General features: G+C 72.5%; 43 protein-coding genes (1 of these 43 running past the window's edge). 18 read left to right on the forward strand and 25 right to left on the reverse strand.

Annotated elements, in window-relative coordinates:
- A protein-coding gene (thrS, locus tag MB828_RS43595) for a threonine--tRNA ligase (protein WP_301653031.1) crosses the window boundary here: on the forward strand, nt 1-622 show its 3' portion. Its footprint begins 602 nt before the window's first position; 622 of the gene's 1,224 nt are visible here — the last part of the coding sequence; its start codon lies beyond the left edge, outside the window; its stop codon occupies nt 620-622.
- A 46-nt stretch (nt 623-668) separates the two neighbouring features.
- Complete coding sequence (locus tag MB828_RS43600) at nt 669-1,289, forward strand: hypothetical protein (protein WP_301652987.1); 621 nt, start codon at nt 669-671, stop codon at nt 1,287-1,289.
- Between the two features lie 146 nt (nt 1,290-1,435).
- Here the strand turns inward: MB828_RS43600 and MB828_RS43605 are convergent, their stop codons facing one another.
- Nucleotides 1,436-2,938: a CehA/McbA family metallohydrolase gene (locus MB828_RS43605; protein WP_301652988.1), complete on the reverse strand. Its 1,503-nt coding sequence runs from the start codon at nt 2,936-2,938 to the stop codon at nt 1,436-1,438.
- A 154-nt stretch (nt 2,939-3,092) separates the two neighbouring features.
- On the opposite strand from MB828_RS43605, the gene MB828_RS43610 reads away from it, so the two are divergent.
- The 3 genes from MB828_RS43610 (at nt 3,093) to MB828_RS43620 (ending at nt 7,474) form a co-directional block, all read left to right on the forward strand.
- Nucleotides 3,093-3,938 (forward strand): LLM class F420-dependent oxidoreductase, encoded by an 846-nt coding sequence (locus tag MB828_RS43610; RefSeq protein WP_301652989.1) that lies wholly within the window; start codon nt 3,093-3,095, stop codon nt 3,936-3,938.
- Nucleotides 3,939-4,233: 295 nt separating this feature from the next.
- On the forward strand, nt 4,234-6,819 hold the full coding sequence (locus MB828_RS43615; RefSeq protein WP_301652990.1) for a bifunctional FO biosynthesis protein CofGH: 2,586 nt from the start codon (nt 4,234-4,236) through the stop codon (nt 6,817-6,819).
- 88 nt (nt 6,820-6,907) lie between these two features.
- Nucleotides 6,908-7,474 carry a hypothetical protein gene (locus MB828_RS43620; RefSeq protein WP_301652991.1) on the forward strand — a complete coding sequence of 189 codons (567 nt, stop codon included), beginning with the start codon at nt 6,908-6,910 and terminating at the stop codon, nt 7,472-7,474.
- On the opposite strand, the gene MB828_RS43625 is transcribed toward MB828_RS43620, so the two are convergent.
- A complete protein-coding gene (locus tag MB828_RS43625) occupies nt 7,467-7,967 on the reverse strand; it encodes a DUF2165 domain-containing protein (RefSeq protein ID WP_301652992.1) in 501 nt (166 codons plus the stop codon). The genes MB828_RS43620 and MB828_RS43625 overlap by 8 nt on opposite strands.
- Before the next feature lie 268 nt (nt 7,968-8,235).
- On the opposite strand from MB828_RS43625, the gene MB828_RS43630 reads away from it, so the two are divergent.
- Nucleotides 8,236-10,608, forward strand: coding sequence for a tetratricopeptide repeat protein (locus MB828_RS43630; RefSeq protein WP_301652993.1), 2,373 nt, complete (start codon nt 8,236-8,238; stop codon nt 10,606-10,608).
- A gap of 275 nt (nt 10,609-10,883) precedes the next feature.
- Entirely contained in the window at nt 10,884-12,002 is a 1,119-nt protein-coding gene (locus MB828_RS43635) for an ADP-ribosylglycohydrolase family protein (protein WP_301652994.1), read from the forward strand.
- A gap of 92 nt (nt 12,003-12,094) precedes the next feature.
- On the opposite strand, the gene MB828_RS43640 is transcribed toward MB828_RS43635, so the two are convergent.
- The 3 genes from MB828_RS43640 to MB828_RS43650 form a co-directional block, all read right to left on the reverse strand.
- Nucleotides 12,095-13,657, reverse strand: a complete 1,563-nt coding sequence (locus MB828_RS43640) for a sodium:solute symporter family protein (protein WP_133026556.1) — start codon at nt 13,655-13,657, stop codon at nt 12,095-12,097.
- Between the two features lie 218 nt (nt 13,658-13,875).
- Nucleotides 13,876-14,661, reverse strand: a complete 786-nt coding sequence (locus tag MB828_RS43645; protein ID WP_133026555.1) for an SDR family oxidoreductase — start codon at nt 14,659-14,661, stop codon at nt 13,876-13,878.
- A 155-nt stretch (nt 14,662-14,816) separates the two neighbouring features.
- Nucleotides 14,817-15,734 carry an LAETG motif-containing sortase-dependent surface protein gene (locus MB828_RS43650; RefSeq protein WP_301652995.1) on the reverse strand — a complete coding sequence of 306 codons (918 nt, stop codon included), beginning with the start codon at nt 15,732-15,734 and terminating at the stop codon, nt 14,817-14,819.
- Between the two features lie 245 nt (nt 15,735-15,979).
- Between MB828_RS43650 and MB828_RS43655 the strand changes: the two genes are divergently transcribed.
- Nucleotides 15,980-16,837 carry a hypothetical protein gene (locus tag MB828_RS43655; protein WP_301652996.1) on the forward strand — a complete coding sequence of 286 codons (858 nt, stop codon included), beginning with the start codon at nt 15,980-15,982 and terminating at the stop codon, nt 16,835-16,837.
- 98 nt (nt 16,838-16,935) lie between these two features.
- On the opposite strand, the gene MB828_RS43660 is transcribed toward MB828_RS43655, so the two are convergent.
- The 4 genes from MB828_RS43660 to MB828_RS43675 all read right to left on the reverse strand — a co-directional run bounded on the left by MB828_RS43660 (nt 16,936) and on the right by MB828_RS43675 (nt 23,402).
- Nucleotides 16,936-17,382 (reverse strand): FG-GAP repeat domain-containing protein, encoded by a 447-nt coding sequence (locus MB828_RS43660; RefSeq protein ID WP_343236250.1) that lies wholly within the window; start codon nt 17,380-17,382, stop codon nt 16,936-16,938.
- A 14-nt stretch (nt 17,383-17,396) separates the two neighbouring features.
- Entirely contained in the window at nt 17,397-18,362 is a 966-nt protein-coding gene (locus tag MB828_RS43665; RefSeq protein WP_301652997.1) for a hypothetical protein, read from the reverse strand.
- Between the two features lie 262 nt (nt 18,363-18,624).
- Nucleotides 18,625-20,592 carry an MFS transporter gene (locus tag MB828_RS43670; RefSeq protein WP_301652998.1) on the reverse strand — a complete coding sequence of 656 codons (1,968 nt, stop codon included), beginning with the start codon at nt 20,590-20,592 and terminating at the stop codon, nt 18,625-18,627.
- Between the two features lie 197 nt (nt 20,593-20,789).
- A complete protein-coding gene (locus MB828_RS43675; RefSeq protein WP_430381515.1) occupies nt 20,790-23,402 on the reverse strand; it encodes a D-alanyl-D-alanine carboxypeptidase in 2,613 nt (870 codons plus the stop codon).
- 177 nt (nt 23,403-23,579) lie between these two features.
- On the opposite strand from MB828_RS43675, the gene MB828_RS43680 reads away from it, so the two are divergent.
- The 3 genes from MB828_RS43680 (at nt 23,580) to MB828_RS43690 (ending at nt 25,869) form a co-directional block, all read left to right on the forward strand.
- On the forward strand, nt 23,580-24,332 hold the full coding sequence (locus MB828_RS43680) for a GOLPH3/VPS74 family protein (protein WP_301652999.1): 753 nt from the start codon (nt 23,580-23,582) through the stop codon (nt 24,330-24,332).
- A 285-nt stretch (nt 24,333-24,617) separates the two neighbouring features.
- The gene (locus MB828_RS43685; protein WP_046733667.1) at nt 24,618-25,475 is read left to right on the forward strand and encodes a helix-turn-helix domain-containing protein; all 858 of its coding nucleotides are present in this window, start codon (nt 24,618-24,620) and stop codon (nt 25,473-25,475) included.
- A 202-nt stretch (nt 25,476-25,677) separates the two neighbouring features.
- Nucleotides 25,678-25,869: a DUF397 domain-containing protein gene (locus tag MB828_RS43690; RefSeq protein WP_046733666.1), complete on the forward strand. Its 192-nt coding sequence runs from the start codon at nt 25,678-25,680 to the stop codon at nt 25,867-25,869.
- Between the two features lie 136 nt (nt 25,870-26,005).
- Here MB828_RS43690 and MB828_RS43695 read toward each other — a convergent pair whose 3' ends face one another.
- The 3 genes from MB828_RS43695 to MB828_RS43705 form a co-directional block, all read right to left on the reverse strand.
- Nucleotides 26,006-26,911, reverse strand: coding sequence for a MerR family transcriptional regulator (locus tag MB828_RS43695; RefSeq protein WP_301653000.1), 906 nt, complete (start codon nt 26,909-26,911; stop codon nt 26,006-26,008).
- 77 nt (nt 26,912-26,988) lie between these two features.
- Nucleotides 26,989-27,495 (reverse strand): glutathione peroxidase, encoded by a 507-nt coding sequence (locus MB828_RS43700; protein ID WP_133026548.1) that lies wholly within the window; start codon nt 27,493-27,495, stop codon nt 26,989-26,991.
- An 18-nt stretch (nt 27,496-27,513) separates the two neighbouring features.
- Nucleotides 27,514-28,488, reverse strand: a complete 975-nt coding sequence (locus MB828_RS43705) for an ArsR/SmtB family transcription factor (RefSeq protein ID WP_133026547.1) — start codon at nt 28,486-28,488, stop codon at nt 27,514-27,516.
- Nucleotides 28,489-28,682: 194 nt separating this feature from the next.
- On the opposite strand from MB828_RS43705, the gene MB828_RS43710 reads away from it, so the two are divergent.
- Nucleotides 28,683-29,966: an MFS transporter gene (locus MB828_RS43710; protein ID WP_301653001.1), complete on the forward strand. Its 1,284-nt coding sequence runs from the start codon at nt 28,683-28,685 to the stop codon at nt 29,964-29,966.
- A gap of 2 nt (nt 29,967-29,968) precedes the next feature.
- Here the strand turns inward: MB828_RS43710 and MB828_RS43715 are convergent, their stop codons facing one another.
- The 3 genes from MB828_RS43715 to MB828_RS43725 all read right to left on the reverse strand — a co-directional run bounded on the left by MB828_RS43715 (nt 29,969) and on the right by MB828_RS43725 (nt 33,167).
- Nucleotides 29,969-30,994, reverse strand: coding sequence for a slipin family protein (locus MB828_RS43715; RefSeq protein ID WP_301653002.1), 1,026 nt, complete (start codon nt 30,992-30,994; stop codon nt 29,969-29,971).
- A gap of 260 nt (nt 30,995-31,254) precedes the next feature.
- Nucleotides 31,255-32,586: a lipocalin-like domain-containing protein gene (locus tag MB828_RS43720; RefSeq protein WP_301653003.1), complete on the reverse strand. Its 1,332-nt coding sequence runs from the start codon at nt 32,584-32,586 to the stop codon at nt 31,255-31,257.
- Between the two features lie 170 nt (nt 32,587-32,756).
- The gene (locus MB828_RS43725) at nt 32,757-33,167 is read right to left on the reverse strand and encodes a tautomerase family protein (protein WP_301653004.1); all 411 of its coding nucleotides are present in this window, start codon (nt 33,165-33,167) and stop codon (nt 32,757-32,759) included.
- Between the two features lie 164 nt (nt 33,168-33,331).
- Here MB828_RS43725 and MB828_RS43730 point away from each other — a divergent pair, with 164 nt between their 5' ends.
- Both MB828_RS43730 and MB828_RS43735 read left to right on the forward strand, forming a co-directional pair.
- Nucleotides 33,332-34,216, forward strand: a complete 885-nt coding sequence (locus MB828_RS43730; RefSeq protein ID WP_301653005.1) for a LysR family transcriptional regulator — start codon at nt 33,332-33,334, stop codon at nt 34,214-34,216.
- Nucleotides 34,217-34,325: 109 nt separating this feature from the next.
- Nucleotides 34,326-34,853 (forward strand): GNAT family N-acetyltransferase, encoded by a 528-nt coding sequence (locus tag MB828_RS43735; RefSeq protein ID WP_301653006.1) that lies wholly within the window; start codon nt 34,326-34,328, stop codon nt 34,851-34,853.
- On the opposite strand, the gene MB828_RS43740 is transcribed toward MB828_RS43735, so the two are convergent.
- The 6 genes from MB828_RS43740 to MB828_RS43765 form a co-directional block, all read right to left on the reverse strand.
- Nucleotides 34,850-36,040, reverse strand: a complete 1,191-nt coding sequence (locus MB828_RS43740; RefSeq protein ID WP_301653007.1) for an SPFH domain-containing protein — start codon at nt 36,038-36,040, stop codon at nt 34,850-34,852. The two genes, MB828_RS43735 and MB828_RS43740, sit on opposite strands and share 4 nt — an antisense overlap.
- A gap of 12 nt (nt 36,041-36,052) precedes the next feature.
- On the reverse strand, nt 36,053-36,304 hold the full coding sequence (locus MB828_RS43745) for a hypothetical protein (RefSeq protein ID WP_046733657.1): 252 nt from the start codon (nt 36,302-36,304) through the stop codon (nt 36,053-36,055).
- A gap of 173 nt (nt 36,305-36,477) precedes the next feature.
- Nucleotides 36,478-37,146, reverse strand: coding sequence for a response regulator (locus MB828_RS43750; RefSeq protein WP_301653008.1), 669 nt, complete (start codon nt 37,144-37,146; stop codon nt 36,478-36,480).
- Complete coding sequence (locus MB828_RS43755; RefSeq protein WP_301653033.1) at nt 37,143-38,447, reverse strand: sensor histidine kinase; 1,305 nt, start codon at nt 38,445-38,447, stop codon at nt 37,143-37,145. The genes MB828_RS43750 and MB828_RS43755 overlap by 4 nt, the downstream gene beginning before the upstream one ends.
- Nucleotides 38,448-38,498: 51 nt before the next feature.
- Nucleotides 38,499-39,338: an ABC transporter permease gene (locus MB828_RS43760; RefSeq protein ID WP_301653009.1), complete on the reverse strand. Its 840-nt coding sequence runs from the start codon at nt 39,336-39,338 to the stop codon at nt 38,499-38,501.
- Nucleotides 39,335-40,309, reverse strand: coding sequence for an ABC transporter ATP-binding protein (locus MB828_RS43765; protein WP_301653010.1), 975 nt, complete (start codon nt 40,307-40,309; stop codon nt 39,335-39,337). The genes MB828_RS43760 and MB828_RS43765 overlap by 4 nt, the downstream gene beginning before the upstream one ends.
- A 473-nt stretch (nt 40,310-40,782) precedes the next feature.
- Here MB828_RS43765 and MB828_RS43770 point away from each other — a divergent pair, with 473 nt between their 5' ends.
- Nucleotides 40,783-41,799 (forward strand): DNA-directed RNA polymerase subunit alpha, encoded by a 1,017-nt coding sequence (locus MB828_RS43770; protein ID WP_301653011.1) that lies wholly within the window; start codon nt 40,783-40,785, stop codon nt 41,797-41,799.
- A 105-nt stretch (nt 41,800-41,904) separates the two neighbouring features.
- Here the strand turns inward: MB828_RS43770 and MB828_RS43775 are convergent, their stop codons facing one another.
- The 3 genes from MB828_RS43775 to MB828_RS43785 form a co-directional block, all read right to left on the reverse strand.
- The gene (locus MB828_RS43775) at nt 41,905-42,483 is read right to left on the reverse strand and encodes a fasciclin domain-containing protein (protein ID WP_430381516.1); all 579 of its coding nucleotides are present in this window, start codon (nt 42,481-42,483) and stop codon (nt 41,905-41,907) included.
- 272 nt (nt 42,484-42,755) lie between these two features.
- Nucleotides 42,756-45,278 (reverse strand): ABC transporter permease, encoded by a 2,523-nt coding sequence (locus tag MB828_RS43780; protein WP_301653013.1) that lies wholly within the window; start codon nt 45,276-45,278, stop codon nt 42,756-42,758.
- Entirely contained in the window at nt 45,272-46,009 is a 738-nt protein-coding gene (locus MB828_RS43785) for an ABC transporter ATP-binding protein (RefSeq protein WP_301653014.1), read from the reverse strand. The genes MB828_RS43780 and MB828_RS43785 overlap by 7 nt, the downstream gene beginning before the upstream one ends.
- Before the next feature lie 181 nt (nt 46,010-46,190).
- On the opposite strand from MB828_RS43785, the gene MB828_RS43790 reads away from it, so the two are divergent.
- Both MB828_RS43790 and MB828_RS43795 read left to right on the forward strand, forming a co-directional pair.
- Nucleotides 46,191-47,480 (forward strand): sensor histidine kinase, encoded by a 1,290-nt coding sequence (locus MB828_RS43790; protein ID WP_301653015.1) that lies wholly within the window; start codon nt 46,191-46,193, stop codon nt 47,478-47,480.
- The gene (locus MB828_RS43795; RefSeq protein WP_301653016.1) at nt 47,453-48,112 is read left to right on the forward strand and encodes a response regulator; all 660 of its coding nucleotides are present in this window, start codon (nt 47,453-47,455) and stop codon (nt 48,110-48,112) included. The genes MB828_RS43790 and MB828_RS43795 overlap by 28 nt, the downstream gene beginning before the upstream one ends.
- A 63-nt stretch (nt 48,113-48,175) precedes the next feature.
- On the opposite strand, the gene MB828_RS43800 is transcribed toward MB828_RS43795, so the two are convergent.
- Entirely contained in the window at nt 48,176-48,877 is a 702-nt protein-coding gene (locus MB828_RS43800; protein WP_301653017.1) for a type III effector protein, read from the reverse strand.
- 127 nt (nt 48,878-49,004) lie between these two features.
- Here MB828_RS43800 and MB828_RS43805 point away from each other — a divergent pair.
- Nucleotides 49,005-49,370: Hsp20/alpha crystallin family protein (locus MB828_RS43805; protein WP_301653018.1), on the forward strand; the 366-nt coding region annotated here is incomplete at its 3' end.

Genomic DNA, 49,370 nt, shown 5'->3' on the forward strand with positions numbered 1-49,370 from the left:
CACCGCCCTGCTGACCGACGTCCTCGACCGGTCCGGCCTGGCCTACGAGGCGGCCGAGGGAGAGGCCGCGTTCTACGGCCCCAAGATCGACGTCCAGGTCACCGACGCAGCCGGCCGGGAGTCCACCCTGTCCACCGTCCAGATCGACTTCCACCAGCCCGAGCAGTTCGACCTGCACTACATCGGCGCGGACGGTGCCAGACACCGCCCGGTCATGGTCCACCGCAGCATCATCGGCAGTGTGGAACGAGCCGTCGCTCATCTCGTCGAACACCATGGCGGGGCCTTCCCCGCCTGGCTCGCCCCCACCCAACTGGTGATCCTCCCGGTCTCCGACACCGAACTGCCGCACGCCGAAGCGCTCGCCCGTCGCTGCGCCGGCCTCGGGCTGCGGGCCGACGTCGCGGGCCCGGAACGCGGCAGTCTGGGCGCACGCGTCCGGGCGGCGCGCCTGGTTCCCTACCAGGCCGTCATCGGCGCCAGGGAAGCCGCTGACGATCTCGTCGCAGTGCGCCTGCGTGACGGACGCCGGCTCGGACCGTTGCCGGCCGACGACGTCCTGACCGGTATCAGCGCCCTTGTCGACGCGCACAGCGTCGACCTGTGGCACGGCGCCGGTTGATAGGGAGCGAAGACGACCAGGACAGCGCGGATGGCACGATGCCCCGGTGAGCTACTTCTCGTATCACCGCATCGGTCCTGGTGACGACCGCCCGCGGCGCCCGGAGCCCCGGCCGGTCGAGCCCGGTGAGTGGCCGAAGCTGGAGGCCGCGCTCGCCGTGGTCAACCGGGACCTGACGGCGACCGTGCCGGGGCAGGACGCGTTGGTGCTGATGGTCGACACGCGGCCGAGCCTGCCCCCGGGCGGTATCGATCGGGGGCAGGTCTACGTGGCGATGCCCGACGGCCGTTGGCAGGGCAACCAGGTGAACGCGTGGGACCCCGAGGAGGGTGACCCGCTGGAGCCGGACGACGAGGCGACGGTGCTGACGGTGGTCGCGGCGGCGGCGCAGGAGACCGTCGTGGAACTGCTCTGGCAGGTCTGGCCGGTCTGCGGCGAGCACAAGCTCGGCATGCACCCGCGTCCCGCGGGGACCGCCGACGACTGGTTTCCGGGTGCGACGGAAGCCGCCGAACCACCGGTGTGGTGGTGCCGGGGCCGCCGGGACGGCGAAGGTCACGACGTCGCCCCGGTGGGGGAGCTGGCCGGCACCCTGCCGGGAAAGCAGCGGCGCGCGCTGCGGCGCGAACTGCGGCGTACCGGGGGCGGACCGGACGGCCGTCACTGAGCGCTCCGCTTGGAGGTGCCGGGATCTGCCGTCTGCCGTCTGCCGTCTGCCGTCAGTCGAGTGCGGCGCCGTCGTGGCTGGTCGCGCAGTTCCCCGCGCCCCTTACGGTGCGCTGCCGCTGCCCCCCCCGGAATCGGGGCGATGCCTCACCGTCCCAGGAAGATCGGGTTCGTCAGGGCCGCGAGGGCGCCGGGGACCGGGCCCGCCGCTGTCTCGTGGCGGATCTCCGCGCGGACGTAGGCCGCGTACTGCGGGGTCGTCCGCCACTCCACCACGCCCGAGCCGGTCACCGGCAGCGGGTCGCTGGTCAGCAGGACGCCCTCGTCGGTGACGAGGCGGACCGTGCAGCGGGGGACGCCGGCGGCCTCCAGGCGGACGGTCACCGGGGCGTCGGGGGCGACGGCGAGGCGTTCCCCGATGCCCGCGCGCTCCCCCCGCCCGCCCGTCGCCGTGAAGCTCAGCGTCACGTTCTTCGACTCGGCGATGTAGGAGCGGCCCGCGCGCAGGCCCTCCTGGATCGCCTCGCGGCTCAGGTCGTCGGCGAGGACGACCGTCTGGGGGGAGCCGACCGCGTCCGGGTCGCGGTGCGCGTCGCTGTTGCCCATGCCGGGCAGCCACCGCCGGTTGTTCCGTACCGAGGCGACCAGGGTGGCGTCCCAGGCGGCGAGGGCCACCTCGTCGTCGGGCGTGTAGGGGCCGTTCCAGACCTCGACGGCGTCCGCGTCCCCGAACCCGAACTTCCAGGCGCAGCCCACGCAGGTGGCGTGCGGGTGTGCCGGTACGACCAGGCCGCCGGCCTTGTGGATCTGCTGGGCGAAGTGGCCGAAGCGGTTGTCCCGGGCCCGGTAGCGCCAGTCGACGAAGGTGCCCGGGTCGGTGCCGAGGGCGACCACGTGGCCGTTCCTCGTGGTGATCTCCTCGCCGAGCATGATCAGCAGGTCGTCGCCGGCCTGGTCGGCCCAGTGCGCGTGCGCCGAGTGCGTGTTGTGCTCGGAGGAGTTGATGAAGTCGAGGCCGGCGGCCCGGGCGAGGGCGGCGATCTCGGCGGGGGTGCGGCGGCCGTCGGAGTACCAGGAGTGCAGGTGGCAGTCGCCCCGGTACCAGTCCCGGCCGCGCCCCTTGGCCCGCTGCGGCGGGTAGACCGGACGGACGGGCGTGCCGGGTTCACCGTAGGTCAGGGTGATCGTCAGCTCGTACGACAGTCCTTGCGGGGCGACCGTGTAGGGGCCCAGCGCGATGTGCCAGGTGCCGGCGCCGACGGGGCCGGGGAGGTAGCCGGGCGTGGCGTCGTCGGCGCGGACGAAGAACTCCGTGCGGGCGCCCCCGGACCAGCCCCGGAAGCCCTTGCCGCCCAGCTCGGTGCCGTGCTGGTCGAAGACGCCGATGTCGAGCGCGTTGCCCGTGGTGCCGGCCGGGACGCTCGGCCTGTCGTAGGTGTAGGAGACCTTGATCTCCCGTACGCCGGGAGGGACTTCGACCGGTACGTACACGAAGTCCGGGCACCCGGCCGGCAGCGTGCCGCGTACCGTGCGGGTCTCCTGGTGCTGACCGTCCGCCGCCGCGAAGCTCACGGTTCCCAACGTAAGGGCTGCGGTGGCGCCCGTCACGATCAGCGCGCGTCTGCCGATGTCGTGCGTGTCCTCACACATGCGGCTCACTCTCCCCGGTGGACGTGAACTCCCCCGGAAGGACAGGGAATCCACAGAAGTCCTTATGTCATGTGCATAGCGGTGTGACAGGTGAGGCGGGTGATGCCGACCGGTCGGTATGGACATATCGAGCCACCCCCGGTACAGATGGGGCATGCGTATAGCCGTCACGATCTTCCTCACCGACGAGACCATCGCCCCCGTCCGGCTCGCCCGTGAGCTGGAGGCGCGCGGATTCGCCGGCCTGTACCTGCCCGAGCACACCCACATCCCGGTCGAGCGGACCACTCCGTACCCGGCGGGCGGGGAGCTGCCGCGCGAGTACGGCCGTACCCTCGACCCCTTCGTCGCCCTCGGTCAGGCCGCCGCCGTCACCGAACGCCTGGGCCTCGGCACCGGCATCACCCTGGTCGCCCAGCACGACCCGATCGACCTCGCCAAGCAGATCGCCACGCTCGACCACCTGTCCGGCGGCCGCTTCACCCTCGGCGTCGGATTCGGCTGGAACGTGGAGGAGGCCGCCGACCACGGGGTGCGGTGGGGGACCAGGCGGGAGCTGACCCGGGACCGGATGGCGCTGATGCGGGCTCTGTGGGCGGCCGAACCGACGGCGTACGAGGGCGAGTTCGGGAGCGTACGGGCGTCCTCCGCGTTCCCCAAGCCGGTGCAGAAGCCGCGCGGGCCGGTGACCGGACCGCGCACGCTGGTCGGCGGGGCCGCGGGGCCGAAACTGTTCGCGCACATCGCGGAGTACGCGGACGGGTGGATGCCGATCGGGGGGCGCGGGCTGTCGGAGTCGCTGCCGGTGCTCCGCTCGGTGTGGGCCGACGCGGGGCGGGACACGGACGCGCTCCAGGTGGTGCCGTACGCGGTGTTCCCGACGCCGGGGAAGCTGGCGTACTACGCGGAGCTGGGCGTCGAGGAGGTCGTGGTGCAGTTGCCTCCGGCGGGGGAGGCGGAGGTACTGGGGGTGCTGGACGCGTGTGCGCAGTACCTGTGAGGGGGGCGTCGTCCCGTCTGCCGGGTCGGGGTGGGGGGCGAGTGCGGGTCCGTCGTGGTTTCTCGCGCAGTTCCTCCCCCAGCCTTCGGCCGGGGGTACCGCCAGCGCCCCCCAAAGGGGCGCTCGCCGCGGCGTTTCTTCTTTCAGGACTGCGGACCCGGCAGAAAAAAGCCGGCGTCGCGATGAGCGCCCCTTCAGGGGCGCGGGGAACTGCGCGATCAGCCACAGCGCACCGGCACGCGGCAGCGCACCGCACCCCCACGGCCCCTACCGAACCCGAACGTATGCTCAAGGAATGACGACTTCCGCGACCCCCGGAACCGGCCCCACCGAGAACTCCATGCGTCGCGCCCTCAAACGCGCCCGGGACGGCGTCGCCCTCGACGTCGCCGAGGCCGCCGTGCTGCTCCAGGCGCGCGGTGAGGACCTGACCGACCTCGCCGCCTCCGCCGCCCGGGTGCGTGACGCGGGCCTGGCGGAGGCGGGCCGCCCCGGTGTCATCACGTACTCGAAGAGCGTCTTCATCCCCCTCACCCGCCTGTGCCGCGACAAGTGTCACTACTGCACGTTCGTCACCGTCCCCGGCAAGCTCCGCCGGGCCGGGCACGGCATGTTCATGTCCCCCGACGAGGTCCTCGACGTCGCCCGCAAGGGTGCGGCCCTCGGCTGCAAGGAAGCCCTGATCACCCTCGGCGACAAGCCCGAGGACCGCTGGCCCGAGGCGCGCGAATGGCTCGACGCGCACGGCTACGACGACACGATCGCCTACGTCCGCGCCATCTCCGTCCGCATCCTGGAGGAGACCGGCCTGCTGCCCCACCTCAACCCGGGCGTGCTGTCCTGGACGGACTTCCAGCGCCTGAAGCCGGTCGCCCCGTCGATGGGCATGATGCTGGAGACCACCGCGACGCGCCTCTGGTCCGAGCCCGGCGGTCCGCACCACGGCTCGCCGGACAAGGAGCCCGCCGTCCGGCTGCGGGTCCTGGAGGACGCGGGCCGCTCCTCCGTCCCCTTCACCTCCGGGATCCTGATCGGCATCGGCGAGACGTACGAGGAGCGCGCCGAGTCGCTGTTCGCGCTGCGCCGCACCGCCCGCTCGTACCACGGCATCCAGGAACTGATCATCCAGAACTTCCGCGCCAAGCCGGACACGGCGATGCGCGGCATGCCGGACGCCGAGCTGGACGAACTGGTCGCGGCCGTGGCGGTGGCCCGGCTGGTGATGGGCCCGGCCGGCAACATCCAGGCCCCGCCGAACCTGGTGGACAGCGAGTACGAGCGCCTGATCGCGGCCGGGATCGACGACTGGGGCGGGGTCTCCCCGCTCACCATCGACCACGTCAACCCCGAACGCCCCTGGCCGCAGATCGAGGAGCTGGCGGAGAAGTCCGCGGCGGCCGGGTTCGAACTGCGGGAACGTCTCTGCGTCTACCCGGAGTTCGTCCGGCGCGGCGAGCCCTGGCTGGACCCGCGGCTGCGTCCGCACGTCGCCGCCCTGGCCGACCCGGAGACGGGACTCGCGGTCCCGGACGCGGTCGTCGAGGGGCACCCGTGGCAGGAGCCGGAGGAGGTCTTCGTCGCGACCGGCCGCACCGACCTCCACACCTCGATCGACTCCGAGGGCCGTACGACCGACCGCCGCGACGACTTCGACGAGGTGTACGGCGACTGGGGCGCCCTGCGCGAGGCGGCGGCCCCCGGCATGGCACCGGAGCGCATCGACACGGACGTCCGCGAGGCCCTGGCGACCGCGGCCGACGACCCCACGCGGCTGACGGACGCCGAGGCCCTCGCCCTCTTCCACGCGGACGGCCCGGCGCTGGACGCGCTGACCCGGATCGCCGACGACGTACGGAAGTCGGCCGTCGGCGACGACGTGACGTACATCGTCACCCGCAACATCAACTTCACCAACGTCTGTTACACCGGCTGCCGGTTCTGCGCCTTCGCGCAGCGCCGCACCGACGCCGACGCGTACACGCTCTCCCTGGACCAGGTCGCCGACCGGGCGCAGCAGGCGTGGGACGTCGGCGCGGTCGAGGTCTGCATGCAGGGCGGCATCCACCCGGACCTGCCCGGCACGGCCTACTTCGACATCGCGAAGGCGGTGAAGGACCGGGTCCCCGGCATGCACGTGCACGCCTTCTCCCCCATGGAGGTGGTGAACGGCGCGACCCGTACCGGCCTGTCGATCCGCGAGTGGCTGACGGCGGCGAAGGAGGCGGGCCTGGACACCATCCCCGGCACGGCCGCCGAGATCCTCGACGACGAGGTCCGCTGGGTCCTGACCAAGGGCAAACTCCCCACCGCCACCTGGATCGAGGTCGTCAGCACGGCCCACGAGGTCGGCATCCGGTCCTCGTCCACGATGATGTACGGCCATGTCGACCAGCCCCGCCACTGGCTGGGCCACCTGCGCACCCTGGCCGGGATCCAGCAGCGGACCGGCGGCTTCACGGAGTTCGTGACGCTGCCCTTCATCCACACCAACGCCCCCGTCTACCTGGCGGGCATCTCCCGCCCGGGCCCGACCATGCGCGACAACCGGGCGGTGACGGCGATGGCCCGGCTCCTCCTGCACCCGCACATCCCGAACATCCAGACGAGCTGGGTGAAACTGGGCGCGGAGGGTGCGGCGGAGATGCTCCGCTCGGGCGCCAACGACCTGGGCGGGACGCTGATGGAGGAGACCATCTCGCGGATGGCGGGGTCGTCGTACGGCTCGTACAAGTCGGTCCGTGACCTGATCGCGGTGGCGGAGGCGGCGGGGCGTCCGGCGAAGCCGCGTACGACGCTGTACGGCGAGGTGCCCGAGGAGCGGCGGCGGGCGGCGGAGGCCTCCGACGGGCACCTGCCGGAGCTGCTGCCGGTACTGGACTGAGGGGCCGGGCCCCCGGACAGGGCCCGGTAGGATGATCCGACCTCTGTCGTCTGTACAGGGGGCCTCACAGCGGAGGAGATACGTACCCGTGGCTGCCCTACTGCCCTCCTGGGTCACGGTCACCGGTCTGACGGCGGGGGCGACGGTGGCCGTCGTCTTCCTCGCCGTACAGGCCGAGCAGGGGCCGCACCCCGCGGCCGCGGCGGCCCGCCCGTCGGCGAGCGCGTCGGCGGGCGCCCGTCCCTCCGCGTCACCGGCCCCGGCGAAGGCCCCCGACGTCCCGGCGGCCTCCGGGACCGGCCGCCGGGTCGTCTACTCGCTCGGCGGCAAGCGGGTCTGGCTGGTCGACGCGAGCGACAAGGCGACCCGCACGTTCACGGTGTGGCCGGGGACGGTGAGCCCGGACCCGGGCAGCTACACGATCTCCAAGACCCTGGCGTCCACGACCGGCTCGGACGGCGTCCAGATCGAGCACATCCTCTACTTCGCCGCGAAGTCGGGTCTGTCGATCGCCTTCTCCAACGCGGTCGACGGCTCGTCCCCGCCGCCGGCCGCGGGCAAGCAGACCAGCGGCATCCGCATGCCGAAGGCCGACGGCACGGCCCTGTGGACGTTCGGCACCGAGCCGGACACCAAGGTGACGGTGGTCAAGTAGCCGACGAGCGGTCCGGCAACTGGACGACGATCAGGGCGAGTCCGGTGAGGACCAGCACCCGGGTCGCGGCGTCCAGGCCGTTCCAGGTCTTCGACTGCCACATCGCAAACCATTCGCCGCCGATCCCGATGAACCCGGCGCCGAAGAGCAGCACGAGCATCAGCAGGCCGTAGGTGGACAGCCGGCGCGCCCGTGCGTCGTCGCGCCGGAACCACAGCACGGTCCCGGCGATCAGCACGAGCGCCGCCAGCGTCTCCCACACGATGACGGCGACGTAGGCCGCGTTCTCGAGACCCTTGTCCGTGACGGCCCGCCACATCAGGTCGTCGTCCTTGAACGTCGTGTCCATGGCCAGCACATGCTGGACGAACGCCTGGTTGGTGCCGAAGTCGGTGATGTTCCCGAAGGCGACGAGGGCGATGTAGAGGGCGACCGTGCCGGTGAGCACGGCCGCGGCGAGTGAGAGCGCACGGGGCGCGTGGGGGGTGGACATGTCATCGTCCTTCCCCGGCACGGCCGTTCACACCCCCGGCCCGGCGGGTGCCGGGCGCCCCGACGTCGCGCCGAGGCGGCGAACCGCTCGCACACGGGCACCTTGGACGAGGATGCGCGCGCAGTGCGAAGTGCGAAGGGGGCCCGTGGACACGGCGAGTGACGTGCGAGGGTGGGGAGGCGGTGTCTGCATGCGTGCCGCATGTCGGGTGGAGTCCGCGAACGGACCGGCTACGGGGGTGCTGTTGATGGGGTCGAGGCGGCCGTCGATGCAGGAGTTGATCGGGCGGCGGCGGAGGGCGGGCTTCGTCGGGCGGGTCGAGGAGCGGGCGGCGTTCCGGCGGAACCTCGGGTTCGCGCCCGAGGACGAGCGGCATCGCTTCCTCTTCCATGTGCACGGTGACGCCGGTGTCGGGAAGACCCGTCTGGTGCGGGAGCTGGAGCAGATCGCCCGGGAGGCCGGGGCGCTGACCGCGTACGTCGACGAGGGCGTGGCCGGCGTGCCCGAGGCGCTGGCGATGATGGTCCGTCAGTTCGAGGCGCAGGGACGGCGGTTCAAGGAGCTGGAGCGGCTGCTGGCCGCACACCGGGAGCGCCGGCACGAGGCCGAGGCCGCGCTGGCGGTGGGCGGCCCGGAGGACCGGGAGGGGCCGTCGACGGGGAGCCTGACCGTGGCACGGGCGGCACAGGTGGGGCTGGGCATGGTGCCGGTGGCCGGTGCCTTCGCCGTCGCCCTGGACACCGACCGCCTCGCCGAGGGCGCCGACCGGCTCCGGGCCCGTTTCCGCAGCCGGGAGGACGCCCAGCTGGTGCTGTCCCCGGAGCGGGTGCTGACCCCGGTGCTGCTGGACGAGCTGGCCGCGGCGGCCGACACCGTCCCCTGGATCGTCCTCCTCCTCGACACCTACGAGCGCACCGGCCCGTTCCTCGACCCCTGGCTGCACGACGTGATGACCACCGACCGGTACGGCGCCCTCCCCGCCAACGTCGTCGTGGTCACCTCCGGCCAGCACCCGTTCGACACGGCCCGCTGGGGCAGCTTCGCCGACTTCAGGACCGACCTGCCGCTCGGCCCGTTCACGGAGGCGGAGGCCCGCGGGCTGCTCGCGGACAAGGGGGTGCGGGACGAGCCGGTGGTCGCCGAGGTGCTCCGGCTCACCGGCGGCCTGCCCGTGCTCGTCACCGCCCTGGCCGAACAGCACCCCACCGACCCGGACGACGTGGGCGACCCCAGCGCCACCGCCGTCGAACGCTTCCTGAAGTGGGAGCCCGATCCGGCCCGCCGGTCGGTGGCGCTCGCCTGCGCGCTGCCCCGGCGCCTCGACCTGGACGTCTTCCGTACGGTCGTGGACTGCCCGGACGAGGACGCCGACGCGCTCTTCGGCTGGCTGCGCGGCCTGCCGTTCGTCACCGAGCGCCGGGACCGGCTCACCTATCACGACCTGGTCCGTGACGCGATGCTCCGGCTGCGCCGCCGGCACTCGCCACGCGGCTGGACACGGGAGCACGAGAGGCTCGCGGAGGCCTACGGCGGCTGGCGCGAGGAGACCGCGAACGGCCTGCGCCCCGGCACGGAATGGGACCACGAGCCGTGGCGCGAACTCCTGCTGGAGGAGACGTACCACCGGTTGTGCGCCCGGCCGGGGACCGCGCTGCCGGAAGCGCTGAACACCCTCCTGCCGGCCTGCGCGGCGGATCCGGCGGCCGGCCGCCGCTGGGCGGTCACGGTCGCGGAGGCGGGCGTCGCCGCCGAGGCCCCGGTGGTGCGGGACTGGGGCCGCCGCCTGAGCCAGGCTCTCACCGACGGGATGACCGAGGCCATGGACCTGCTCCTCGCCTGGCCGGGCCTGGACGGCGCAGGCCGGGCGCTGGCCCACGTCGTCCGGGGCCGGGAACTCCGCAACGCCGGGGAGTTCGGCCGCGCCCTGGCCGAGTACGACCTGGCGATCGCACGGGACCCGGAGCGGGCCACGGCGTACTACGGCCGTGGCCTGTGCCGTCGGGCGCTGCGCGACCTCGACGGTGCCCTCGCCGACCTGGACCGTGCGGACGAACTCGCGCCCGACACCGCGCTGTTCGTCGCGGCCCGGGGCGAGACCCACCGGCTGGCGGGCCGGTTCACCGAGGCGCTGGCCGACTTCGGCCGGGCCGTCGCCCTGGACCCGTCCGACCCGCACGCCCTGGCCGGCCGGGGCGTGTGCCGGCACGCGCTGGAGCAGTACGACGGGGCCCTCGGCGACTTCGACCGCGCGCTGGGCCTCGCCCCGGGGCACCTGTGGGCGCGGGTGCGCAGAGCACGGCTGCGCGGGGCCCGGGGTGAGTGGGCCGCGGCCTTCGCCGACCTCGACGAGGCGGTCCGGCGCGCGCCCGACTCGCCCTGGATCGCCTCCGAGCGGGGTGACGCCTACCGGCGCGCGGGCCGCTTCGCGGACGCGGTCACCGAACTCACCCGGGCCGCCGCCCTGCTGCCCGACTACCCCTCCGCGCTCGCCGGCCGCGGCGCGGCCCTGCACGAACTGGGCCGCGGCGCGGAGGCCCTGGCCGACCTGGACCGGGCCATCGGCCTGGACCCGGACTTCACCTGGGCGAAGGAGACCCGCGACCGGGTCCGCCGCGACCTGGCCGGCACCGGCACGGACTGACACGCCCCGGACTGACACGCCCCGGACACGGGTCCGGCGCCGGAGCATCGGTCGGCACCGGCGCGGAGGAGCACCGGTCGGCGCCGGAGCACCGTCCGGCGCCGGAGCACCGTCCGGCGCCGGAGCACCCGTCCAGGCCCGGTCGGAATCCGGTCGCCCGGGAGCACACAACCCACACTCCGCATACTCGACCGGGCCCTGAACGGACCGTTCCCGGTCGATTACAGTGCTGTGCGCTCGTATGTACGGACGGTGCCCGTGAGGAGGTCATGGTGGTGAGTGTGACGTCGGGTGCCGTCTGGGGGCGTGTGGAGCAGCAGGACTTCCGGAGCCGGGTGCGGGGCACGTTGCTGGGGGCCGCCGTCGGGGACGCGCTGGGCGGGCCGGTGGACGGGCTGACCCTGGAGGAGATCCAGGCCGCCTACGGGCCCGAGGGGCTGGTCGATCTCGGGTTCGGGCACGGGCGGCGCGGGACCGTCACGCACCACACGCAGCTCAGCCTCTTCACCGTGGACGGGTTGATAAGAGCCCAGGTGCGAAGGGACACGGGCGCCTGGCATCCGCCGACCGACCTGCACCGGGCGTATCTGCGGTGGGCGGCCACCCAGCGGGACTGGGGGCCCGACGAGCGGCGCAAGGACGACGGGTGGCTGGCCCGGGAGGAGTGGCTGTACGCCCGGCGGGATCCCACGCGGTCGCTGCTGCTGGGGCTCGGGGACGAGCGGATGGGGACGCTGGAGGCGCCCAAGAACCCGGAGGACATGGGGCCGGAGGCGGTCGCCAGGTCGGCGCCGTTCGGGCTGCTGGTGGGGTGGGAGCCGCAGCTCGTCGTACAGCTCGCGGTGGAGTGCGCGGCGCAGACCCACGGACATCCGACGGCCTGCCTGTCGGCGGGCGCGTACGCGGTGATCGTGCACGCGCTGGCGAGGGGTGACTCGCTCGACGGGGCCGTGCAGCGGGCTCTCGCCCTGCTCGCGGCCCGGCCGGGGCACCAGCCCGTGTCGGACGCGTTGCAGCACGCGCTGGGTGCCGTACGGCAGGGGATGCCGTCCCCGGCGCGGGTCGAGGAGCTGACCGGCGACGGGGCGGCCGACGGGACGCTCGCGGCGGCCGTGTACTGCGCGCTCGTCGGCGAGGACGTACGGCACGGCCTGTGCCTCGCCGTCAACCAGGCCGGGCCCTCCGCGGTCGCCGGTGCCCTCACCGGCGGCCTCCTCGGCGCCCTGCACGGCGAGACGGCCCTCCCGCCGGCCTGGATCGCCGAGCTGGAGGGCCGTCAGACGATGCTGGAGCTGGCCGACGACTTCGCGATGGAGATGACCCAGGGGCCGGCCCTGCACAGCCCGGCGGGCGCGGCTCCGGGGTGGCTGGCCAGATATCCGCGAGGTACCTGAGCACCAGCACCCCGAAAGGGGCGCGGGGAACCGCGCGCCGGGCCCCCCGCCGGCCGTCAGCCGAGCCACGACCCGCGCCCCCCGGGGCTTCCCTACTGCGCCGGCACCCCTTCCCCGGCACCCGCCCCCGCGGGCACCGCGGCCGCCGTCGCGCCGTCGCCGTCCGTGTTGACGGTCTCGATGATCGCCAGGCGTTCCGGGGTGTCCTCCGGCTTCAGGTAGCCGATCAGGACGTACAGCACCAGGGAGACGGCCAGCGGGACCGAGACCTGGTACTGGAGCGGGACCCCGCCGTCGACGTTCCAGTTGATCGGGTAGTTGACGAGCCAGAAGGCCAGCAGGCCCGCCGCCCAGCTGGTGAGCGCGGCCGTCGGTCCTGAGCGGCGGAACGGGCGGAGCAGGCCCAGCATCATCGGGATCGCGATCGGGCCCATCAGACCGGCCACCCACTTGATGACGACGGTGATGATGTCCTTGAACGTGGGGCTGTTGACCTGGGTCGCCACCGCCATGGACAGGCCGAGGAAGACGACGGTCGTGACGCGGGCCGCGATCAGGCCCGAGCGCTCGCTCCAGGCACGGGCCCGCTGCGAGAAGACCGGCGCCACGTCACGGGTGAAGACGGCGGCGATGGCGTTGGCGTCGGAGGAGCACATCGCCATCGTGTGGGAGAAGAACCCGACGACGACCAGGCCCAGCAGGCCGTGCGGAAGGAGCTGTTCGGTCATCAGGCCGTAGGAGTCGGAGCCGTCCGGCTTCGCCGCGTGGACCAGCAGCGGGGACATCCACATCGGGAAGAAGAGGACGACCGGCCAGACCAGCCAGAGGGCGGCGGACAGCCGGGCGGAGCGTTCGGCCTCGCGCGGGCTGCCCGTGGCCATGTACCGCTGGGCCTGGTTGAGCATGCCGCCGTTGTACTCGAAGAGCTTGATGAAGAGGAACGCCAGCAGGAACACCGTGCCGTAGGGGCCGACCAGCGGCTTGCCGTGGCCGTGCAGGGCCGGCTGGTCGAAGGCGTCGAAGATGCCGATGCCCTTGTCGTTGAGCTTGAGGACGACGGCGACGAACATCGAGATGCCGGCCAGCAACTGGATGACGAACTGGCCCAGTTCGGTCAGCGCGTCCGCCCACAGGCCGCCGATCGTGCAGTAGATCGCGGTGATCGCACCGGTGATGAGGATGCCCTGGTTCAGGGACACGCCGGTGAACACCGACAACAGGGTGGCGATCGCCGCCCACTTGGCGCCCACGTCCACGATCTTCAGCAGCATGCCGGACCAGGCCAGGGCCTGCTGCGTGGAGAGGTTGTACCGGTTCTTCAGGTACTCCAGCGGGGACGCCACGTGGAGGCGGGAGCGGAGCCGGTTGACGCGCGGGGCGAAGAGTTTCGAACCGATCGCGATGCCGAGCGCGATCGGGAAGGACCAGGTGACGAACGACGTCACGCCGTAGGTGTAGGCGATGCCCGCGTAGCCGGTGAACATCACCGCGCTGTAGCCCGACATGTGGTGCGAGATGCCGGACAGCCACCAGGGCATCTTCCCGCCGGCCGTGAAGAAGTCGCTGACGTTGTCCACCCGCTTGTGCGACCAGACGCCGATCGCGACCATCACGCCGAAGTAGCCGATGAGCACGGCCCAGTCGAGCCCGTTCATGCGCCCCCCTTCCAGGGTCCGCCTTGTGAACTCCGCTCAGCTGGCTGGCACTTCGCATGAGCGGAGCGGGGACGGGGAAGGCCGCGAAGTGCCCGCTCATCGTGGGTTCGTTTGCGAGGGCACGACAAGCGGGCGTAGGGTCAAGGGAAAGTAAAATCGTTCGGCTTACTGACCTTGATTCATATCCATGAACGAGTGCAATGGCCGAAACCAGTGCCTCAGCGCATCAGCTCCCCCGCGTTGACCAGCAGCGACTGGCCCGTGATGGCCCGCGCCCGGTCCGAGGCCAGGAACACCGCCGCGTCCGCGACGTCCCCGTCCGTCGCCAGCTCCGGCAGCGCCATCCGCTCGGTCAGCCGCCCCAGCACCTCGTCCTCCGGCACCCCCTCGGTGTGCGCCGTGAACTGCACGTACGCCTGCACCGGCGGCCCCCACATCCAGCCCGGCAGCACCGTGTTGACCCGGATCCGGTACGGCCCCAGCTCCCGCGCGAGCGAGTACATCGCGCTGGTCAGCGCCCCCTTGGAGGCGGCGTACGCGGCCTGCCTGACCTGCGAGGGCGCGGCCACCGCCGACTGCGTGCCGACGAACACGACCGACCCACCCCCCTCCTTGAGCCCCGGCAGGCAGGCCCGGGTCATCCGCAGGCTCCCCAGCAGGTTCACGTCGATGACCGAGGCCCAGGTCGCGAAGTCCGCGTCCTCGACCCCGCCGAAGTAGGAGTCCCAGGCGGCGACATGGACCACCGCGTCGATCCCGCCGAACCGCTCCCGCGCCAGCGCGGCCAGCGCCCCGCACTGCTCCTCGTCGGTGATGTCGGTGGCCCGGTAGGCGGTCCTGGTGCCCTCCGGGTCGATCCCGGCCGCGCTCTTCGCGAGGTTCGCCCCGGTCCGCGCGCCGAGCACCGCGTTCCCGCCGTCCCGCACGACGGCCGCCGCGACCTGGTGCCCGAGCCCGGCGCCGACCCCCGAGACGACGACCGTCTTGCCCGCGAGCAGTGACATCGATGACCTCCGGTTCATCCACCTGTTTCTGACGGACCGTCAGGGTAGGGGCGGCGGCGGGAGGGCGGAAGGGGGCCGGGGCGGCGGGGCCGCAACGGCGACGGCTCCGCCCTGGGGGCGGAGCCGTCGGATGTGCGGTCGGCCTCGGGAGAGGCTCAGGACTTGCGGGCCCTGCGGGTGGCGAAGAGCGTGCCGGCGCCGAGCGCGATCACCAGGGCGGCGCCGCCGGCGATCAGGGGCGTCGAGGAACTGGCGCCGGTCTCGGCCAGCGGCGGGGTGCTGGTGCTGGGGGAGGGTGCCGGGGTGGTGGGCGGCGGCGTCTTCATCGGGGGCACGTGGGACGTGGTGGGCGGGGTGGAGGAGGAGGCCGGCGGGGTGGAGGACGCGGGGGTGGAGGGCGTCGGGGTGGCCGGTGCGGAGGTCTCCGGGGCGGGCGGCTGGCTGGCCGGTGTCGACGCCGAGGGCGTGGGGGACTCCGGCTGGTCGGGGGTGCACGCCTTGTCGCCGCCGTTCCAGGCGGCTATGAGGTGGTAGGGGGTGACGACGTTGCCGGGCTCGTAGGGTGCGGGGCCGTGGCCGTCCCCCGACTTGCCGTCGTAGACGACGTCGTCGCCGTACAGGTCGATTTGCCCGAAGCAGTCGGGGCTCTTCACGGCCAGCTTCTGCCAGGTCCGCTTGGCGTCGTCGCCGCCCGCGACGTCGTCGGCGGTGAGGTACACCGTGGCGTGGTCGACGAGCGTCTGGTGGCCGGAGGTGTACCAGTTGGAGCCCTCGGTGGTGTATTCGGCCAGCGACACCGGGTACGTGCAGCCGGCGCCGACGTCCTGCCCGGGGGCGAGACGCACCTCGACCGTGCCGGGGACGGAGTCCCACTGGTGGAAACCGCCCTGGGAGGTCCAGTCGGCGCCGACCGGGTTTCCGTCGGCGTCGACGATGCGGTACTGCACGGTGGCCGTCCGGCAGTCACTCGCGGTGGTGGCACTCGCGGTCGTGGCCCCGGCGAGGGGCGCGGTGGCGAGGAAGGCCGTCGCGGCGAGGGTGGCCGACGTTCTGGAGCGGGAGAAGCGCGTCACGGTGTGCCCTTGCGGAAACTAGGTGTGGGAGGTGGTCGTGCGTGAGGGGTGTGCACAGGCCAACGGAAGACGGCGTGGCTCAACCTCGCGTCACTGCACTCGCTCTGGTCACAGCGAGGTGATCCGCATTCTCGCCAGCGCCGACAACGCGCGTCAATTTCTTGCCAGTTAAACAATGTCTTCACAACCTCGACCGGCCCGGCCGCTCTCTCGCAATCTGACGCGCAGTCAGCTAGACCGGATCCATGACGGACGACGCGACGCACGCAGAGGAAACCCGCAGCCGCACCTATGCGGAACTGGCAGCCGTCGGCCCCTACGGAGCCGACCTCGGACACGCCTTGATCACCATGGTCGAGCCGCACCCGGGCCACGAACGCCAGTACAACCGCTGGTACGAAGACGACCACTTCATCGCCGGCGCGATGGCCATGCCGTGGATGTACGCGGGCCGGCGCTGGGTCGCCACCCGGGACCTCCAGCTCCTGCGCTACCCCGAGAAGTCCGCTGTCGCGCAGCCTGTGACGGCGGGGTGCTACATCTCCGTCTACTGGATGACCGCCGGCCGCTACGACGACCACATGCGGTGGACCGTCAGCATCAACAAGCGTCTCAACCGTGACCACCGGGTTTTCCAGGACCGTACACACGTCTTCACCGCCTTCCAGGACCACGTCCTGACCGTCTACCGCGACGGCGGGCAGGGTCCCCGTGACATCCACGCCCTGGACCACCCCTACGCCGGGCTCGTCGTCCAGGTCATCGACGCCAACTCCCCCGGCGAACGCGGTGACCTGCTCGCGTGGCTGCGCGACGACCATCTTCCGGAACGGCTGGAGGGCTCGCCCGCGGCCCTGGTGACCGTCTTCGCGCCGACGCCGCTGCCCCTGGACCGGATGACCTACGTCAAGCAGGTCGACGGGGTGGGAACCCGGTTGACCCTGCTGTGGTTCCTTCAGGACGATCCCCGCGAGCACTGGCACGAGCGCTTCACCGGTCTGGACACGGCGGTCGCGGCCTCCGGGCTGGGCGACGTGCAATTCGTCGCACCGTTCATACCAACGGTTCCCGGTACGGACCGTTACGTGGACGAGCTGCGGTGAGCCGGAACCGGCAAGCCTGGTTCGGTGCCTCTCCGGGCGGCCACCGCACGGCTTCACGGTGGTCGCCCGGGATTCGACGGGTCTCGGCCCAAGTCCGCTCAGAACACGCCCTTGTACCCCTGCCACCCGGTCGCGATCTTTGTACGGGCCCCGAACGACCCCTTGCCGTTGCCGGTGTTGCGCCACACCGCGCCCGAGGTGTCCCGGGAGATGATGTCCGCTCTGGCGTCGCCGGTGATGTCGCCGACGCCGACGACGACGTTGTACGACGAGCCCCAGTTCGTGGCGACCTTCACCCGCGCCTTGAAGCCGCCGGTGCCGTTCCCGTCGTACCGCCACAAGGTGTTCGACCTGTCCTGGGCCAGCAGGTCCCCGCGGCCGTCGCCGTTGAAGTCGCCGACGCCGACGATCTTCTTGTAGGTCTTCCAGTTGTCGTAGAGCTTCACCCGCGCCGACAGTTTGCCCGCGCTCGTGCCCTTGTAGAGGTACACGGCGCCGGTGGAGCTGTTGCGGGCGATGAGGTCGGGCCGCCCGTCGCCGTTCACGTCTCCCGGCGAGGTCAGGACGTCGTGACCAGGGAGGGGTTCGCGTGCCGCAGCAGGGTGATGGGGTCGCCGCCGCTCAGGGGCAGGGCCGTCAGCGGCTCGCCGGACTTGTCGGCCCAGTCCTGCGGGCTCGTCGGCACGGAACGGGCCACCACCAGCCAGTTCCCGGCGATGCCCACGGACGGGGTGCCCTCCGCGCCGGGCAGCTTCAGCGCCGTTGCGGGGGCGGAGAGATCGGCGCGGTCCAGGACGTGGGCGGACCAGAGGCCGGACCACCAGACCAGCCGGTCAGCGCTCAGCGCGACGCCGGTCGGCACGGCGTTCACGGCCACGTCGCCGGTGACCTTCGCGCCGGCCAGGTCGACCAGCACCAGGTGCTGCACGCCGCTGGGCTGCGCGTAGTCGAGGACGGCGGTGGTGCTGTCACCGCCCAGGACGGTGAAGTTGGTGGTGACGCCGGTCGGCCATCCCTCGACGGGGGTGCCGCCGGCGGGCTCGCCCGCGCCGTAGAGCCACGGTGTGCGGTTGCCGGCGGTGTCACGGGCCTGGGTCAGCACGTGGGTGCCGAAGGTGGCCTGGTATGCGCCGTGGGTGAGGGCGACGTCCGTGCTGGTACCGGCCGCCATGTCTTTGAGGACGACCTTCTCGGTGGGGGAGACGACCTCGGCGACGACGTCGGACGACGAGCCCAGGTATCCGGGGATCTCCAGGAAGGGCAGGTCGCCCAGTCCGGTCGTCGCGCCAGTGGCGTACGACGTCCACAGGTAGCCGGAACGGCCCTCCTGGGCATGCAGATAGCCACTGGGCCCCGCACTGCGGATCCGGTCCGCGCGCGGGGCGTAACGGTTGGACTGGAAGACCTTCTCCGCCGCGAGGGCCGTGCCGGCGGAGGCGGTGGCCGCGCCGGTGATCCCTCCGGCAGTCGCGGCGAGGACCGCCAGTGCGGCTATGACCCCGCGGACAGTGGTACGTCTGGCCAACGTCGGCTCCCAGGCCTGTGGTCGTGACAAAGGCAGAGCATGACGGGACGACGACGGCCCAACAGGCGCACGTCACATGAACGGTGGAATGTCTTCCCGGTCCCCCGGCCGTCCCCCCGAGCACAGCCGCATGAGGCTAACACCTGCCTGTGCGGGCGTGCCGTTCGTCCCGACGGTCCTGGGGACGGACCGGTACGTGAACGGACTCAGGTCACCGCGGCAGCCGGGAGCGAAGCGGGTCGTGCGTCGCTCCCGGCGGCGGTCACTTCAGCTCGTCGGGGCAGGGCGTGCCGCGCGGCAGCTGGTACGGCGCCGCCAGCCGGTAGGTGCCCGCCTTCGGCGCCAGCAGCATCGTCCACCGGTCGCCCTTGGCGTCCTCCGGTGTCTCCGCGAGGCAGCCGTTGACGTTGACGTACGTCTTCGGCTCGCCGTCGGCCCGGTGCTTGGACGCCTGGGTCTCCTGCGGGGCCTTCAGGCTCTTGCCCTCGGCGTCGACGATGCTGAGCCACGGCGAGTACGGGATCCGGATCAGGATCCGGCCCGCCTTGCGCACCTCGATGGTCAGCTCGCCCTGCTCGGCGCTGTCCACCGAGGCGTTGGGCTCCGCGAGCGGCACCGGGTCGGTGACCCGGAACAGTTGCCAGTTCGCGTCGCCCCAGATCTGCTTCAGGTACGGCATCCCGCGCTGCACCAGGGCCCGTTCCCGTTCGCCGCCGTCGCCGTCGGGCTCGTCCTTGGGCAGCACCACGAAGTGGACGGCCCACCGCTGGAGCCACTCGTGGTAGTTCGCGGAGTTGAGGGTGTCGTCGTAGAAGAGCGGGTTGCGCTCCATGTCGGCCTGCCGGTTCCAGCCGCGGGCCAGGTTGACGTACGGCGCGAGCGCGGACGCCTCCCGGTGCGAGCGGGCCGGGATCACCTCGACGCGGCCCTTCTCGGCGCCGACCTGCTGGAGCTGGTGGACGAGCGGGGCCAGCTCGCGGGCCCAGGACGCGGCCGGGGTGGTGTGGAGGATGTCGTCGACCGACTTGAAGCCGATCCAGCCGACGAAACCCAGGAAGGCGAGGACCGTGACGTAGTACTTGCGCGAGCGCGGCACCGTGTACGGCAGCGCGGCGATCAGCGTCGCGCCGGCGAACATCATCGGCAGCCGCGAGATGTTCGAACCGATCTGCGAGCTGACCAGCCACACCAGCACCACGCTGAGGCTGTACACGGCGGCCGTCAGCCGGACCGTCTTCCACTCCCTGGGGACGAGGAACAGGCACAGCAGACCGTAGGCGAGGGGCATGACCACCGAACCGATGGTCATGGGCTGGGTGCCGGAGAACGGGAACAGCCAGGCGGAGACGGCGACCACGGCGGCCGGCGCCAGCCCGAGCGCCCAGGCGCCCGGCCGCCGCTTCTGCAGGAACAGGGCGACCGCCACCAGGCCCACGAAGAGACCGGCGACCGGCGACGACATGGTGGCGAGCGCCGCCAGCGGCGCCGCGACCAGCGCCTTCGCCCACCGTTTGAAACGCCAGCGGTGCGGCCAGCAGAACACCGCCCCGACCGACGCCAGCGCGAACATCGTGCCGAGCCCGAAGGTGACCCGTCCGGAGACCGCGTTGCAGATCAGCGCGAAGACCCCGGCGAGCGCGGCCCACAGCGGGTTCCGCACGGCCCGGCTGCGGATCAGCAGCAGGGTCAGCAGACCGGCCGAGACGGTGCCGGCGATCATCATCGTCGTCCGGACCCCGAGCACCGACATCAGGTACGGCGACACCACGCTGTACGACACCGGGTGCATACCGCCGTACCAGGCGAGGTTGTACGCCGAGTCCGGGTGCCGGCCGACGAACTCGGCCCACGCGTCCTGCGCCGCCAGGTCCCCGCCGCTGTTCGCGAACGTGAAGAACCAGATGACGTGCAGGATCCCGGCGAGGACGGTGACCGAGAGCACCGGGTGGCGCAGCAGCCGCCGGCGCAGGGGCTCGGCGGCCGTCAGCAGCCGCGCGGCGGCCGTCAGCAGCCGCGCGACGCGACTGTCACTGCCCGGACCGGCTGCGCGACTGTCACTTCCCGGGCCTGCCGTGCGACTGTCACTTCCCGGGCCTGCCGTGCGACTGTCACTTTCCGTGCCGGCCGGGTCGGCCGCGACGCCCGGGGCCGCGGACGGCAGGGCTATTCGCGGGCCGGCTACCGGGCCCGGATCGGCGTCGTCGGCGCGTGTCGGCTCCGCTGTGGCCACCTGAAGGCACTCCCCGTGTCCCGTCTTCTGTTCTCGGCCGCGTTCCACGGTGTTACCGGCCGCTTCCCGTCCAGTTCGCGGCCGTGTCCCGGCGACCGGCGACCTGCCCCGATTCGTGACGCTAGCACGCACCCCGCCACGGGGCCCTGGGGTGGGCCGCCATCGGCGGGGTGCGGTGACGGTATGTGCGTTATGGGTCAGCCGAGACGGGTCAGCCTGCTCGTGAACCCGGGCTCGGCCAGATCCTTCTGGAGGGCCACCGGGACCTGGACGGCGGAACCCGAGCCGTCACCCACGGTGAGGGTGCCGACCTTGGTGCCCGCCTTCGCGGTGTGCGGTACGTCGTCGGCGGCGAACGTCAGCTTCACCTTCAGCCCGGACCAGCCGACGGCGGTGACGTCCTTGGTCGCCACGACCGGGGTCCGGCCGCCGAGACCGTCGTCCACGTATCCGACGACGGCGCCCTTCTGGTAGATGGTCGCCGCCTTCAGCGCGCCCTGCGCGGCCTGGATCAGCTGGTCGCCGGCGTTGAGGGCGGCCTTGAGGATGCTGTTGCCGTTGCCGGCGTTGGCCGGCTGCCGGATCACCGCGCCGATGACCGTGCGGGTCTCGCCGTTCACGTCCTTCTTCGCGGCGAAGACCAGGTTGCCGAGGGCGGAGGTGGTGGTGCCGGTCTTGATGCCGACGACGTTGTTGTGGCCGACCAGCTGGTTCCAGTTGCCGTGGTTGACACCCTTGTAGTCGTCGTACGACATCATCGCGGCGACCTCGCGGAACACGGGCTCGCTCGCCATCGCCGCCTTCGCCAGCTTCACCTGGTCCACGGCGGTGGAGACGGTGGAGTTCGTCAGGCCCGACGGGTCGGTGTACGTCGTGTTGGTCATGCCGAGCTGCTTCGCCGTGGTGTTCATCTTCGCCACGAACGACTTCTCGCTGCCCGCGTCCCAGCGGGCCAGCAGGCGGGCCACGTTGTTGGCCGAGGCGATCAGGATGGACTCCAGGGCCTCGCGCTGGGTGATCGAGTCGCCGGCCGTCACGTCGACGGTGGACTCCTGGCCTGCGTTCGCCTGGTCCTGGGCGGCCTGGTCGATCTTGATCTTCGGGCCGGCGGCGCCGCTCTTCAGGGGGTGGTCGCGCAGGATGATGTACGCGGTCATCACCTTGGCGACGCTCGCGATCGGCACCGGCTTCTGGGCGCCGGAGGAACCGAACGAGCCGATGCCCTGCACGTCCAGCGCCGCCTGGCCCTCGGCCGGCCAGGGGATGTCCACCTTGCCACCGTCGAAGGTGTACGTGTCCTTCGCGGTGAGGCCGAGGGTGGGCTGGGGGAGCGGACGGAAGTTCTGTACGACCGCAAAGATGATCAGGAGGACGATGACCAGGGGCGTCCAGATCTTGACCCGGCGGATCGCGGTCCTGACCGGGGTCTCCGGCGGCCGGGGCGTGTTGGTCAGCTCGGCGAGCAGGTCCAGCGGGGGCTTCGGGGGAAGCGGCTGCTGGGTGGTGCGCTCGGGGCCGACCTGGGGGATGACGGTGGTACGGGTGGCGGAGTCCGTCTCGGGCCTGCCCGTGGGAGCGGCGCCCGGCTTGGCCTCCGGCTTCGCACCCGGCTTGGCCTCCGGCGTCGCGACCGGCTTTATGTCCGGCTTTATGTCCGACTTGAGGGCGACGAACTTGCTGGTGCGTTCGGCGTCGCCCTCACCGGTCTTGGGCTTGGGCGTGCCGCCCAGCTTCAGCATGGTGGTGGGCTGGTCGACCTGCGACGGGCGCGTGGCGCGGGGAGCCTTGAGCGTGGTGGTCGGCTGATCCACCGCCGCGCCCCGGCCATCGTTGTCAGCCGAGGCGGATCCCTGCGGGCCATCCTCGCCATCGGCCCCGCCCTGGTCCGCGGGCTCGGCGTCCGCGGGCTCGGCTTTGACGTCGTCCTGGTCCGCGGGCTTGGCGTCCTCGGGGTGCGCGTCGGTCTCGTCCTGGTTCGCGGGCTTCGCGGGCTTCGCGTCTTCGGGCTCGGCGTCGGCGCCGTCCTGGTCCGCGGGTTCGGCGTCCTCGGGTCCGGCGTCCTCGGGTTCGGTCGTGGCCTGCGAGTCGTCCCGGGGTTCGGCGTCTTCGGGCTCGGCCTTGGCGCCGTCCTGGTCCGCGGGCCTGGCGTCCTCGGGCTCGGCGTCGGTCTCGTCCTGGTTCGCGGGCTTCGCGTCCGTCGGGTCGGCCGTGGGCTGTGGCTCAACCTGGGGCTTGGCGTCCTCGGGTTCGGCCGTGGGCTTCAACTTGCCTTCCGCGTCGGCGGCTTCGGGCTCCGGTGCGTCCTCGGGCGCGTTCGTCGCCTCGGGCGCCGCCGCCGGGCGGGCGTCCTCCGGCTCGGGCGTCTCCGAGGGGGCCGTCTCCTTCGAGCCGGTCGTTGCCTCGGGCGCCGTGTCGGGGGTCTCCGGCGCCTCGGAGGGCTCCGGGGTCTCCCGGCCCTCCTGAGGGCCCTCGGAGCCCTTCTCGGGGCCCTCTTCGGCCGCCTCCGGTCCCGCCGCGCCCTCGGGGTCGCCGTCGGCCGGCTCCTCCGGGTTCTCGTCGGAGGTCCGCACCCACGCCGCCACCGCCGCGCGGAGCTTCGTGTCGTCCTCGCCGGCCGGCTTCGGGTCCCGTACCGAGAAGACCCGGGTCGCGGTGTCCACACCGCCGGCCGTCTCCTTCTCGGCGGCCACCGCCAGTCGCGGATCGCGTGCTTCGGGAACCGAACCCGCGCTCCCCGACGTCGGTTCCGCCGACGACTCGCGCTGCTTCGACCTGTCGGGGGACTCGCCCGCCACCGATGCCTCCTCCACGCTTCGCACGTCTCCGTGCGCTGTCCGAACCATGTACCAGTGTCCTGTGTGCGGGCTTAGCCCCTGCGGTAGACGAGAACGACATACCTACCGGTTCCACTACGAACCGGTCACGCACCCTCGACAGACCAATGTGAGAGGGGTCACCCTGTCATTCATCCACGCGGGGAGGCATGGATGGGCAGGAGCCGCAGAACGATTCCGGAGGAGCTTCTGCTGCTGGCACTGGACCCGGCCACGGGTACCACTGCGCAGCCGCAGTCGCTCGACCTCGGTCTGGCCGGAGCACAGCTAGTGGAGCTGGCGCTGGCCGGACGGATAGCCCCAGACGGGGATCGTATCGCCGTGGTGCAGCCACGGCCGACTGGAGATCCGACTTTGGACTGCGCGTTGGAGTTGCTGCGAAGGCGTGGCGCTCCCGTGCGGGCTGTGCACTGGATCGGCGGACCCCGCCTGGGGCTCCGTCAGGTCTACCTCTCGCATCTCGAACGGTGCGGCATGGTCGCCGCCGTGGCCGGGCAGATGTGCGGGGTGCTGCCGACGACTCGCTACCAGGCGACGGACAACGCCATCACCCGGGAGATCCGTTCCCGGCTGGACTCGGCGATCCGCACCGGCGTACCGCCGGACCCGCGGACCGCGGCGCTCGCCGCCCTGGCCCACGCGGTCGGCCTCGGCAAGCACCTGTATCCGGGGAACGAGGGGCGGTCCTCTCGGTCCCGGCTGCGGGATCTGATCCGGCACGACCCGATGGGTGGGCTCGTGGCCCACGCCGTCATGGACGTGCAGAACGGCGCCGGCGCCCAGCCGCGCCGCAACCCGGCGCCGGCTCCGGCCGGTCCGGGAGCCAGGCCCGGTGCCCCGGAACCCGCCCGCGGTGTTCCGATGCAGCCGCGCCGGGGCGCGATGGCACGTGCCGTGGTGCACTGAGCCGCAGTGCCACGGCAGCGACGACCGGCAACACAGCACCCCTGAGACCCGGTTCGGGAGCCGCTGGTCCGAGCGGGGCGGTGAGGCGTACGCAGTACGCGCCTCGCCGTCCCGCTCGGCCGTCTTCCGGCCCCGGGTCCGGAGAATCCGGAACGCGCCCGAACTGACGCGTACGCGCCGCATATCCGGTGTTTCCCAGCGGTAGGAAGCACCTTGGTGGCAGTCTGCTCAACAGCAGATACGCAAAGTGGTAGTTACAGGCAGGCAGCCGGAGGTGCACGTCCCGTGGCGTCCAATGTCAATCCCACCGTCAGGCGGCGCCGGCTGGGCCAGGAGCTCCGCAGGCTCCGTGAGCTCAAGGGCATGACGGCGGAGGAGGTGGCCGAGCGGCTGCTCGTCTCCCAGTCGAAGATCAGCCGGCTGGAGAACGGCCGGCGCAGCATCAGCCAGCGCGACGTCCGCGACCTGTGCGGGGTGTACGAGGTCGAGGACCAGCGGGTCGTCGACTCCCTGATGGAGATGGCCAGGGATTCGCGGCAGCAGGGGTGGTGGCACGCGTTCGGCGACATCCCATACAGCGTCTACATCGGTCTGGAGACCGACGCCGAGTCGCTGCGGGTGTACGAACCCCAGCTGGTCACCGGGCTGTTGCAGACCCGGGCGTACGCCGAGGCCCTGGTGCAGGGCGCGTTGCCGGAGACCTCCGCCGCCGACATCGAGAAGCGGGTCCAGGTCCGGCTGCGCCGACAGGAACGTATCACCGCCGAACACAACCCCCTCCGCCTCTGGGTGGTCCTCGACGAGGCCGCGCTGCGCCGGCTGGTCGGCAACCGGCTGGTGATGCGCGAACAGCTGGAGTACCTGCTGGAGATGTCCCAGCGGCCGCACATCACCGTCCAGGTGCTGCCCTTCGAGTGCGGCGCCCATCCCGGCCTCAACGGCCAGTACGCGATCCTGGAGTTCGCCGACGCGGCCGACTCCAGCGTCGTCTACCTGGAGGGCGTCACCAGCGACCTGTACCTGGAGAAGGCCCACGACGTGCAGAAGTACGCCGTGATGTACGAGCACCTGCGGGCCCAGTCGCTGAACGTCGAGCAGTCCCGCCAGTTCATCGCCGACGCGGCCAAGGAGTACGCCCGCTGAGCCCCCTTGAGGTGTGAGCGGCGGATGGTACACGGAGGACACGCTCCAGCGGAAGTCTCCTCTGGAATATGCCATCCGGTCGAGTGAACGGGTACTCCAGGTGGGGAAGTTGCCTAGTAGCGTCGATCACGCCAACCGGTCAGAAAGGTTGGCGTGAATCGCACTACACCAAGCACCACAGCAACTCGCTACAGGAGTGGACATGGCACTGCTTCAGGGCGCCACGGAGACGTGGACGAAGTCCTCCTATTCCGCAGGGAACGGGGCGTGCGTCGAGGTCAAGTCGCCGACGACCGCGGGACTCGCCGTACGCGACTCCAAGGTCGAGGAGGGCCCGGTCCTCGCGTTCCCGGCCGACGCGTGGAACACCTTCGTGGCCTCGGTCAAGGCGTAGGGGGCATGCGCTGACCCACCGCTCGGGTTTCCGACCACGACAACTGCACAAGCGTCACGCACAGAGCCCTCTCGACTAGCTCGCCGTCCTTGCCGAGGGGGCTCGGCTTGTGCGCAAGGGCCTTCCGGTCCTCCGGTCAGCCTTCCGACCGGCGGACCGGGAAGGCGACATCGCACACCGGGTCCTCCGGTCCCGCCGCGTCCCAGTCCGCGAAGTAGACCTCCCGGCACGGACCGTCGTACGACAGCCCGTCCTGCCCGGCGATCCACCGCTCCACCGCCTCGAAGGCCGCCATGATCTGCGGATTGGCCACCTGCGCCTTGCGGATCCTGGTGTACGCCAGCGTGCGCGCCGGCTCCACCCGCACCCGCGTCTGCCAGCTCCGCCCGTGCCGCTCCGCCCAGGCCCGGGCCGCCGCCTCGTCCGCCACCGGGACACAGGCCTCCGCCGGACCGTCGCTCTCCATGGACACCTCGGCGTGGTACACGACGAACGGCACCCCGGCCACGCCCCCGCACTCGCCCGCCGCCGCCTCCAGCCGGCCCAGGGAGGCGCCGATCCAGGCCGGCAGCTCGTCGGCCAGACTGTGCCGCGTCTCGGTGATCACCACCTGCGCCGGCACCCGCACCGTCTCCACCGCGAACGACTCACCCATCTCCGAACTCCTCCCGGAAAGCTGTCCACGGAGGTACGCGGCAAGGGACCGCTGCCCGGCGAACCGCTCCTCGACGTCCGCCCAGTAGGCGGCCAGCAGCCCGGCGGCGGTCTCCCCGTGCTCCCCGTCGGCCGCCTCCACCACCTCGGCGATCCCCGCCAGCGGCATGTCCAGCCGGCGCAGCAGCGCCACCAGCCGGGCACGCTCCGTCTGGCCGGCCCGGTAGTAGCGGTAGCCGGTGGTCCCGTCGACGTACGCCGGGGCCAGCAGTCCGAGGCGGTCGTACAGCCGCAGGGCCTTCGCCGAGAGCCGGGACCGCGCCGCGAACGCGCCGATCGTGAGCAGTTCCTCGTCCACGGCGTCCTCCACGGCCGCATCCTCCGTCACCGGGCGGTTCCTCTCCGCCCGGTGACCAGGAGACTCCGCCCTGCCCCAGGGGCAAGGTCAACCGGGCCCCGGACGGTTCAGCCGATGGCCCGCTCCACGGCCGCCACGAGCTCCGGCGCTTCCGGCTCGGTCTTCGGCGAGAACCGGGCGGCGATCCGCCCGTCCCGGCCGATCAGGAACTTCTCGAAGTTCCAGCGGATGTCCCCGGTGTGCCCCTCGCCGTCGGCGAACCCGACGAGCCGCTCGTACAGCGGGTGCCGGCCCTCGCCGTTCACCTCGATCTTCTCGGTCATCGGGAAGGTCACGCCGTACGTCGCCGAGCAGAACTCGGCGATCTCCTCGGCGCTGCCGGGCTCCTGGCCCAGGAACTGGTTGCAGGGCACCCCGAGCACCGTGAAGCCCTGCGCCGCGTACTGCTCCTGGAGCTTCTCCAGGCCGCCGTACTGCGGGGTCAGGCCGCACCTGGAGGCCACGTTGACAATGAGCACGGCCTGGCCGGCGTAACGGCCCAGGTCCGCGGAGCCGCCCTGCAGCGCCCCGATCTCGACATCGAGCACGGATCCGTTGTTCTCAGTAGTCGTCATGGCCGGATGCTAACTCCGTCAGGTGGCGCCCCGGGTTCCGGCCTCCACCACCGCGTCCCCGGCCACCGTCCGCGAGTACAGCACCGACCGTCCGGCCCGCCGCCGCTCCACCAGCCCGGCGTCCAGCAGCACCTTCAGATGCCGGCCGACCGAACCCAGCCCCTGCCCGGTCACCGCGGTCAGCTGGGTCGTGCTCATCGGCGCGGCCAGCAGGACCAGCACCCCGGCGCGGGCGGCGCCCAGCAGCGCCGTGAGGGCGGCCGGCACCCGCTGCCGGGCCGGGTCCGCCAGGGCGCCGGCGCAGGAGTAGACCAGGGCGTAGCGGTCCGGTTCCTCCCAGGACACCCACCCGTACTTCGGCGTGACCGGGACGAGGAGCAGGTCCGCGCCGGAGATCGCGCGGGGCGGGTACTCGTGCAGGTTGACCTGGAGCCGGTTGGAGCCGAGCCAACGGGTCCGGCCGGGCCGCAGCGAGTCCAGCACGTCGGCCCAGCCGCCCCGGCTGACCTGCGCGGTCCTGGCCACCACGTCCGCCTCCAGGATCCGCCGCCGGCGGTCCCAGTCGGGCCGTACGGCCGTCTCCCACACCCACGTCAGCAGGTCCGCGGCCCGGCCGGGCAGGTCGTCGCGGTCCAGGGCGGCGGGCAGCGGACCGCGCAGGGAGACCCGCAGGTGCCCGCGGGCGGCGTCGGCGGCGGCCGCCCGGACCCGCGCGATGCCCGCCTCGGCGGTCTCCCCGTCGCGGGGGGTGGGGGTCAGGAAGTCGGCGATCCACTCGCGGCCCAGGCCGGCCCGGACGAGCAGCGCGGTGACGGGGTCGGCGGCGAGCCGCGCCCGGTAGGCGGGCAGGTGGGCGTCCAGCCAGCGGCGCTCGCCGGGGTGGGCGGCGACACGGGCGTGCAGCAGCTTGAGGCTCGCGAAGGTCTCGGCGAGCGGCGAGAGCACGAACCGGCTACGGGCGAGCGTGTCCGCGTTGAGCTCCCACCAGCCCAATGAGGTCTCCCGGTAGTTAGAGCCTCTCGCTGTCGAGAGGGCCCCTGCCCGACGTCATAGCCTCTCGCGAGCGGGCGGCTCATAACGGGCGCCAGTCCCTCTCACCTTCGCGACACCCCCAGCGCACGTGACAACCTTTCGCGCTCACGAGAAACAATAACGCCCGCTTCACCCTCCCCCCGAGACTCCCCGCCATGACCTCCGCGTCCACCGGGCCCACCGGGTTCACCGCGTCCACCGCGTCCACCGCGTCCACCGCGTCCGAAGATTCGAAAGCGCCCACCTCGTCCAGCACCTATCGGTCCCTGTTCCGCACCGCCGAGTTCACACCCCTCTTCGTCGGTTCCGCCGCTCACAACGCCGGCGGTACCGTCGGCGGCCTCGCCCTCGGCACGCTCGTCTACCGCAGCACCGGCTCCCCGCTGCTCTCCGCGCTCAGCATGTTCGGCCCCTCGCTCGCCCAGGTGCTCGGCGCGACCTTCCTGCTCTCCGGCGCCGACCGGCTGCCGCCCCGCACCACCCTCGCGGCGATCTCACTCGCCTTCGCCGTCGTCACCGCCGCCATGGCGCTGCCCGGCCTGCCGCCCGCCGTGCTGCTCGGCTGCGTCCTGCTGCTCGGCCTGGTCGCCGCGCTCGGCGGCGGGGTCCGCTGGGGGCTGCTGACCGAGATCCTCACCAAGGACGCCTATCTGCCCGGGCGTTCGCTGTTCAACATGATGAGCGGGCTGGTGCAGATCGCCGGGTACGCGACCGGCGGCGCCCTGCTCGCCGCCGTCTCCCCGCGCACCTGCCTGCTGCTCGCCGCCGCCCTCTACCTGACGGGCGCCGTCGTCATCCGCCGCGGTCTGGGCGCCCGCCCGCCCCGGTCCGCGGGCCGCCCCTCCGTCGCGGCGACCTGGCGCACCAACGCCCTGCTGTGGTCGTCCCGTCCGCGCCGGCTCACCTACCTCGGCCTGTGGCTGCCCAACGGCCTGGTGGTCGGCTGCGAGTCGCTGTACGTGTCGTACGCCCCGGAGTCGGCCGGCACCCTCTTCGCCTGCGGGGCCCTCGGCATGCTCGCCGGTGACCTGACCGTCGGCCGGCTGCTGCCGCCGGCCGTCCGCCGCCGGGCGGCGACCCCGCTCCTGCTGCTCCTGGCCACGCCCTACCTGTTCTTCTTCCCGCACCCGCCGCTGGCGCTCGCCGCGGGCTGCGCCGCCGTCGCCTCCGTCGGGTTCGGGGCGAGCCTGGTCCAGCAGGAGCGGCTGATGGACCTGACCCCGGACGAACTCAGCGGCCACGCCCTCGGGTTGCACTCGGCGGGCATGCTGACCATGCAGGGCGTGGGCGCCACGCTGGCGGGTTCGGTGGCCCAACTCACCTCGCCCGCCCACGCGATGACGCTCGTCGCGGCCACGTCACTCATGGTGACGCTGCTGCTGGCTACGGCCGGCCGCCGGAACCGGCCCGCTCCGACGCCGGCGTCCTCGGAGCCGTGATCTCAGGGGGCCGTAGTCTCCGGGGCCGTGATTTCAGGGGTCTCGATCTGGGGGGCCGTGATCTCAGGGGCCGTGCCCTCGGGAGGTGTGATCTCCGCAGGCGGGGCGAACTTGTCGGCGACGGCGGCAATCTGCTCGATCCCGGCCCTGAGCGCGGCCGAACCGTCGACGGCGGCTGCGGCCGAACCGTCGACGGCGGCTGCGGCCGAACCGTCGGCGGCGTCCGGCCCGGTCAGCTCCCGGTCGTTCTTCTCGACCTCCTGGTCGAGCCGCTTGGTGGCCCGGTCGAAGTAGCGCAGCAACTCGACCGGGAAGGGCATCACCAGCGTGGAGTTCTTCTCGGCGGCGACCTCGACGACGGTCTGGAGCAGCCGCAGCTGCATCGCCTCGGGGGTGTCGGACATGATCCTGGAGGCGTTCGCGAGCTGCTGCGCGGCCTGGAACTCGCCGTCCGCGGTGATGACACGGGCCCGCCGCTCCCGCTCGGCCTCGGCCTGCCGGGACATGGACCGCTTCAGCGACTCCGGCAGCTGTACGTCCTTGATCTCGACACGGTCGATGTGGATGCCCCACTCCGCGGCCGGGCTGTCGATCATCAGGGCCAGCCCCTCGTGCAGCCGCTCACGGTCGGTCAGCAGGTCGTCCAGGTCGCTCTTGCCGATGATGGAACGCAGCGAGGACTGGGCGACCTGGCCGACGGCGAAGACGTAGTCCTGCACCTCGATGGCCGCGCGCACCGGGTCGGTCACCCGGAAGTAGACGACCGCGTCCACCTTCACCGACACGTTGTCCTTGGTGATGCCCTCCTGCGTGGGCACCGGCATGGTGACGACCTGGATGTTCATCTTGCGCATCCGGTCGGCGAAGGGGATGAGGAAGGTGATCCCCGGCTGCCGGTACCCGGGCAGCGCCTTGCCCCACCGGAACACGACCCCCCGCTCGACCTGGTTGACCACCCGCATCCCGCTGCGCAGCACGAGCAGGGCCACCACGACCACCAGTACGACCCCTGCGACGGCGCCGACCATGGGCACACACTCCGTTCTCGACGTGATCCGGACAAGAACCCGGACAGGAATCCGGACAAGGAAGATGACACCGCGCGCGCCCACCCGGATGCGGCCCCCGGCGTCAGGAGTGTGCAAAGAAAGCGCGCGGACCACTTCGCCCCGGAGACGACGTCGCGGGGCGCACGAACGACACGCTCTGTACCGCTCACAACCTGGCGAGGCGCCGGTCCACTTGCCGAGGACGCCTTCCGGTTCGGTGGTTCCGGGTTTTTCGTTCGTCAGGAAGCGGAAGAACCGGTCCTGGGGGGTGCGTCGGCGAGGCCGAACTGGGCGGCCTCCAGGGTGCCCGTGCCGGAGCCGGCGGCGTGGGTGGTGGCGAGGGCCAGGGTGAGGTCGTTGTCCGTGGCGTACCGGGTGTACCAGATCTCGTCGATGCCGAGCCGGTCCAGGGCCTTCTGCTGGGCGTCGGTCGGCGAGGTGAGGTAGTGCCGGGAGACGATCCGCTGCCCGGTGTCCGTGAAGGTGAAGTCGGCGCGGTCGGCACCGTCGTGGTAGGTCCAGTGGACCTTGCTGTAGTAGTCGCGGGGGTAGGCCGGGTCGTCGTACGGCACCGGGGCGGACTCGGTGGCCGTCACCGTCCGGGTGTCGTACGCGCCGACCAGGCGCTTGCCGGCCTTCGTGTCGTCCACCAGGAAGACGGGGACCGTCGCGGAGCCGTACTGCTCCCGCAGATGCAGGTCGGCGCCGATCACCGAGTACGGGCCGACGCTGCCGCGGCCCCACCGCCAGTGCTCGACGGAGTACGGGAAGGGGCGGTTGCCCCAGTTGCGGTCGTGGTAGCCGTGGCCGGTGAAGGAGCGCTCCTTCCCGTTCACGGTGACCGAGCCGGTGACCGTGCCGGACGGCACCACGCACAGCCAGCCGAAGTGGTCGTCGGTGTCCCCGAAGTAGATGACACCGGTGCCCGGCCGGAACGGCGGCACCAGACCGGTCAGCGTCAGGTCGACGCCGACGTCACCGGAGTGCCCCCGCATCCGGTACGTCTTCAGGTCGCCGGTGAAGGTGAACGGCCCGAGCCGTACGTCGCAGCGGTCCCGGGCGGCCGAGAACTCGCTCCAGTCGTACTCCTGGGTGCCGCCGTGACTCGTGCCGTCCGGGTCGGTGACGATGACCGCGGACCTGGGCCTGCGGCGGTCCTCGCCGGGCTCCGGGACGAAGCCGTCGTCCAGGCGGGTGCTCAGGGTGAAGGAGACGACCGTGCCGTCGTCCCCGGTGAAGTCCGAGTACCACCACTCGAAGACGTCCGGGTCGTCGTTGGCGGCGGCCGTGCGGAAGCCGTCCTCCCACTGCTGGACGGTGCCGGGGGTGAGGCCGGTCCTGGCGTAGTCGGCGGCGGTGCGGCCGTAGCCGTTGGAGGTCAGGCCCGCCGCCGGGCTGCTCGCGGCCGGGGTGACCGGGTGGGGGCTGGCCGCCGCGGCCTCGGTCCGCTCCGCCCCCGAGCACGCCGACACCGCGAGACCCGGTACGGCGGTCACCAGACCGGCCGCGGCGGCGTCGCGCAGGAACGCGCGACGGGAGCGGGGGGAGGGGGTGTCGGGGGTTTCGCGCATCGGGGATGCCTTCCGTTCGTCCCGGCCGGCCGGTTCCCAGTTCACCCCGGAGGCGCGCGACGGGCATCCGCGGAGGCCCGGAAGGGGGACGACCGCCGTGAGCCGGGAGCGGCGGGCAGGCCGTGGGGTGACGGTCCCTGTGTCCGGCGTGGCGGGAGCGGCTCGTCGGCTCAGGCCGCCGCGCCGGGTATCCCCAGGTCGCCCTCGACGTACTGGGCGCGGCCGAAGCCGAAGGACCAGTCGGCCGCGGTGTTCTCGACGTAGCCGATGAACACGTCCTCCCCGGCGACCCCCACCGTCGCCAGCGACGCGGCGATCGCGGCGTACAGCTTCTGCTTCACCTCGGTCGGGCGCCCGGCCTGGGTGAAGATCTGGATCATGACGACGCCGTCACCGCGGTCGAAGCCCAGCCCCGCGTCGAGCGCCACGACCCGTCCCGCCTCGTGCTCGGTGACGATCTGGAAGCGGTCCCGCGGGGGGATGCCGAGCACGTCGACGACGGCGGTGTGGACGGCGTCGGCGACGGCCCGGACCTGGGCGTCGTCGCGGCCCTTGATCAGGTCGATACGGACCAGCGGCATGGGGGGCTCCTATCGGAAGCGGGCGTGGCGTGGGTGCGGCTCGGGGGCCGTTCGGCTGTGTCTCCAGGGTGGGCCCGGAGCCATCGATAGCGCAAAGACCTAGGTCTTCCTCCACCGATAAGAAATTGGAATACGCGCAGGCCAGCGCGTCGTACACTGGGGCCATGGAGGTCCGGACCCTGCAGTACTTCCTCGCGGTGGCCGAGGAGAGGTCGTTCACCCGGGCCGCGGCCCGCTGCCATGTCGCCCAACCGGCGATCAGCCAGCAGATCCGCGGACTGGAGCGGGAGCTGGGGGAGGCGCTGTTCGAACGGGATTCCCGTACCGTCCGGCTCTCCGCCGCAGGCGAGGCGCTGCTGCCGCACGCCCGGGCGGTCACCGGCGCGGTCGCCGCGGCCAGGGCCGAGTTCGCGGCCCGCTCCGGGCTGCTGACCGGGAACCTCTCGCTGGGGGCCGCCGACGGCGTCGAGCACAGCGGCCTGCCAGCCCGGCTCGGCGCGTTCCACCGCCAGTACCCGGGCGTCAACGTCCACCTCGTCGACGGCACCAGCGCCAGCCTGGTCCCGCAGGTCCGGCAGGGCTCCCTGGACGCGGCCTTCGTCGCCGTGCCGCCCGGCGGCCTCGACCCGGACTTCGATCACCGGGTCCTGGTCCGGGACGAGATCGTCGCGGTCGTGCCGGCCGACCGGCCCGAGGCGGGGCGGCCCGAGCTGGGCCTCGCCCAGCTCGCCGACACCCCCCTGATCACCTACGGACCCGACAGCGGCCTGCGACCCCATCTGAGCGCCGCGTTCGACCTGGCGGGCGTGCCGTTCCGGCCCGCCTACGCCACCAACCACGTGGCCCTGCAGATCGAACTGGTCGCCGCGGGCGTCGGCATCGCACTGGCGGCCGCCGCCGCCCGGGGCGCCGCCGCCGACCCCCGGGTCACCGCGGTCCCGCTGAACCCCCGCGTCCCCTACGCCAAGGCCCTCATCTGGCGCCCCGGCCCCCACACCTCGGCACCACTGCGCGCACTCCTGTCGACACCGATCCCCGACCGGCCCTAGGTCCAGCCCTGCCCCACCTGGCACCGCATGGCCGCCCTTCGGGCGGCGACGGGAAGGTGACGACAGCGGAAGAAGAGAGACGAAGAGAGACGAGAGAGAGGATGCGGGTATGGAGACGGCGAGGCTGGTGCTGCGGAGGTTCGGGCCGCAGGACGCGCCGGCACTGGCGGCGTACCGCTCGGACCCGGAGGTGAGCCGGTACCAGTCCTGGGAGAGGCCGGTACCGCTGGCGGCGGCCGAACGGCTCGTGGCCGGGTTCGCGGCGGGCGATCCCCGCACTCCGGGCTGGTTCCAGTACGCCGTCCAACTGCGGGACGCCCCCGGCCTGATCGGGGACATCGGGGTGCGCCGCGCCGAGGACGGACGCCAGGCCGAACTGGGGTTCACGTTCGACCCGGCGTTCCAGGGCCGCGGGTACGCCACCGAGGCGGTGACCCGGGTGGCGCGGTCGCTGCTGCTGGAGAAGGGCCTGCACCGCCTCTCGGCCAACTGCGACAGCCGCAACGTCCCCTCGGCGCGCCTGCTGGAGCGCGTCGGCTTCCGCCGCGAGGGCCACCTCCGGCAGAGCACCTGGATGAAGGGCGAGTGGACCGACGACCTCCTCTACGGCCTGCTCGCCTCGGAGTACCGGCCCTAGTCGACGTCCACCGGGCCGTCGTCCGACTTCCTGCCCTTGCCGCCGGGGAGTTGCAGCAGGTTCTTGCCGCCCTTGCCGTCCTCGGAGCGCTGCCCGTCGGAGTCCTGGCCGCCGCTCAGGTTCTGCCGGACCGAGTCGAGGATCGTCAGGCCCTGGGAGACGAGACCGGCGGCGATCTCACCGAGACCGTCCGCGCCGTTGAGGACGTTGACGTTGGCGCCGGCGAGGCCGCCCGCGGCCTCCTTGACGATCTGCGGGAGCTGGTCGATCAGCATCCGGTCGAGCGCCACCCGGTCGTACGACGCGGCCGCCTCCGCCTGGATCCTCATCCGCTGCGCCTCCGCCGCCGCGAGGATCCTGACCCGCTCGGCCTCCGCCTCGGCGGGCTTCACGACCTCGGCCACCAACTGCTGCTGGCGCAGCTTGGCCTGACGCTGGGCCAGCTCCGTCTGGGCGGCCAGCACCTCCTGCTGGGCGTGCGCCTGCGCCAGCGGTCCGGCCTGCGCGGCCTGCGCCTGGGCCCGGTCCACCTCGGCCGAGTACTCGGCCTTGACGATGGCGGTCTGCCGGGCGTACTCGGCCTGGTTGCGGGCCGCCACCTGCTCCGCCTCCACCGAGGCCTGGGTTGCCTGCGCCTGGGCGATCTGCGCCTGCCGCTGGATGGCCGCCTTGTGCGGCGCGGACATGGCGTCGATGTAGCCGGTGTCGCCGTCGTCGATCGACTGGATCTGCAGCGAGTCGACGATCAGGCCGATCTTCGCCATCTCCGTCTTCGACGTGTCCAGGACCTCCGCCGCGAGCTTCTGCCGCTCGGTGACGATCTCCTCGACCGTCATCGAGCCGATGATGGCCCGCAGGTGACCGGCGAAGATCCGGCCGGTGAGCACCGACATCTGCTCCTGGTCCGACAGGAAGCGCTGGCCGGCGTTGATGATGCTCTCGTGGTCGTTGCCCACCTTGAAGGCGATGACCGCGCGGACGTGCAGCGCGATGCCCTGCCGGGTCACGCAGGTCTCCGTGACCTCGGACTCGCACATGGACAGGGTGAGGAACCGGACCTTCCGGAAGACCGGCAGCACGAACTTCCCGTGCCCCGTGACCACTCGGAACGGCGCGCCCCCCAGTCCCCGCCTGCCCCCCGAGATCAGCATCGCCTCGTCGGGAGCGGGTACGCGGTATCCGAACATTCCTGTTACTCCTCAGCCGGCGTCGGCGGCATCCCCGCCGAGCGCGTCCAATGGATCCACCCACTCGATGACGCCGACCGCGCGGCATCCCCGTGATTCGATCACGAGCACCGTCGCACCCGCGGGCAGGGGCTCCTCCGACCAGGCGAGGAACGTCTCCGAACCGCCCCTGACCCGCACCAGGACCTCACCGGGACCACCGGAACCACGCGTTCCGATGAGTACCTTCCCCATGCAGCCGATCACGGCCTCGTCCTGCGGCATCACCGACCGTCCTCCCAGCCCTGGCCTGTGATTCCGACGATAGCCCCGCCGGAGGGTTCAGGCGGTGCCCGGGACGCTCAGGATGCGTCCGGGCGGCCCGCGGCACGGCCGGGTCCCATGACATACGAGACATCACGGACCTCCCGCACGGACCTCACGGGCCACTGCACGGGTCAGTCCGCGTGGGGGCGGGCCAGGCCGTGGTCGTAGGCGAAGATCACGGCCTGGACGCGGTCGCGGGCGCCGATCTTGGCCAGCACCCGGCCGACGTGCGTCTTCACCGTGGACTCGGACACGACGAAGCGGGCGGCGATCTCACTGTTGTTCCAGCCCCTGCCGATGGCCACCAGGATCTCGCGTTCGCGTTCGGTCAGGGCACCGAGCCGCGGGTCACCGGCGGGATCGCCCGCGGCCGGCGGCACGACCTGGGAGAACTCGTGCAGGAGGCGGCGGGTGAGGGCGGGCGCGATCACGGCGTCACCGACGGCGACCGCCCGGATCCCCGCGAGGAGTTCGTCCGGGCGGGCGTCCTTGAGCAGGAAGCCGCTGGCTCCGGCGCGCAGCGCCGCGTGGACGTACTCGTCGAGGTCGAAGGTGGTCAGCACGAGGACACGGGAGCGGTCGCCCGCGGCGGTGATGCGGCGGGTCGCCTCGATCCCGTCCATGCCGGGCATCCGGACGTCCATGAGAACGACGTCGGGGCGGAGTTCGGCCGCCATGCGGACCGCCTCCGTACCATGCGCGGCCTCGCCGACGACCTCCGTCTCGGGGACCGAGTCGAGGAGCAGGTGGAAGGCGTAACGCTGCAACTGCTGGTCGTCCACAATGAGTACGGTCGTCACCGGACACCGTCCTGAGGGGTGAGGTCGAGGACGGCCTCGACCGTCCATCCCGCGTCGGCGGGGCCCGCGCTGAGGCTCCCGCCGTAGAGTGCCGCCCGTTCGCGCATGCCCACCAGACCGTGCCCTTCCTCGTTCGCCGGACCGGTACGGCGCTCGCCGCCCGCGGGCCCGGTGTCCTGGACCGTGATGGTCAGCCGCGTCCCCCGTACGACGACCGCGAGGTTCACGCGGGCGCCGGCCCCCGCATGCTTGAGCGTGTTCGTCAGGGCCTCCTGGACGATGCGGTAGACGGCCAGCTGCACCCCGCTGTCCAGCGTCTCGACGTCGCCCGCGGTCCGGTAGCGGACCTCGAGGCCCGCGGCCCTTACCCCCTCGCACAACGCGTCCATGTCCGTCAGGCCCGGCTGCGGACTGAGCTCGGGTTCGCCGCGCGGGCCGTCGGAGGCCTCCCGCAGCACCCCGAGCACCCGCCGCAGTTCGCCCAGCGCCTGCCGGCCCGTGTCACCGATCAGCCGAAGGGCCTCCCGGCCCCGTTCCGGAGAGCCGGCGCCGGCATAGCCGCCCGCGTCGGCGAGCGTGATGATGACGGCCAGGTTGTGGCCGACGATGTCGTGCATCTCCCGGGCCACCCGGGCGCGTTCGGCCGCGGCGGCGAGCCTGCTGCGCTGGTCGCGCTCGATCTCCAGGCGGGTGGCCCGGTCCCGCAGCCCCGCGAGCTGGGCCCGCCGGATACGGACCGCGAGGCCGAGCGCCAGCGCCGCGGTCGCCGTGCTCAGCAGGAAGAACAGCGCGTCCCAGACCGACACCACCGCCGACACCCGCACCGCGACCAGTGCCATGGCGCCCGCCATGACCCCACAGGCCCGGGCCAGCTGCCGCGGCCGCCCGTGCAGGGCGAGGCTGTACAGGGCTATGAACAGCGCCACGTCCGCCCGCAGCAGCACGTCCAGCGACCACTGGAGCACGAAGACGGCCGCCACGGCCCCGAACGCCACCGCGGGCCTGCGCCGCCGCCACAGCAGCGGCAGCACGAGCCCGGCCTGGAGGGCGAGCATGCCCGCGACCGGCAGCTGCGTGAACGCCAGCCGCAGGTGGTGCGGCTCGTCGCCGTCATGGCCGCCACCGGCCGTCCGCACCAGGTCCGGCAGGCAGAACACCAGGAAGACCAGCACCACCACCGTGGTGTCCAGCACCCAGGGGCGGCCCTGGTCGGCATGCCGCAGCCGCTGGCCGGCCCGGGCGAACCGGGCGACCAGCGGTCCCATCCCGCCGAGGTCGTCGGCGGCCGGGCCGGCTGCCATGACCTGGGGGGTCGCGGATGTCACGGGGGTCACCGAACCATCATGCGGGTGTCACACGTCGCTGCGCAGCAGCCGGTACGCCGCCCCGCCCAGCGCGAACGCCGTCCAGCCGAGGAAGACCAGCAGACCGGCTCCGGGCGACAGGCTCGTGGAGTCGTGGGTCAGGGCGAACACCGACTCGCCGGCGTTGCTGGGCAGGTAGGGACCGATGTCGTCCCGCCAGGAACTGGGCAGCAGCGAGATCAGCCCGGGGATCAGCATCAGCGAGGCGACCAGCACCGAGATGCCGCCGGCCACCGAACGCAGCAGCATCCCGAGCGCCGTGCCGATCACGGCGACCAGGCCCAGGTAGAGACCGGCGCCCAGCAGGCTCCGTACGACACCGGCGTGGGAGAGGCCCATCGCGGCGGGCGTACCGGACACGATCCGGCTGCCGAACAGGAACGCGACGAACACCCCCAGCGTGGCCACCACCAGGGCGACCGCGCCGAACACGGCCGCCTTGGACCACAGCACCGGCAGCCGGCGCGGCACCGCCGCCAGCGTGGAGCGGATCATGCCGGTCGAGTACTCGCCCGCGGTGACCAGCACGCCGAGCACGCCGAGGGCGAGCTGCGCGAAGTTCGTCCCGAACAGCGACAGACTGACGGCGGTCGAGCGGGCGAAGTCCGGGTCCATGTGGGCGGAGCCGATCCCCGACTTGTACCGGCTCGACGCGATCAGCCCGAACGCGACGAGGAACAGCAGCCCCAGCCCCAGGGTGATCCAGGTCGACCGCAGCGACCAGAGCTTGGCCCACTCCGAGGCCAGCACCCGCCTGCCGGTCACCCGGTGCACGGGGCGCGCGGCCGCGGGGGGCGCGTCGGTGGTGGCGGTGAGCGTGGAGGTCATGCCGTCCTCCCGAGGGTCTCGGTGTCCTGCGCGGTGCCGGTGCCCTGTGCGGTGCCCGCGGCCGCCGCGGAGCCGTGGTACTCCACGGCGTCCTTGGTCAGGTCCATGAAGGCCTGCTCCAGGGAGACCTGGCGCGTGCTCAGCTCGAACAGGGCGATGCCGTGCTCGGCGGCCTTCAGCCCGATCTCCCGCGCGCTCAGCCCGGTCACCTCCAGTTCCTCGGAGCCGATGTGACCGGTGACGTCGACGTCGGGGCCGGTCAGGACGTCCCGCAGCCGCGCCGGGTCCTGGGTGGCCACGTGCACGGTGTCACCGCCGGCCCGGCGCACCAGGTCCCGCACGGTCGTGTCGGCCAGCAGCCGGCCGCGGCCGACGACGATCAGGTGGTCCGCCACCAGCGCCATCTCGCTCATCAGGTGCGACGACACGAAGACCGTGCGCCCTTCCTCGGCGAGCGAGGTCAGCAGGTTGCGGATCCAGAGGACACCCTCGGGGTCGAGACCGTTGACGGGTTCGTCGAGTATCACCGTCTGCGGGTCGCCCAGCAGGGCCGCCGCGATCCCGAGCCGCTGGCCCATGCCCAGGGAGAAGGCGCCGGCCCGCTTGCCCGCCACACTCTCCAGACCGGCGAGCTCGATGACCTCGTCGACCCGGCGGCGCGGGATGCCGTGCGTCAGCGCCAGCGCCCTGAGGTGGTTGCGGGCCGACCGGCCCGGGTGGATCGACCTGGCCTCCAGCAGGGCACCGACCTCCTGGAGCGGGGCCCGGTGCCGGGCGTAGGGGAGGCCGTTCACCGTGACGGAGCCGCTGGTGGGGGCGTCCAGCCCGACGACCATCCGCATCGTCGTGGACTTCCCCGCGCCGTTCGGCCCCAGGAAGCCCGTCACCGTACCGGGTCTCACGACGAAGTCGAGGCCGTCAACGGCCGTCTTCTCGCCGTATCTCTTGGTCAGCTGCCGTGCTTCGATCATCGGAGCTCTTTCTCTCGGACGTGGCGTCCAGCGATCCGGCGCCTCTCCGCCACGCTAAGTCCGTGATCGCCCCGATCCGGTGGTACCGGGGGCTGAACGGGTCCACCGGGGTCGTACCGCGGTACTACACCCCGGCGGGGCTGTTCGGGCGGGGCTGTTCGGGTGGGGCTGCCCAGCTGGTCCCGGAGACCGGAACGGCCGATCGCCGGGCCCGAGCCTCCCAGGCCCCGTTCCGGCCTGCTGCCGGCCGCCGTGCCGTCCTCGTTCCGGTCCGCTGACGGCCCTCGTTCCGGCCCCGTTCAGGCCTGTTGGCGGCCCTCGTTCCGGTCCTGTGGCGGCCTGTGTCGGGGCCGCCGGCCGGTCGGCGGGTGGGCGGGGTCGGGCGGTTCGGCTTCATGCAGGGCCGAACCGCCCGTACCCTTCGTGGACGACGGCGTCACATAGCGGGCGCCAAACACTGGAGGCAATACCCCGTGCTGATTGCTCAGCGTCCCTCGTTGACCGAAGAGGTCGTCGACGAGTTCCGGTCCCGGTTCGTGATCGAGCCGCTGGAGCCGGGCTTCGGCTACACCCTCGGCAACTCTCTGCGCCGTACCCTGCTGTCCTCGATTCCCGGGGCGGCTGTCACGTCGATCCGGATCGACGGTGTCCTGCACGAGTTCACGACCGTGCCGGGCGTCAAGGACGACGTCACCGACCTGATCCTGAACATCAAGCAGCTGGTCGTCTCCTCGGAGCACGACGAGCCGGTCGTGATGTACCTGCGCAAGCAGGGGCCGGGTCTGGTCACCGCCGCCGACATCGCGCCGCCGGCGGGTGTCGAGGTGCACAACCCCGATCTGGTCCTGGCCACGCTGAACGGCAAGGGCAAGCTGGAGATGGAGCTCACGGTCGAGCGTGGCCGTGGTTATGTCTCGGCCGTGCAGAACAAGCAGGTGGGCCAGGAGATCGGCCGGATCCCGGTCGACTCCATCTACAGCCCGGTGCTGAAGGTCACGTACAAGGTCGAGGCGACCCGTGTCGAGCAGCGCACCGACTTCGACAAGCTGATCGTCGACGTCGAGACGAAGCAGGCGATGCGGCCGCGTGACGCCATGGCCTCGGCGGGCAAGACCCTGGTCGAGCTGTTCGGTCTCGCCCGCGAGCTGAACATCGACGCCGAGGGCATCGACATGGGCCCGTCCCCCACGGACGCCGCCCTGGCCGCCGACCTCGCGCTCCCCATCGAGGAGCTCGAGCTCACCGTCCGTTCCTACAACTGCCTCAAGCGCGAGGGTGTCCACTCGGTGGGCGAACTCCTGGCGCGTTCCGAGGCGGACCTCCTGGACATCCGCAACTTCGGTGCGAAGTCCATCGACGAGGTCAAGGCGAAGCTGGCCGGCATGGGCCTGGCCCTCAAGGACAGCCCGCCCGGATTCGACCCGACCGCCGCCGCCTTCGACGCGGACGACAACGGCGGTTCGGGCTTCGTGGAGACCGAGCAGTACTGAATCACCGCTCAGTACTGAATCACCGCTCAGTACTGAGCACCGCATCGCCGGGCAGCCTCCCCGGAGTTCCTTCCGGGGAGGCCGCCCGCGGTGTGCTCCCGTGGGTCAGGACGGGGGCTGCAGAACCGTGTCGATGACGTAGATGGTGGCGTTCGCGGCCTTGATGTTGCCGCAGACGATGTTCGCCTTGCCGTTGACCTTGAAGGACGTGCCCGAGCCCGACGTGGTCAGTTTGCTGCCCTCCACCGTCGTGAAGGAGCCGTGGGAGAGCTGGTCCGGATTGATCTGCTGGTCCACGACGTGGTAGCTCAGCACCTTCTTCAGCTGCCCCTGGTTGCCGAGCAGCGAGGACAGCTGAGACGCGGTCACCTTCTGGAAGGCCTGCGCGTCGGGGGCGAAGACGGTGATGTGCGGTTTCCCGTCGAGGGTGCCGGTCAGCCCCGCCCGGACCACGGCCGACACCAGCTGGCTGAGCTGCGGGTAGGCGGCCGCGGCCTCGACGACCTTGTCCTTGGCCGTGTTGGCCTTCTGGGCCAGCCCGGAACAGCCGGGACCGAACGTCCCGGACGGGCTGGGTGACGCGCCCTGCGCCTGGCTCTGCGACGCCAGGCCGCCGAACGCGAGCGGGAAGGCGACCAGGGCGGCCGCCGTGGCCTTTGCGGTACGCATGCGGATGAACCTCATCGCAACCTTCCTCCCGTGGAGGCGTGAACACTGCAGAGGTGGGGACTGCGGAATTTCGCGTTTCCGCGGGCGGGGTGGGGCGGCTGCTGCGCCACGGCCTCGGGCCATCGGTCACCCGGCCACTGAGCGAGCGTATCCACCGCCCACGACCCCCGCATCTCGAACCCACCCCCACACCACCACCCCAACGCCCCCCTGACCGCCCCCACCACTCCCGGCTCTCCCCGCAGATCCCGCCCCTCCCGGCCCGTCGCTGCCCTGCCGTCCGTGGCTCACTCCCGGGTGGCTGTCGGCTGTGTCGTCGCGCGGTGCAGGGCGATCGCGGCGGGGGTGACGGACGAGATCACGGCCAGGAGCGCGCAGGCGCCCATGGCGGTGCCGACGGCCGTCCAGGGGAGCCGGAGCGGTGTCCGCACGGACAGCAGGCACAGGGCGCCCCACATGCCCGCCAGGTCGAGCGCGGCGACGAGGAGTCCGAGCACCCCGCCCACGGCCACGACCACCAGCGCCTCGGCGCCCACCAGTCGCAGCACCTGCCACCGGGTGGCGCCGGCCAGCCGCAGCACCGTCAGGTCGCGCACCCGGTCCGACGTCGCCATGACCATGGTGTTGGCCAGCGAGATGCCGGTGTAGAGCAGGGCGATGCCGAGGACCAGCAGAAGCCCCGTCCGGGTCGTCCGGTCCGTCCCGGGTCGACCGGCCCGCACCCACTGCTCCCCGGTGAGGACCCGGCCGCCCGAGGTGCGCACCGCGGCCCGCAACCCGGCGGCCACGGCGCTCGCGTCGGCACCGTGCCGGAGCGCCACGTCGACCCGGTCCACGGGCGCGCCCGGGGCGTTGCGCGGCGTGACGTAGACCCCGTTGTCGCCGGTCCCGGTGGTCATCACCGCGGCGATCCGCAGCGTCCTGGGCGTACCGTCACCGAGCCACACCCGCACCCGCTGCCCGACCGTGTGCCGCCGCCACTCCTCGTTGACGACGATCGAGCCGTCGTCGAGGTCACCCAGGCGGCCGGCGGCGACGGGCAGCCGGGTGGTGGCGGCGAGCGGGCCGGGGTCCGCCGCGCGCGCCTCGGCCCTGTTGAGCGCGACGCCGTCCTCCAGCACGTAGACGGCGCTCGACGAGGTGGGGGAGACCTCCGCACCGGGCACGTCACGCAGCTCGCGCAGGGTCTCCGGGGCGAAGCCCGTACCGCCGCCCGTACCGCTGCCCGTACCGCTGCTCGTACCACCGCCCGTACCGCCGCCCGGGACGACGACGAAGGCGGCGGACGTCCGCTGCCGTGCCTCGGTGGCCTTCGCCTCGTCCAGGGTCGCGGTGGCGCCCAGCAGCGAGCCCGTCAGCGCGACCGTGACCAGGACCGGTGCCGCGATCGCGGCGGTCCGCCGGACACCGGCGGCGGCGTTCTCCCGCACCAGCATGCCGCCCGCGCCGGGCAGCCGGGCCGCGGGCCAGGCGAGCAACCGGGTCAGCGGACGCACCACCACGGGTGCGAGCAGCGCCACGGCGGTGATCAGCAGCATCGGCCTGCTCACGTAGGTCTTGCGGTGCAGCAGGTCACCGGGGTCGCCGTACAGGGCCAGGGCCAGTGTCACGAGGGCGGTCAGCAGCAGCCCGGTGCCGGACAGCAGGCGGCCCCACGTCATCGTCCGGGTGTCCACCGACGCCTCGCGCAGCGCCTGGGCGGGTCCGGTCCGGCCGGCCCGCCAGGACGCCGCCACCACCCCGCACAGCGCCACGGCCGGCCCCGTCGCGAAGGCCACGCCGTACGGCCAGACGGCGTCGCCGATACCGAACCAGGGCGGGGCGAGACCACCGGCCACCACCCACGACGCCAGCCGGGGCGCCCCGTACGCGCCGAGGACGCAGCCGACCGCCGAGGCGAGCACGCCGACCAGGAAGGCCTCGGCGACCACCATCCCGCGGAGCTGCCCCGGCGTCGCCCCGGCCGTGCGCAGCAGCCCGAACTCGCGGCGCCGCTGCGCCACCGAGAACGCGAAGGTGGACGCCACCACGAACACCGACACGAAGGCGGTGACGCCGCCGGCGGTGCCGAACAGGGCGTTCATCGCGACGAGCGCCTTCTCGTCCCGGTCGGGATCCGGGTCGGCCGAGCGGCGTCCGGCACCGGTGAGGACCCGCACGTCGGCGCTGCCGCTCACCGCCGCGCGGACCGCGTCCGCGTCCGCGTCGACCGCCAACTGGATGCTCCGGGGCGACAGCCGGGCGGCTCGGGCGTCGGTGTAGAAGACGGCGTGCTCGAAGCCCCGCGGGGCGACGGTGCCGACCACCCGTACGGTCCCGTGGTCGGTCCGCACCCGCTCGCCGGGTCTCGCCCAGTCGCCGCTGACGACGACCTCGCCGGCCGAGCGGGGAGCGCGGCCCGCGTCGAGCGTGTAAGGCGCGAAGGCGGCGACGGACCAGGGATGACCGACCAGGTCGCCCGGCCCGCCCCGGGCCCGGACGGCGAACGACCGGTCCTCGACGACCGTACCGAGCTTCCTCAGCTCCGTGACGGTCCCCGGCGGCACGGCGCGCGGCTGGGCGAGCCGCTGCACCCGCTCGCCGGCCGGGGTGGACACCCGCAGCCTGTCCGCTCCCCTGACCACGACCGGAGCGGCGGCGAACCGCTCCGGTCCGCGGTCGGGCGCGTCCAGTGACGAGGCGAGGGCCAGGCCCATCACGGCGATCAGCGCGACACCGAGCGAGAGGGCGACGAAGCTGCCGGCGAAGGTGGTCCAGCGGGTGCGCAGGGTGCGCAGCGCGACACCCGCGACACCCGCGACACTCAGCACGGCGCGGCCTCCAGCTCCGCCATGTGCGTCGCGATGCCGTCGGCGCCCGCCCCGACCAGCTCGCCGTCGACCCGCCCGTCGACGAGGAGGACGACCCGGTCGGCGTACGACGCGGCCACCGGGTCGTGCGTGACCATGATGACCGTCTGGCCCTCGGAGTCGACCATGTCCCGCAGCAGCCCGAGCACTTCGCGGCTCGTCCGTGAGTCGAGGGCGCCGGTCGGCTCGTCACCGAAGAGCACCTCGGGGCGGGTGATCAGGGCGCGGGCGAGAGCGACCCGCTGCTGCTGGCCGCCGGACAGCTCCGCCGGCCGGTGGCCCGCCCGGTCGGCCAGACCGACCTGTGCGAGCACCTCACGCAGCCGGGCCCTGGAGGGACGGCGGCCGGCCAGCCGCAGGGGCAGCGCCACGTTCTGCTCGGCGGTCAGCGAGGGCAGCAGGTTGAACGCCTGGAACACGAAGCCGATGCGTTCGCGCCGCAGGAGGGTCAGCCGGGTCTCGCTCAGCTGCGTCAGCTCGGTCCCGCCGACGGTCACCGACCCCGACGTGGGGCGGTCAAGACCGGCGGCGCACTGCAGCAGGGTCGACTTGCCCGAGCCCGAGGGGCCCATGACGGCGGTGAACGTCCCCGCAGGGAAGGTGAGCGAGACCCGGTCGAGCGCGTTCACCGCGCCTTCCCCGGACCCGTACCGCCTGCTGACCGAGCGCAACTGGATCGCGTCCTGGTTCATATGCCCCTACTCGTTCGGTGTCGTGACTCCACAGGTCCATGGCTCCGTGGCTCCACGAAACCGTGGCGGGACGCTGTGGCGCACTGCGGCAGGAACGACACTCGGGGTAGGGCCAGGCCTACCCCCGGGGGTCCTGCTGAGCCCATGGCACCGGCGGTTCCGGCCTTCTACGGTGGCGCTCATGCACCCTCGCAACGTGTGGCAGGCCATGTCCCGGCCGGGCTTCCTGCTGTCGTCGTGGCCGTGGCGCTCCGCCGGCTACCTGCTCACGGGGGCGCTGGCCGGCCCGGTCGCCCTCGTCGGCCTGCTGGGCGCGGTCGCGGTGGGCGGCACCCTCGCGATCGTGCTGGTGGGGCTCCCGCTGCTCGTTCTCGTGGCGTTCGCCGGGATCCCGGTGGCCCGGGTGGAACGGCACCGGCTGCGCCTGATCGACCGGGACCCGGTCCCCGACCCGCACCGGCCGCCCGCCGCCGGGGGGCCGTGGTCCTGGCTGACCACCCGGCTGCGCGAGCAGACCACCTGGCGGGAGCTCGGCCACGCCTTCCTCCTCGCGGTGCTGCTGTGGCCGGTCGACGCCCTCGCGATCACCGTCGGTCTGCTCCTCCCGCTGGCCGTGGTCGCGACCCCGCTGCTGATGGCCACGGCCGGCGGCGGCCGGGAGACCAAGGTCCTCAAGGCCTGGACGGTCACCACCTGGCCGACGGCCTTCGGCATCGCCGTGCTCGGGCTGCTCGCCCTGGCTCTGGGCGGCTACGCCCTGGGGGTCGCGGCCGGCGCCCGGGCCGCACTGACGCGTCTGCTCATCGCCCCGCGCGAGAGCGACCTGGGGGCCAGGGTCGTCGAACTGACGCGGTCGCGCGTGCGGTTGGTGGACGCCTTCGAGGCGGAGCGGCGGCGCATCGAGCGCGATCTGCACGACGGCGCCCAGCAGCGGCTGGTGGCACTGACGATGACGCTGGGTCTGGCCCGGCTGGACGCGCCGCCCGGACCGCTCGCGGACCAGCTCGCCAAGGCCCACGAGGAGGCCGGCAAGGCCCTCGCGGAACTGCGCGAACTCATCCGCGGCGTCCACCCGAAGGTGCTCACGGACTACGGCCTCGAAGCGGCGGTCGCCGACGCCGCGGACCGCTGCGCGGTGCCCGTGGACGTCGAACTGGCACTGCCGGGGCGGCTTCCCGCCGCCGTGGAGTCCGCCGCGTACTTCGTGGTCTGCGAAGCCCTCGCCAACGTCGACAGGCACAGTGGGGCCGGCCGCGCGCGGGTGACGGGCGACCACCGCGACGGGCGTCTGCGCCTGCTGGTGCGGGACGACGGCCGGGGCGGCGCGGACGCCGGCGCGGGCAGCGGGCTGACCGGTCTCGCCGACCGGGTGTCCGTACTGGATGGCAGACTGTCACTGGCCAGTCCGCCCGGCGGACCGACACTGCTGAGTGTGGAGTTTCCTTGCGAACGCACCGATCGCTCCGGGTAGTTCTGGCCGAGGACAGCGTGCTGCTGCGGGAGGGGCTCATCGGCCTGCTCGGCCGCTGCGGTCACGAGGTGGTCGCGGCCGTGGGGGATGCCGAGGCGCTGACAGCCGCGGCCGAGGAGCACGTCCCGGACATCGTGGTGACGGACGTGCGCATGCCGCCGGGCTTCCAGGACGAGGGACTGCACGCGGCGCTGCGGCTGCGCGAGCGGCGGCCCACGCTGCCGGTCCTGGTCCTCAGCCAGTACGTGCAGCGGACGTACGCAGCCGAACTGCTGGACTCCGGCGACGGAACGGGCATCGGCTATCTGCTCAAGGACCGGGTGGGACAGGTCGAGGAGTTCGTCGACGCCCTCCGGGAGGTGGCGGAAGGCGGCACGGTCGTCGACCCCGAGGTCGTACGACAACTGCTGCGCCGCCGCCGCGATCCGCTGGAGCGGCTCAGTCCGCGCGAGCGTGAGGTCCTGGCGCTGATCGCCGAGGGAAGGTCGAACGGGTCGATCGCCCGCGCACTGGTGGTGTCCGAGGCCGCCGTCGGCAAGCACATCAGCGGCATCCTCACCAAACTGGACCTCCCTCCGACGGACGAGTCCCATCGCAGGGTGCTGGCCGTCCTCGCCTATCTGAGGACATGACACCCCCTGAGCGGTGGTCGGAGCCGAGCGCGGCGCCGGACTCCCGGCCGGGTCCGGCACCGGCTACCGCGGCGGAGGCTGAGGGGCTTCCGGGCCGGTGTCCGAGTTCGTCAACGCGTCCAGCTGGGCGGCGAGTTCGGGGTGGCCGGGGGCGAGGTGCGGGCGAGTGGCGTTGAGGGGGCGGACGAGGACGGCGGGGTCGTCGTGGGCGAGGGCCGCGTGCAGCCGGCTGAGCGGGTCGCGGGCCGCGGTGGGCAGGTCGGTGAGGGCGGTGATCTGACCGGCGATGCGGCGCAGGTCGGCTGCGTTGCGACGGGCCCAGTCGGCGGTGGTGCGTTCGGCGGCGCGGCGTTCGCGGGTGGCCTGGACGCGTTGTTCGCCGGTGGTTCCCGCGGGGCCGGGCCGGCCGCGCAGGTAGCGGCGTTCGGCGGCCTGGCGGCTGGAGACGCCGAGGGGGTGGGCGAGGTCGGCCCAGCTCGCGCCCGCCTCGCGGGCCGTCTCGATCAGGCCGGTCTCCCAGCCCGCGAGCTGCTCGCGTACCTGCCGCAGCAGCAGGAGGGAGGCCAAGGCCTTCTCCGGGGCGACGTTCTCCGGGGCGACACGCTGGGCGTCGGCGGTGTCGCGGTCCTCGCGGGTGTCGCGGTCCTCGCGCCGTGCGGTCCGCAGGGCGTCGTCTATGGCCCGCAGGGCTGCCGCTGCGGCGAGGAACGACGCCGGGTTCGGCGCGCCGATGCCGGGCGACGGCGGCTGGTCGGCCGGGGTCATGGCCACCTCCTCAGCTGGTCATCCATCGGGTGACACTCCTGTTTGTCATCCATTCGATGACATGCTACAACGGTTTCAGTGAGGCGCATTGGCAGCAACTGCCTGATCTCCCTGGAGGTGTTTCCCCATGTTGATGCGCACTGACCCCTTCCGCGAGCTGGACCGGCTGGCGCAGCAGCTGATGGGCCCGGGCACGTGGTCGCGGCCGTCCCCGATGCCGATGGACGCCTACCGCGAGGGTGACCAGTACGTGGTGGCCTTCGACATCCCCGGCGTCACCGCGGACGCGATCGACATCGACGTCGAACGGAACATGCTGACCGTCAAGGCCGAGCGCAGGCCCGTGGCGAAGGCCGACGACGTGCAGATGGACCTGTCGGAACGGCCGCTGGGCGTCTTCTCCCGCCAGATCGTGCTGGCCGACACGCTGGACACCGAGCACATCGAGGCCGACTACGACGCGGGCGTGCTCACCCTGCGCATCCCGATCGCC

Origin of the sequence: Streptomyces arenae, from assembly GCF_022343545.1 — a bacterium.
Lineage (GTDB): Bacteria > Actinomycetota > Actinomycetes > Streptomycetales > Streptomycetaceae > Streptomyces > Streptomyces humi.

Excerpts from the sequence above, each read along its gene's own strand:
- MB828_RS43605 (WP_301652988.1), bottom strand. The coding sequence starts at position 2,938 with ATGTGTGAGGACACGCACGACATCGGCAGACGCGCGCTGATCGTGACG.
- MB828_RS43610 (WP_301652989.1), top strand. The coding sequence starts at position 3,093 with ATGCGTATAGCCGTCACGATCTTCCTCACCGACGAGACCATCGCCCCC.
- MB828_RS43615 (WP_301652990.1), top strand. The coding sequence starts at position 4,234 with ATGACGACTTCCGCGACCCCCGGAACCGGCCCCACCGAGAACTCCATG.
- MB828_RS43625 (WP_301652992.1), bottom strand. The coding sequence starts at position 7,967 with ATGTCCACCCCCCACGCGCCCCGTGCGCTCTCACTCGCCGCGGCCGTG.
- MB828_RS43630 (WP_301652993.1), top strand. The coding sequence starts at position 8,236 with ATGCAGGAGTTGATCGGGCGGCGGCGGAGGGCGGGCTTCGTCGGGCGG.
- MB828_RS43640 (WP_133026556.1), bottom strand. The coding sequence starts at position 13,657 with ATGAACGGGCTCGACTGGGCCGTGCTCATCGGCTACTTCGGCGTGATG.
- MB828_RS43645 (WP_133026555.1), bottom strand. The coding sequence starts at position 14,661 with ATGTCACTGCTCGCGGGCAAGACGGTCGTCGTCTCGGGGGTCGGCGCC.
- MB828_RS43655 (WP_301652996.1), top strand. The coding sequence starts at position 15,980 with ATGACGGACGACGCGACGCACGCAGAGGAAACCCGCAGCCGCACCTAT.
- MB828_RS43680 (WP_301652999.1), top strand. The coding sequence starts at position 23,580 with ATGGGCAGGAGCCGCAGAACGATTCCGGAGGAGCTTCTGCTGCTGGCA.
- MB828_RS43690 (WP_046733666.1), top strand. The coding sequence starts at position 25,678 with ATGGCACTGCTTCAGGGCGCCACGGAGACGTGGACGAAGTCCTCCTAT.
- MB828_RS43700 (WP_133026548.1), bottom strand. The coding sequence starts at position 27,495 with ATGACGACTACTGAGAACAACGGATCCGTGCTCGATGTCGAGATCGGG.
- MB828_RS43710 (WP_301653001.1), top strand. The coding sequence starts at position 28,683 with ATGACCTCCGCGTCCACCGGGCCCACCGGGTTCACCGCGTCCACCGCG.
- MB828_RS43715 (WP_301653002.1), bottom strand. The coding sequence starts at position 30,994 with ATGGTCGGCGCCGTCGCAGGGGTCGTACTGGTGGTCGTGGTGGCCCTG.
- MB828_RS43720 (WP_301653003.1), bottom strand. The coding sequence starts at position 32,586 with ATGCGCGAAACCCCCGACACCCCCTCCCCCCGCTCCCGTCGCGCGTTC.
- MB828_RS43725 (WP_301653004.1), bottom strand. The coding sequence starts at position 33,167 with ATGCCGCTGGTCCGTATCGACCTGATCAAGGGCCGCGACGACGCCCAG.
- MB828_RS43730 (WP_301653005.1), top strand. The coding sequence starts at position 33,332 with ATGGAGGTCCGGACCCTGCAGTACTTCCTCGCGGTGGCCGAGGAGAGG.
- MB828_RS43735 (WP_301653006.1), top strand. The coding sequence starts at position 34,326 with ATGGAGACGGCGAGGCTGGTGCTGCGGAGGTTCGGGCCGCAGGACGCG.
- MB828_RS43740 (WP_301653007.1), bottom strand. The coding sequence starts at position 36,040 with ATGTTCGGATACCGCGTACCCGCTCCCGACGAGGCGATGCTGATCTCG.
- MB828_RS43745 (WP_046733657.1), bottom strand. The coding sequence starts at position 36,304 with ATGCCGCAGGACGAGGCCGTGATCGGCTGCATGGGGAAGGTACTCATC.
- MB828_RS43755 (WP_301653033.1), bottom strand. The coding sequence starts at position 38,447 with ATGGCAGCCGGCCCGGCCGCCGACGACCTCGGCGGGATGGGACCGCTG.
- MB828_RS43760 (WP_301653009.1), bottom strand. The coding sequence starts at position 39,338 with ATGACCTCCACGCTCACCGCCACCACCGACGCGCCCCCCGCGGCCGCG.
- MB828_RS43765 (WP_301653010.1), bottom strand. The coding sequence starts at position 40,309 with ATGATCGAAGCACGGCAGCTGACCAAGAGATACGGCGAGAAGACGGCC.
- MB828_RS43775 (WP_430381516.1), bottom strand. The coding sequence starts at position 42,483 with ATGAGGTTCATCCGCATGCGTACCGCAAAGGCCACGGCGGCCGCCCTG.
- MB828_RS43785 (WP_301653014.1), bottom strand. The coding sequence starts at position 46,009 with ATGAACCAGGACGCGATCCAGTTGCGCTCGGTCAGCAGGCGGTACGGG.
- MB828_RS43790 (WP_301653015.1), top strand. The coding sequence starts at position 46,191 with ATGCACCCTCGCAACGTGTGGCAGGCCATGTCCCGGCCGGGCTTCCTG.
- MB828_RS43800 (WP_301653017.1), bottom strand. The coding sequence starts at position 48,877 with ATGACCCCGGCCGACCAGCCGCCGTCGCCCGGCATCGGCGCGCCGAAC.